Annotated in this window: 41 protein-coding genes, 1 tRNA gene, 1 rRNA gene and 1 pseudogene (1 of these 44 running past the window's edge); 20 read left to right on the top strand and 24 right to left on the bottom strand. The window is 70.4% G+C overall.

Annotated features, from left to right (window positions below; translation table 11 throughout):
• A pseudogene (gene rnhA / locus BLT59_RS26150) lies at window positions 1-402 on the bottom strand (ribonuclease HI) (its annotated part extends 15 nt beyond the left edge of the window); the annotation flags it as partial.
• Between the two features lie 511 nt (window positions 403-913).
• Between rnhA and mauJ the strand changes: the two are divergent.
• Together mauJ and BLT59_RS30805 are read left to right on the top strand one after the other, a co-directional pair.
• The gene (gene mauJ / locus BLT59_RS30810; protein ID WP_139174112.1) at window positions 914-1,771 is read left to right on the top strand and encodes a methylamine utilization protein MauJ; all 858 of its coding nucleotides are present in this window, start codon (window positions 914-916) and stop codon (window positions 1,769-1,771) included.
• A 15-nt stretch (window positions 1,772-1,786) separates the two neighbouring features.
• Complete coding sequence (locus BLT59_RS30805) at window positions 1,787-2,185, top strand: hypothetical protein (protein WP_139174111.1); 399 nt, start codon at window positions 1,787-1,789, stop codon at window positions 2,183-2,185.
• A 593-nt stretch (window positions 2,186-2,778) separates the two neighbouring features.
• Here BLT59_RS30805 and BLT59_RS26145 read toward each other — a convergent pair.
• On the bottom strand, window positions 2,779-3,672 hold the full coding sequence (locus BLT59_RS26145) for a hypothetical protein (RefSeq protein ID WP_139174110.1): 894 nt from the start codon (window positions 3,670-3,672) through the stop codon (window positions 2,779-2,781).
• A gap of 383 nt (window positions 3,673-4,055) precedes the next feature.
• On the opposite strand from BLT59_RS26145, the gene BLT59_RS30800 reads away from it, so the two are divergent.
• The 3 genes from BLT59_RS30800 (at window position 4,056) to BLT59_RS31985 (ending at window position 6,315) form a co-directional block, all read left to right on the top strand.
• On the top strand, window positions 4,056-4,775 hold the full coding sequence (locus BLT59_RS30800; protein ID WP_139174109.1) for a hypothetical protein: 720 nt from the start codon (window positions 4,056-4,058) through the stop codon (window positions 4,773-4,775).
• Window positions 4,776-5,342: 567 nt separating this feature from the next.
• Entirely contained in the window at window positions 5,343-5,672 is a 330-nt protein-coding gene (locus BLT59_RS26140; RefSeq protein ID WP_091787842.1) for a CsbD family protein, read from the top strand.
• A 478-nt stretch (window positions 5,673-6,150) separates the two neighbouring features.
• Complete coding sequence (locus tag BLT59_RS31985) at window positions 6,151-6,315, top strand: hypothetical protein (protein ID WP_244514153.1); 165 nt, start codon at window positions 6,151-6,153, stop codon at window positions 6,313-6,315.
• Window positions 6,316-6,427: 112 nt separating this feature from the next.
• On the opposite strand, the gene bcsS is transcribed toward BLT59_RS31985, so the two are convergent.
• Window positions 6,428-7,246 carry a cellulose biosynthesis protein BcsS gene (bcsS, locus tag BLT59_RS26130; RefSeq protein WP_091787836.1) on the bottom strand — a complete coding sequence of 273 codons (819 nt, stop codon included), beginning with the start codon at window positions 7,244-7,246 and terminating at the stop codon, window positions 6,428-6,430.
• 165 nt (window positions 7,247-7,411) lie between these two features.
• On the bottom strand, window positions 7,412-9,832 hold the full coding sequence (locus BLT59_RS26125; protein ID WP_091787833.1) for a response regulator: 2,421 nt from the start codon (window positions 9,830-9,832) through the stop codon (window positions 7,412-7,414).
• Between the two features lie 426 nt (window positions 9,833-10,258).
• Between BLT59_RS26125 and bcsA the strand changes: the two genes are divergently transcribed.
• From bcsA to bcsN, 5 genes are read left to right on the top strand one after another with little or no spacing between them, the layout of a single operon-like run.
• Window positions 10,259-12,649: a UDP-forming cellulose synthase catalytic subunit gene (bcsA, locus tag BLT59_RS26120; protein ID WP_175544133.1), complete on the top strand. Its 2,391-nt coding sequence runs from the start codon at window positions 10,259-10,261 to the stop codon at window positions 12,647-12,649.
• A 5-nt stretch (window positions 12,650-12,654) separates the two neighbouring features.
• Window positions 12,655-15,225 carry a cellulose biosynthesis cyclic di-GMP-binding regulatory protein BcsB gene (locus tag BLT59_RS26115; RefSeq protein ID WP_091787871.1) on the top strand — a complete coding sequence of 857 codons (2,571 nt, stop codon included), beginning with the start codon at window positions 12,655-12,657 and terminating at the stop codon, window positions 15,223-15,225.
• Window positions 15,222-16,367 (top strand): family 8 glycosyl hydrolase, encoded by a 1,146-nt coding sequence (locus BLT59_RS26110; protein ID WP_091787827.1) that lies wholly within the window; start codon window positions 15,222-15,224, stop codon window positions 16,365-16,367. Before BLT59_RS26115 ends, BLT59_RS26110 begins: the two co-directional genes overlap by 4 nt.
• Window positions 16,352-18,361, top strand: a complete 2,010-nt coding sequence (locus BLT59_RS26105; RefSeq protein ID WP_091787824.1) for a hypothetical protein — start codon at window positions 16,352-16,354, stop codon at window positions 18,359-18,361. The genes BLT59_RS26110 and BLT59_RS26105 overlap by 16 nt, the downstream gene beginning before the upstream one ends.
• Entirely contained in the window at window positions 18,358-19,332 is a 975-nt protein-coding gene (bcsN, locus tag BLT59_RS26100; protein WP_244514152.1) for a cellulose biosynthesis protein BcsN, read from the top strand. The genes BLT59_RS26105 and bcsN overlap by 4 nt, the downstream gene beginning before the upstream one ends.
• A gap of 77 nt (window positions 19,333-19,409) precedes the next feature.
• Here bcsN and BLT59_RS26095 read toward each other — a convergent pair whose 3' ends face one another.
• The gene (locus tag BLT59_RS26095) at window positions 19,410-20,123 is read right to left on the bottom strand and encodes a hypothetical protein (RefSeq protein WP_244514151.1); all 714 of its coding nucleotides are present in this window, start codon (window positions 20,121-20,123) and stop codon (window positions 19,410-19,412) included.
• Between the two features lie 616 nt (window positions 20,124-20,739).
• Between BLT59_RS26095 and BLT59_RS26090 the strand changes: the two genes are divergently transcribed.
• The 3 genes from BLT59_RS26090 to BLT59_RS26080 all read left to right on the top strand — a co-directional run bounded on the left by BLT59_RS26090 (window position 20,740) and on the right by BLT59_RS26080 (window position 27,213).
• Window positions 20,740-21,909 (top strand): acyltransferase family protein, encoded by a 1,170-nt coding sequence (locus BLT59_RS26090; protein WP_091787814.1) that lies wholly within the window; start codon window positions 20,740-20,742, stop codon window positions 21,907-21,909.
• Between the two features lie 134 nt (window positions 21,910-22,043).
• Window positions 22,044-24,665 (top strand): aminopeptidase N, encoded by a 2,622-nt coding sequence (gene pepN / locus BLT59_RS26085; RefSeq protein WP_091787811.1) that lies wholly within the window; start codon window positions 22,044-22,046, stop codon window positions 24,663-24,665.
• A 190-nt stretch (window positions 24,666-24,855) separates the two neighbouring features.
• Window positions 24,856-27,213: a PAS domain-containing sensor histidine kinase gene (locus BLT59_RS26080; protein WP_091787808.1), complete on the top strand. Its 2,358-nt coding sequence runs from the start codon at window positions 24,856-24,858 to the stop codon at window positions 27,211-27,213.
• Between the two features lie 10 nt (window positions 27,214-27,223).
• On the opposite strand, the gene BLT59_RS26075 is transcribed toward BLT59_RS26080, so the two are convergent.
• Window positions 27,224-27,478 (bottom strand): hypothetical protein, encoded by a 255-nt coding sequence (locus BLT59_RS26075; RefSeq protein WP_091787868.1) that lies wholly within the window; start codon window positions 27,476-27,478, stop codon window positions 27,224-27,226.
• 170 nt (window positions 27,479-27,648) lie between these two features.
• Between BLT59_RS26075 and BLT59_RS26070 the strand changes: the two genes are divergently transcribed.
• Complete coding sequence (locus tag BLT59_RS26070; RefSeq protein WP_091787806.1) at window positions 27,649-27,933, top strand: hypothetical protein; 285 nt, start codon at window positions 27,649-27,651, stop codon at window positions 27,931-27,933.
• Window positions 27,934-28,203: 270 nt separating this feature from the next.
• On the opposite strand, the gene BLT59_RS26065 is transcribed toward BLT59_RS26070, so the two are convergent.
• The 4 genes from BLT59_RS26065 to BLT59_RS26050 are packed head-to-tail and all read right to left on the bottom strand — an operon-like array spanning window position 28,204 to window position 32,697.
• Window positions 28,204-29,343 (bottom strand): GNAT family N-acetyltransferase, encoded by a 1,140-nt coding sequence (locus BLT59_RS26065; protein WP_091787803.1) that lies wholly within the window; start codon window positions 29,341-29,343, stop codon window positions 28,204-28,206.
• Window positions 29,340-30,680 carry a lipopolysaccharide biosynthesis protein gene (locus BLT59_RS26060; RefSeq protein ID WP_091787800.1) on the bottom strand — a complete coding sequence of 447 codons (1,341 nt, stop codon included), beginning with the start codon at window positions 30,678-30,680 and terminating at the stop codon, window positions 29,340-29,342. Before BLT59_RS26060 ends, BLT59_RS26065 begins: the two co-directional genes overlap by 4 nt.
• 56 nt (window positions 30,681-30,736) lie before the next feature.
• On the bottom strand, window positions 30,737-31,603 hold the full coding sequence (locus BLT59_RS26055; protein WP_244514150.1) for an SGNH/GDSL hydrolase family protein: 867 nt from the start codon (window positions 31,601-31,603) through the stop codon (window positions 30,737-30,739).
• Window positions 31,600-32,697, bottom strand: a complete 1,098-nt coding sequence (locus BLT59_RS26050) for an OpgC family protein (RefSeq protein ID WP_091787793.1) — start codon at window positions 32,695-32,697, stop codon at window positions 31,600-31,602. Before BLT59_RS26050 ends, BLT59_RS26055 begins: the two co-directional genes overlap by 4 nt.
• Before the next feature lie 169 nt (window positions 32,698-32,866).
• On the opposite strand from BLT59_RS26050, the gene BLT59_RS26045 reads away from it, so the two are divergent.
• A complete protein-coding gene (locus BLT59_RS26045) occupies window positions 32,867-33,133 on the top strand; it encodes a hypothetical protein (RefSeq protein ID WP_091787791.1) in 267 nt (88 codons plus the stop codon).
• Between the two features lie 31 nt (window positions 33,134-33,164).
• Here the strand turns inward: BLT59_RS26045 and rfbA are convergent, their stop codons facing one another.
• The 4 genes from rfbA to rfbC all read right to left on the bottom strand — a co-directional run bounded on the left by rfbA (window position 33,165) and on the right by rfbC (window position 36,658).
• The gene (gene rfbA, locus BLT59_RS26040) at window positions 33,165-34,064 is read right to left on the bottom strand and encodes a glucose-1-phosphate thymidylyltransferase RfbA (RefSeq protein WP_091787788.1); all 900 of its coding nucleotides are present in this window, start codon (window positions 34,062-34,064) and stop codon (window positions 33,165-33,167) included.
• Complete coding sequence (gene rfbD / locus BLT59_RS26035; protein ID WP_091787783.1) at window positions 34,061-34,966, bottom strand: dTDP-4-dehydrorhamnose reductase; 906 nt, start codon at window positions 34,964-34,966, stop codon at window positions 34,061-34,063. Before rfbD ends, rfbA begins: the two co-directional genes overlap by 4 nt.
• Window positions 34,966-36,015, bottom strand: a complete 1,050-nt coding sequence (gene rfbB, locus BLT59_RS26030; RefSeq protein ID WP_091787780.1) for a dTDP-glucose 4,6-dehydratase — start codon at window positions 36,013-36,015, stop codon at window positions 34,966-34,968. The genes rfbD and rfbB overlap by 1 nt, the downstream gene beginning before the upstream one ends.
• Window positions 36,016-36,106: 91 nt before the next feature.
• The gene (rfbC, locus tag BLT59_RS26025; RefSeq protein ID WP_091787777.1) at window positions 36,107-36,658 is read right to left on the bottom strand and encodes a dTDP-4-dehydrorhamnose 3,5-epimerase; all 552 of its coding nucleotides are present in this window, start codon (window positions 36,656-36,658) and stop codon (window positions 36,107-36,109) included.
• Between the two features lie 175 nt (window positions 36,659-36,833).
• Between rfbC and BLT59_RS26020 the strand changes: the two genes are divergently transcribed.
• On the top strand, window positions 36,834-37,745 hold the full coding sequence (locus tag BLT59_RS26020) for a DUF6925 family protein (RefSeq protein WP_091787774.1): 912 nt from the start codon (window positions 36,834-36,836) through the stop codon (window positions 37,743-37,745).
• An 8-nt stretch (window positions 37,746-37,753) separates the two neighbouring features.
• Here BLT59_RS26020 and BLT59_RS26015 read toward each other — a convergent pair whose 3' ends face one another.
• The 5 genes from BLT59_RS26015 to queE all read right to left on the bottom strand — a co-directional run bounded on the left by BLT59_RS26015 (window position 37,754) and on the right by queE (window position 45,438).
• A complete protein-coding gene (locus BLT59_RS26015) occupies window positions 37,754-41,302 on the bottom strand; it encodes a tubulin-like doman-containing protein (protein ID WP_091787770.1) in 3,549 nt (1,182 codons plus the stop codon).
• Between the two features lies 1 nt (window position 41,303).
• Window positions 41,304-41,600 (bottom strand): hypothetical protein, encoded by a 297-nt coding sequence (locus tag BLT59_RS31980; RefSeq protein WP_244514149.1) that lies wholly within the window; start codon window positions 41,598-41,600, stop codon window positions 41,304-41,306.
• A 179-nt stretch (window positions 41,601-41,779) separates the two neighbouring features.
• On the bottom strand, window positions 41,780-43,315 hold the full coding sequence (locus BLT59_RS26005) for a hypothetical protein (RefSeq protein WP_244514148.1): 1,536 nt from the start codon (window positions 43,313-43,315) through the stop codon (window positions 41,780-41,782).
• Window positions 43,312-44,703 (bottom strand): hypothetical protein, encoded by a 1,392-nt coding sequence (locus tag BLT59_RS26000; RefSeq protein WP_244514147.1) that lies wholly within the window; start codon window positions 44,701-44,703, stop codon window positions 43,312-43,314. The genes BLT59_RS26005 and BLT59_RS26000 overlap by 4 nt, the downstream gene beginning before the upstream one ends.
• Window positions 44,704-44,805: 102 nt before the next feature.
• Window positions 44,806-45,438, bottom strand: a complete 633-nt coding sequence (queE, locus tag BLT59_RS25995; RefSeq protein WP_091787765.1) for a 7-carboxy-7-deazaguanine synthase — start codon at window positions 45,436-45,438, stop codon at window positions 44,806-44,808.
• A 268-nt stretch (window positions 45,439-45,706) separates the two neighbouring features.
• Between queE and BLT59_RS25990 the strand changes: the two genes are divergently transcribed.
• From BLT59_RS25990 to nth, 4 genes are all read left to right on the top strand, one after another.
• Window positions 45,707-47,224, top strand: coding sequence for a D-alanyl-D-alanine carboxypeptidase family protein (locus BLT59_RS25990; protein ID WP_091787762.1), 1,518 nt, complete (start codon window positions 45,707-45,709; stop codon window positions 47,222-47,224).
• 66 nt (window positions 47,225-47,290) lie between these two features.
• Complete coding sequence (locus BLT59_RS25985) at window positions 47,291-48,382, top strand: CobW family GTP-binding protein (protein WP_091787759.1); 1,092 nt, start codon at window positions 47,291-47,293, stop codon at window positions 48,380-48,382.
• A 101-nt stretch (window positions 48,383-48,483) separates the two neighbouring features.
• A complete protein-coding gene (locus BLT59_RS25980; protein WP_091787757.1) occupies window positions 48,484-49,347 on the top strand; it encodes a GNAT family N-acetyltransferase in 864 nt (287 codons plus the stop codon).
• A 63-nt stretch (window positions 49,348-49,410) separates the two neighbouring features.
• Window positions 49,411-50,139: an endonuclease III domain-containing protein gene (gene nth, locus BLT59_RS25975; RefSeq protein WP_091787754.1), complete on the top strand. Its 729-nt coding sequence runs from the start codon at window positions 49,411-49,413 to the stop codon at window positions 50,137-50,139.
• Window positions 50,140-50,145: 6 nt separating this feature from the next.
• On the opposite strand, the gene BLT59_RS25970 is transcribed toward nth, so the two are convergent.
• From BLT59_RS25970 to rrf, 5 genes are all read right to left on the bottom strand, one after another.
• A complete protein-coding gene (locus tag BLT59_RS25970) occupies window positions 50,146-50,463 on the bottom strand; it encodes an HPr family phosphocarrier protein (RefSeq protein ID WP_091787751.1) in 318 nt (105 codons plus the stop codon).
• Between the two features lie 130 nt (window positions 50,464-50,593).
• Complete coding sequence (locus BLT59_RS25965; protein ID WP_091787748.1) at window positions 50,594-54,949, bottom strand: translocation/assembly module TamB domain-containing protein; 4,356 nt, start codon at window positions 54,947-54,949, stop codon at window positions 50,594-50,596.
• Window positions 54,950-56,884, bottom strand: coding sequence for an autotransporter assembly complex protein TamA (locus BLT59_RS25960; RefSeq protein WP_175544135.1), 1,935 nt, complete (start codon window positions 56,882-56,884; stop codon window positions 54,950-54,952).
• 461 nt (window positions 56,885-57,345) lie between these two features.
• A tRNA-Met gene (locus BLT59_RS25955) sits at window positions 57,346-57,422 on the bottom strand.
• A gap of 110 nt (window positions 57,423-57,532) precedes the next feature.
• Window positions 57,533-57,648, bottom strand: a 5S ribosomal RNA gene (gene rrf, locus BLT59_RS25950).
• Between the last annotated feature and the right edge of the window lie 23 nt (window positions 57,649-57,671).

Below are 57,671 nucleotides of genomic sequence, written 5' to 3'. Positions count from 1 at the left end.
CACGAGACGATCCGCGCGTTCATTGAGTGGATCTCCGGCGTGGCCCTGAACCCACGTCCACTTCACGTCACGCTGGCTAGCAAGTTCGTCCAAACGCTGCATCAAGTCGAGATTCATCACCGGGCCCTTCGATTTGCGCCAGCCCTTGGCCTTCCAGCCGCTCATCCACTCGGTGACGGATTTGACCACGTACTGGCTGTCGCAGCGCATCTCGATCTGCGCTGCCTCGGGGAAATGCTCCAGCGCTCGGACGGCCGCGGTCAACTCCATGCGGTTGTTCGTAGTGTTAGCCTCACCCCCGCATAGATCCACGGGCCCATCCGGGCCCGAGATGACAACACCCCAGCCCCCTGGGCCAGGATTGGGCGAGCAGCCTCCATCAGCATAGACAACGATTCGCATAAGGGTGTGATCCTTCGGGTGTTGAGGGGTACCCACGGTCTGAACCGCAGCGGAAGCAACCTCGTCCCGGCTTGTAATACTCTCCCCTACGGATCTCTACAGACGGAAAGTCAGTGTAAAACAACTAGTAAGCAACCTCGTGCACCCAATTGGACCCAGATTCTATCACTCGATGCTGAATGGCTTGGAGTAAAACCGAATGCACGGCAATAAATATCATCACAATATCGTGATCATCAAGCACGTGGGGGAAGCAGGGCTGGCGGGTCCTCGTCGATCCGCGTGGACCAGGCCCGTCTGAAAGCCGAGCAAGCAACAGACGCCAGCTAGTGCACAAGAATGGCGCGCAGCGCTGTCCTCAACTCGCGCTGCCTCTTCCGCTGACTGCCTAGCACGATAAGCTGGGGGCATGCGCGACGAAATGGGAAGGCCTCTGCCGGTCGAGATCGCGAGCCGCGAGAGCAAATACGCTGCGGCTCCTGAACTACTTTAGCCAGGGGATTGGGTGTGCTTGAATGTTGACACTTCTTGTCCATGGCCGGTGCATCCTCAATCTGCCGACTTTGGAGGGCACCGCATTTGGGTGATCCCGCTGACGCTTGAGGAGCATCCAGGAGTAGCTGTGCGGTGCTCGCTAAGCCTCAATCGAGATGAGGCAGCAAGGCTGCTGTACCGCTTCTTAAGTGTGCTGGCCTGGCGGGAGCAGCATGGAATTGCTGTCGCTCACCAATCGGGTGGCGGGCGACCTCACATGGTTGGGCTAAACCGAAAATACGGCTTCTCAATTTGTGAAAGCTTCGATTTCACTGAGCTTATTTGTCCTGAGGATGAAGATACACGCATTGCCCTTGCGCTGATGCGAGAAGCGAGGAGTCTCAACCATTACGGTTATGCGTTTTTGTCTTTTTGGCGAGTGCTTGAGCTGGCATTTCCAGTGCCAAGGCGGCGAGTGACGTGGATGGAGAAGGCTTTGCCTCGGCTAACGGGTCACGGCGTGGCCGAGGCGCTCGACAGCATCAGAGTGGATGGGGAGCAGGACGTAAGCCGCCATCTTTTTGAATCTGGTCGTTGCGCGGTGGCGCACGCGGGTAAAAAGCCGATCGTGAATCCCGACGGTCCAAGCGACGCGCGACGACTGTATCGAGAGTTGCCGCTAGTGCGAGAAATGGCAGTGCTCGCCATTGAAGAGCGTTTCGGTATCTCAACCCCTCAAACTGAGTACCGCAAGCATCTTTACGAGCTTCGTGGGTGGAAGGGACTTCTCGGCGCTGATTTGATCCAACGCTTAGTAAGTGGCGAGGGCGTTCGGTCAGCTGAAGAAGTCGACCTGCCTGAAATTCATGTGCGCCTGCGCAAATCCCCTCCTTAAGGGGCGTTTGAAGGCATGTCGCCTTCGAACGCCACAGTACAAGATAGAAAAGTTCATCTTGTCTACCGGTCTAAAAGCGGTTTAATTTTTATCAAGTTTATTCTCGATTTTGGTGATGAGAGGATAATATTCGATATTGAAGATGGGCTTTTTTTAGACGATGATGGCTCGGTTACTGCTGCAGAGCACAATGCAGATTGTCAGCGGTTCATTCGAGACTACGGACTAAACGGCGAATTGCAAATATGGAATGCGTCCGACGGAGGACTTCTTTCGCGCAAGGATGCCTTCATACCATTGAACTGCTTCATTGATCTGGAGGCTTGCAACGCTATCATTGCGGCAGCGCAGGCAGAGGTCGAGCGCCGACGCGTCGGTTCATCCAAAAGCGGCTGTGAAGCACACCCGGGATGAGCCATGTGGTCGATAAGGCGCTGCTACCGTGCCCAGCGGCCCAGGCGGCGCTTCCACCGTTCGCCAGGCGCGATAGCGGCGTTAGATTTTGCGGTGCGTTTGGTGAGCGTCGGCGCGATTCTCGGCTGGGACCCGGCCACCGGCTCAGCAGTCGCGGCAGCGGGCGCTGGTGGCGCGGAGACCGGCTCGACGGCGGCGGTCGCGACCATCGCGGCAGAGGCCTTGCGCGGCCGCCCGCGGCGCTGCTGCGGGCGATCCTCTGCGGCGGGCTCCGGCTCGAACTGGAGCAGTTCAGGCGCGATTAGGCTCGGCAGTATACGACTGGGTGCGGAGGGTGGCGCTGTTGGCTCGGCGAATTGATCGCGGAACAGGCGTGGCGCCTTGGCGGCGGGAGGCGCGACGCGACTCGGGATGACGATGGCCTGACCGCGGCCGGCTGATTTGATCTCAACGGAGAACGACCGTCGCGTGCGACTGAGCATGGGTTGGACGCTTTCGAGCCGCAGATTGACGGCTAATGTAGGAATGATGAAGGCGCTGGGTTGTATCGATGAGTACGCTAATGGACGGGCACAAGCGGTCAACTCCAAGGTTTAGTTCGGCTGATCGGCGAAGTTGAACCCGGTGCGGCTCTTGGCCTCGACCAGCACCAGGCGGGTCTGATCGAAGCCCCAAGAGAAGTCGGGATCGTCCGGCACACGCGGGCCGAGGAGCGCCCTGGCCCGCTCAATGTCGTCGAGGATCGGATCGACATCCTTGATTCGCCACGCAGCAAAATCGGCTATGCGGCGCGTTCGCATCGAGCTGCCGTTGCCCATCACCATCGAACTGATGACGGCTTGGCCACCGATCGCGACCGCCGTGTTCACTCCTCGCAGGCCCATCCGGGTCCGCTGGAGCGACGTGAAGTTCGACTCCCCCTTGATCCCGTTCAGCACCATGTGGCCCGCATCGGCGCGCGCTTGAACGACGGCGCTCTCAAGCGTCCCATCGTGAAAGCTCTTGTGCGTGCCGACCATGATGAACGCCGCGTGCTCCCGACCAAAGGTCGCGAACAGCAGCGCGTCTTCCTTGTCCTGCTGACGGACCTTGCGCGGCCCGGCCGGGTCGACGGGATCGAAGTGCAGGTGATGCACGTCGTAGGCGGCGAGTCCGAAGTCGCCGTCATGCTGCGCGTCGTGCGGATGCTTGCCAGGCCGATGCGCTCGGCCCGACAGGTACGGCGTCAGGTCAGCACCTTCCCCGACTAGCCGTGCCAATGCGAACACCTTGTCGAGGTGGCGGGTCACGAGGCCACCATCCCAGAACCGGCGGACGAAGAAGACGTGACGCTTGGCGGTTGGAATCAGCCGGCGGGCGCGTACGAGGTAGCGATAGATCAGGTCGCCGAGACTTTGGCGCTGCGGATCGATATCGCCACCGAGTTCGGCCACAAGTGCGTGGCGCAGTCGAACAACGCGGGGGCCCTCAGCGTCCGGAACCGGCACGGCCCGCCTCCACGCCTCTGCGGCGACCCACCCTCGGCCCGTTGGCCGGCAGCGGATGCGTGAGTGGTGTTCTCGCGCCGTCAAGCGCTGCATTACTAAGGACGTAGGCTGCGCATCGGGCTTGGCGACAAAACTTGCAGGAGGCCCACGGTGTCCGGGCAACCGGCGGGACAGAGTCTGCCCACTGGCGGACCGATTCATGACGATGATCGCCTCCATGCTCAAAGGTAGAGCGCAACGCTTACCGGAACGCAAACGTCCAAGCGCGCAGGCGAGCGAGGGAAGCGCCTTGCCGTGAATCGTCACGAAAGTGAGGCGATGCGGACTGCTGCTATGACGGCTGTTCGCCATAACATACAACTGAACCGTTTGGAGGGACGCTTATGGATAGAGAGCGCATTCAAGCTCTGGCGAGAGCCCAGGGACAGACCGGAACCCGCGGCACAGTTCAGATAGACATCGAAAAAGATTTGGGACCAGAATGCCGCTTTGTCGATTTTCTGCTGGCCTCGTCGCTAAGAACGGGGAGATGCGCGAAATTGCTTCGGAATTTTATGGTCATCTACGCTGCAAAAGTTCCACAACTTGCACAAGGCGAAAATCACCTGTTCGACCCAGAATGCCTTTGTCAAACAATCAAAGTATTAGAAGGCCATGAGATTAAAGACATAACGCGCGGCCCTTTTCAATTCAGAAAGGGACCGCTTAAAGGTCTCTATAAGAAGCATTTTTTTCAAGCCAGCTTCCTGATAGAAAATATTATTATTGAAATAGAAAAACATGGCTCCGGCATCATCTCCCGGAAACTTGCAGAATATTACGGCAAGGGAAATTATATAGGCAAACCGGTTGAAGAAACCGACGTCAATCTGATAGCGGAAGCCTTCTCTAGAGATGTCATCGAACGTCGCGCAGCAAGTCGCGAAAAAGCATGGCGTGGCGGTTTAACCGGCGAGCACCTCATCTATGCTGCCCGTCCAGACGGTAACATCTATCTCCACGCCTCGTTTCACGGCGAAGATCCCGACCGCATCGCCGAGTCCGTTCGGGTTGCACTGTCGGATTTTCCAGAGCTCAGAGGTGCCGCCCCTGTTTTCGACTAACATTCAATGCCAGCCCATTTTACTCACTGGGACCAGTGCTTGACGGGAGCATGTACAGCGGGCACCGGCGGCACGCACGATGGCTGCTCCGCCCTGCCAAATTCCACTCTAAATCGGCCCATCTGTGTCCGCGAGGCGGTGCCGGCTCGCAATCAACTCGCAAGCGACCTCGTGCAACCACCTGATTCTGTTTGACCCTGCTTAATCCGAGGCAGACCTAACTAAAACCGGAAAGACTCGAAATGAAATCTTCAAAATATTGTGTGCAGAAATTCCATTTCGGGGCTATCCTGTTGTTATCGTGGAGATCGTCGGAACTTCCGCTGCGCAGACGACAGGCCGGCCCAACCCAGCCGGTCGCGCGGTGTGGTCGATCCAGCCCTGCTTTATCTAGGGGCGCGCCGTGCGGCCGGTAGGGCGGGCCGGAACGACCGGAGCCCGCGGCAGATCAGGTCTTGGAACGCGCGGAGGATGTCGCTGTTGCCTCAGTCGCGACAGGGACGCGGGTGTCCAGCCGCCGCTGCGCCCGGCAGCGTCGACCCGAGACGGGATAGGGAGAGCAGGCCAATGGTCGATACGGACAGGATCACGGGCGCCGCCCGGGCGCTGGGTGGAGAGGTGCAGGGCGTAGTCGGCGGCCTCGCCGGCTCGGATCGCGATTCGGTCGCGGGCCGCCTTCGCGAGGCCCAGGGCAACGCCGAGAACCTCTATGGCCAGGCCAAGGACGCTGTCCGGCACGCGGCCGACGAGGTCTCGGACCACGCGGCGGATGCCTACGACCGGGGCCGCCGCTACGCCTGGGAGGGCCATCAGAAATCCACCGAATGGCCCCACGCCTCCCTGGTCGTGGCCGGTCTGGTCGGTTTCGGTCTGGGCCTTCTCGTCAGCAAGCTCTGATCCGCATCGCCGCGCGCCGTCTTGTCGGCGTCGCGTCGACGCGGTGGTGAGCGGCGATCGCATCCGGGATGGCGTGAATCCGCCCGGCGCGCGGCACGATTCCGCGCAGGCTGCGATCGTCCTGCGGCTCCGGCGGCTATGCGCACTCCTCTCCGCGAGGAAGCCGGGAAAAGGTTCATTCTGAGAGCACCTCGGTGCCTTCTGAGCGTGACGATCCGGCTGCCCGGCCAGGAGAGACATGGCGGATCGCAAGCGCCGCAGGTGGTGCATCCCGCCGCAACGTGGCGTCCGGAAATGACCGGCCTGTCTCCGCGGGGCTGCTCCATTTCGAAACAAGATTATTGGCGCTATTATCGCAGTAGGCACCGTCTAGAGGTGTCTAATGCATCAGTTTATTGGTCTCATTGCGATTTTCGCCACTCTTGCCGGGGTCCTTCACACTTGGCGGGCGCCCCGGTGGATCATCGTTGGTCTGTGCGTGACCGGCCTCGTCGGTGTGTCCGCCGCCGTCATCGGCTTCCAGCCTCGGGTGATCCCATCGCCGGTCTCGCAAGCGCAGACGCTCAACGCCGCGCTGCAGCCGGTCTTCGAAGGCGTCTGGGATCCCCTGAAGCCCAGTCAGCTCCTGGCACCGTCGCGGTAAGCCCGACCCCTTGATCGCCCTTGGGGCACCTCGGAGAGCCCCGGCCGAGGATCGTCGGGACGCACAGGATCGGAGTGTCCCAGGCACGGGCCAATCGCGCGTCGGCGAAGCCCTAGAAGGTCGAGCGGGCCTCGACGCTGGAATAATAGCCGGAGCCCTGGATCCGGTCGCGGACGTAGCCGGCGGCGACGGACATCTGCACGGGCCCGAAGCGGACGCCGGTCAGATGCGCGCCGATGCGGTATTGCCGGAAGAAGTCGTCGCCCAGGAACAGCGCCTCCGGCCCGATATAGACGCCGTCGGCGACCATGTAGCCGACCCGCAGGCGGGAATAATAGGCGTTGAACTTGGTCGAGTACGAGCCGTAGGCGGAGACCATGGTCCGGTCGGTCGGCGTCGCATAGAAGTTGCCAGCGACCTTCAGCCCGACGCCGGTGCCCACCACCGGGTTGCCCGGATCGGGGATGGACAGCTGGTTGCTGCGGACATTGAAACCGATATAGCCGGCGAGAGCCGCGTCCTTCCAGATCCACTCGTAACCCGCCTGGAGGGCGCCTTCCTCCTGATAGCCGGTGACCCGCGTGGCGACGGAGCGCCCGGGATACGAGTAGGTTCCGCCGATGGCGTCGACGCGGACCCGCAGGCCATCCCGCGAGGGCGATCCATTGGGCGCGGCGGTCACCGTGACCGAGCCGAAGGCCGAGCTGTTCGAGGTGATGCTCGTCGAGCCGTCGACGGCCACGGCCCAACTGTCATCGACCGCCTGCTGCGAGGCGCCGGTGTACCAGTCGGCGCCCGCACCCCGCGCCGCGAGGTCGGCTGCTGCCGCGGTGGACACGGTGCCGAAGGCGGCGCAGGCACACGACATGACGAGCCCCGTCGTGACGGGTGCGCGCAGCAATCGGGCAGTCGCTCCTGCGGTCCCGCCCATATGCACCGGCTCCATTAAGATGCGATTTACGCTTTAACCAACACTCGCCGACAATGGTTAAGATTGGATTTTGGAAAGACTGGTCTACAGCCGTGCATCTGCAGCCAAGATCGAGTGCGCGGCCGTCCTCGCCTGTTGGCGCGGGACGGTCCGACCGGATGACGATCAGGCGGCGCGGGCGCGATTGACCGCCACATCGAGGACGACCTGCAGGTCCTCGTTGCGGAAGGGCTTGTCGATGCGCAGGAACGCGTCGGCGGAGGATGGCAGCTGGCCGTGCGGGCTGGCGAGGATGATCCGGATGTCCGGATACCGCTCGACGACCGTGGCGGCGAGCTGAAGGCCGGCCATCACCGGCATCGACTGATCGACGATCATCGCGTCGAAGCCGGCGTCGCGGGCGAGCACCTCGAGGGCATGCGCCCCGGAGGCCGCCTGCACGACCCCGTGGCCGAGATCGGCCAGCACCTCGGCGACGCTCGCCCGCACGAGGCCGTCGCTCTCCACGAGCAGGATGTTCAGGGATGCGGACCGAGCCGGGGGGAGCTTGGCCGCGGCCGCGCGCGCCGCCGGCAGCCAGAACTCGGCCAGGAAGGGCTCTCCGCCGAGGCCGTCGCGGATGAGGCGCCATAGACCGCCGCTCTCGGTGACCAGTGCGGCGGCAGAGGCCAGGGTCTGCCCCGTGTGGACCGGCGGCAAGGCGGCCTCCGGACGGCGGCCGCTGCTGACGAGGACCCGCACATAGGCCGAGGAAGCCGGAGCGGCGTTTGTTTCGTCCGGAACGCCCTCGACCGCCGCGATGGCGAAGCCGGCGAGGCCGGCGTCGCGGATGTGGAACGCCAGGTTGAGGAGCAGCAACTCCAGCACGCGCTCGCTGCACAGGACAGGCGGCAATCCGCCGGGGATGCGGTTGAGGACCGGCCTGTCGCCGAGGGCGTTCGCGGCCAGGAACGGCAGATAGGCCTCGAAGGTGGTGGCGAGATCGGTCTCGGCGAGGGTGATGCCGGTCTCGTCGCCGCGCACGAGGTGCAGCATCCGCCGGGTGAGCGCCGCGCCCCGGCGTGCACCGACCATCGCGCGCCCGACCAGCCTTTCCTGCTCGTCGCCGAGCGCGTGACGGCGCGTCAGCAGAGCCAGATTTGCCAGAACGACGGTGAGGACGTCGTTGAACTCGTGGACGATTCCGTCGGTCACGCGGCGCAGGACGAGGTTGCGGCGCGGCTCGACTGGCTGCGGCAGGCTCGCCCCCTCGCTGCCCGGCAGCTTCCGCATGAGGGCGAAGAGCCGGCGGTCCTCTCCGGCCTCGGACAGGCAGAGCATCCTCACCTGAACCGACTGGTCCGGCCATTCGTGCAGGCGCAGGACCACGTCGTGCGGGCCGTCGGCGGCGAGCGCGGCGATGCGCGTCCTCTCGAGGCAGGGCCGGTCGGCGGCGGCGAAGCAGGCGGCGAACGGGGCTCCCGCGCCGCCCCCCTCGTTCCCGGCATGCAGCAGGGTTCGGCCGGTGTCGGGGTCGAGCTCGCAGCAGGCCCAGCCCGAGATCGCCTCGAACGTATGCAGCCGCGCCTTCAGCCGAGCCACTTCCGATCCGGCTCTCGCCATCTGCAGACCGGTGCTGCGGCGGTGACCGTCCATGACCTCCGCGAGCGCTGCGAACTCGCCGATCCATGTCTCGGAGCCGGCGGATTCGCCTGCGGTTCCGACCGCCTCCTCACCCTTCAGAAGCTGCCGCAGCGGCCGCGTCAGGCGCTTGCCCGCGACGAAGCCGAGGGCCGCCGCGCAGGCCACGAGCGCGAGGCCGAATCCGAGCATCCGCCAGTTCGGCGATCCAGTCAGGGGCTCCCCGGAGGGGGCGGCCTGCGCGGTGACCAGCCAGCCGGGCGAGCCGATCTCGGCCGCCGCGCGCATCGGCGTCGTGGCGGAGACACTGGTCGTCCGGAAGGGGCTCGGGGTCCCGGCGAGCACCCGGCTGTCCGCGGTGGCGACGAGGAAGCCGAGGGTGTCAGGCAGGGTGAGGGTGCGGCGGACGTCCTCCTCGATCCGGGAGAAGTAGCGCGGTCCGGCGTCGAGGCGCAGGAGGCCGCCCTCCGCGCGCTCGCCCAGCGCGACGGCAGCCGCGAACGGCGCCTCGGCATCCGCCCCCTCGGTCACCAAGCTGACGCCGGCTGCACGGCCGCGCAGGAACCAGGACTGCCTGGCGACGCTGCCGCCCACCAGCCCCTCATCCCCCGCCATCAGCACGGTGCCGTCGGGTGCGACGAGCAGGGCATCCCGATAGACCGGATTCAGGGCGAGCCAGGCGCGCAGCCGTGCGACACGCTGATCGGCCGAGAGCAGGCCCTCCTCGTCGCGCAGCGCCAGGGCGGCGTTGCGAGCCTCGTCGACGGTCTGCCGCAGCCGCGCCGTGATGGCGGCGACGTAGGCGCGCGAGGCCAGACCCACCGTCTCCTGCGTGGACTGCGAAGCCCCGGGTTGCGCGGCAGGAACGACGATCAGGACGGCGGCCGCGAACCCCGCCGCGGCGGCGATCGCCACCTGCAGCGCGTTGAGGAGTCCAAGGGAGATCTGGAGCGGCTTTGCGGTCATCCGTTCGCCCGGCGGAGCTGTACGGAGCGAGGCTCGATTTTCGTTAAGGGTCGATTAAGCCCGACGGTGGAGGCATGGGGCGGCGATGGCCCCAGAGCCGGCGGGTCCGGGGCGGTGACCGAACGGTTCGGAACAACAGCCTCCACCGGTCGCCGCTCTCGGCAGTTAACGCAAAGCTTCCAATGGGGCGGACAGGGTTTTCAACAGGTTGCCAGGCCTCGATCGCGCATTTCAAGCGCGCTCGACTGTGTCGTGATGCCTGTCTGCTTGGTGTCGCGTATTCCTAAATTAACCGCAATTTACGATCTGGTAAATCGGGCCGGATATTATGATGGCGTTTGTCCATTGACCATCGTCGCTGTAGAAACCCGGCCATAGAGCTGTTGCACCTCGATCCGAGGGATTGTTGGCCCGGGAGGCTGTAGCGTGAGGCAGGCGTTGCGTTGGCTGGCCTGGGTTGGGGCGACGATCGCCAGCCTCGCCCTGCTCAGCCAGCCGGTCGGGACGCAGGCCCAGCTCGCCATGAGCCTTGCCGCCATGGCGGCGATGATCGTGCTGTGGGCCGTTTTCGACGGGCCGCGGACGCGGTTCGTCTTCATGGCGCTCGGCAGCCTCGTGGTCCTCCGCTACATCCTGTGGCGGCTCACCAACACCCTGCCCGCGCCGGGCGATCCGATCAGCTTCAGCTTCGGCCTGATCCTGCTGGTGGCGGAGCTGTACTGCGTCTTCATCCTGTTCGTCAGCCTGATCATCAACGCGGATCCGCTGCAGCGCGACCCGCCGCCCAAGGCCGCGGCCGCCGACCTGCCCTCGGTCGACGTGTTCGTGCCGAGCTACAACGAGGATGCCGCGATCCTCGCCATGACCCTGGCGGCGGCGCGGCAACTGAACTACCCGCCCGACAAGCTGACCGTGTGGCTGCTCGACGACGGCGGCACCGACCAGAAGTGCGGCGACGCCGACCCGGCCAAGGCTGCGGCAGCGCGGGCGCGCCGGGGCGAGCTCCAGGCGCTCTGCGACGAGCTCGGCGCCCGCTATCTCACGCGCGCGCGCAACGAGCACGCCAAGGCGGGCAATCTCAACAACGGCCTCGCCCACGCGCGGGGGGAACTGGTGGCGGTGCTCGATGCCGACCACGTCCCGTTCCGCTCGTTCCTCACCGAGACGGTGGGCTATTTCGCGCAGGACCCGCGCCTCTTCTTGGTGCAGACGCCGCACGCCTTTCTCAATCCGGACCCGATCGAGCGCAATCTGCGGACCTTCGAGCGCATGCCCGCGGAGAACGAGATGTTCTACGCGGTGACGCAGCGCGGCCTCGACAAGTGGAACGGCTCGTTCTTCTGCGGCTCGGCGGCCCTGCTGCGCCGCACCGCCCTCGACGAAGCCGGCGGGTTCTCGGGCATCACCATCACGGAGGATTGTGAGACCGCCTTCGAACTGCATTCCCGCAACTGGACCAGCGCCTATGTCGACAGGCCGCTGATCGCCGGCCTGCAGCCGGACACGCTGACGGACTTCATCGGCCAGCGTTCCCGCTGGTGTCAGGGGATGTTTCAGATCCTGCTCTTGAAGAACCCGGTCTTCCAGAGGGGCCTCAAGCCCATCCAGAAGATCGCCTACCTCTCCAGCATGACCTTCTGGTTCTTTCCGATCCCGCGGCTGATCTTCATGTTCGCGCCGCTGCTGCACATCTTCTTCGATCTGAAGATCTTCGTGGCCAGCGTGGACGAGTCGATCGCCTACACGCTGACCTACATCATCATCAACCTGATGATCCAGAACTACGTCTACGGCAAATTCCGCTGGCCGTTCGTGTCGGAACTCTACGAGTACATCCAGGGCGTCTACCTCGCCAAGGCGATCGTTTCGGTCATCGCTTCGCCGCGCAAGCCGACCTTCAACGTCACCAACAAGGGCGCGACGCTCGACCACGACCATATCTCGTCGTTGGCGCTGCCATTCTTCCTGATCTACCTGCTCTTGATGCTCGGCTGCGCCGTCGCGGCATGGCGCTACCTGTTCGAACCCGGCGTGACCAATCTGATGCTGGTGGTCGGGCTGTGGAACTTCTTCAACCTGATCACCGCGGGCGCCTCGCTCGGCGTCTGCGCCGAGCGGCGCCAACTCGAACGCACGCCGTCGCTGGCGATCGATCGGAGCGGCGTCCTCACCCTGTCGGGGCGCAGCACCGACGTGTCGATCGAGCGCGTCTCCGCCGAGAGCTGCACCGTGCGCTTCCTCAGTGGCGCGTTCGATCAAGGGCTCACCCGCGCGGCTTTGCGCGGGGCGCTGAGCGTCGAGCCGGCGGCGGGAGCCAGGCGGACCGCGCCCCTGCCGGTGCATGTCGAAGACGCGACGCGCGACGGGCGGGACCTCGTGCTGCGCTTGAGCTTCGGCGCGCTGGCCATCCGCGACTACCCGGCGCTCGCCGGACTGATGTACGGCGACGCCGAGGCGATGCGCCGCTTCCAGCTCCGACGGCGGCGGCACAAGGACATCCCCACCGGCACGCTGCAATTCGTGTGGTGGGGCTTGGTCGAGCCGTTCCGCGCGCTGCGCTACCTCCTCGCCAGCCGACGCCCCCGGCCTGTCGAGATCGGTGAGGCGCCGGTCTACGATGCACCGCCCGAGACCGCCCCCGTGCCCGCCGTCCCGGCCGTACCGGCTTCGGCGGCGGTGAGCCCGGCGGCATCTCTCCCCACCGCCGCTAAAGGCGTCGATTCCGAGAGCGGGGACGATTGGGTCCGCCTGATGATGGATTACGAGAACGAGCGTACCCTCGCCGAGCTTCGCGGCCGGCGCACGAGCGCGGCGTGACGGCGATGGGCATCCGGCTGGGCCTCCCCGCGCTGGGGCTGCTGCTCGCCCTCGCGAGCGGTCCCGCTGCGGCCCAGAGCTTTCTCGGCCGGGGCCCGGCCGAGCGGCTGACGGTGCCGCCGAGCGGCAACGCCCTGCGGGTTCCGCCCGAGGACGGGACGGGTCCGGCGCGGCGCCCGGATGCGGCGGCGGCGGAACAGCGACCGGCGGTGCAGCGCGCCGCCGAGCCGCAGCGGGCAGCGGCCCCGCAGGCGGCGCCGCGCGCGGTGATCCAATCGACCATCGCGCCGGCGCGCCGTCTGCCGTCCGGCCCACGGGGCTTCCGCCTGAGCGGGGAGGAGGATTCCCTGCGCTATCCGGTCTACCTCACCGAGGCGCAGACGCGGGGACAGGCGCGGCTGCGCCTCTCGTACCTGTCCGCGATCTCGGTGGCGCCGGAGAGTTCCGAACTCGCCGCCTTCGTGAACGGCACCAAGGTCGGCTGGACCCGCATCCAGGCGCCCGGCGCGGTGAAGGTTGTGGAATTCGCCATCGGCGACGGCGTGCTCAAGCCCGGCTACAACGCCGTGACCTTCACGGCGAGCCAGCGCCACCGCGTCGATTGCTCGACGGCGGCCACCTACGAATTGTGGACGCAGATCGACCCGTCGCGGTCCGGCCTCGTGGTCGGAACCGCCACCGACATGGATGTCCGCTCCCTCGCCGCCGCGGAACCCGACGAGAGCGGCGCCCTGCCGATCCAGGTGATCCTCAACGAGCGCCCGAACCTGGCCCGGCTGGAGCGGATGATCGAGGCCGTGCAGGCGCTCGCGCTCGTGGGGCGGGTCGCCCGTCCGACCGTGACCTTCGGGCCGCCCCTCCAGGGCCGCAACGGCATCAACCTGGTGGTCGGCACCGCATCCGAGATCGGCGGGATCGAAGGGGTCTCCGACCTCGGTCCGATCACCGGGCCCCGCCTCGCCCTGCTGCCGACGCGGCCGAACGCACCGCCGACCCTGGTGGTCACCGGGTCACGCGACGAAGAGGTCCGGCAGGCGATCGCCAGTCTCGCCGTTCCCGCCGAGACCGGGACGCCGAACGGGCTCAAGGCCGTGCAGCTCTTCCGCGGCTACATGGTCTATGGCGGCGAGAACCTGACCCTCGACCGCCTCGGCGCGACGTCGCGCGAGTTCTCCGGACGCCTGCTGCGTGTCGGCTTCGACCTGCGCTTCCCCGGGGATTTCGTCCCGGCCGATTACGGCAAGGTCATGCTGCACCTCGCCGGCGCCTACGTGGCCGGGCTGTCCTCCGAGGCCCGCATCGTCATCGACATCAACGGACGCAACGCGGCCAGCATTCCGCTCCCGGACGCACGCGGCGAGGTGTTCGACGACAGCGCCATCCCCCTTCCCTTCAGCCTGTGGCGCCCGGGGGTGAACCACGTCGAGATCTCGGCGCAGCTGCCCAACGCCGCCGACCAGACCTGCGACACCCTCAGCCCGGCGGCCAAGCAGGCGCGCTTCCTGTTCCTCGACCGGTCGCGGATCGAGATCCCGCATTTCGCCCGGGCGGCACGCAGCCCCGACCTCGCAGCGATCAAGGGCGGCGCCGTGCCCTTCGTCGGCCCGGGTCAGCGCCCGCGCCTCGTGCTGCCGACACCGGACCGCGACAGCGCTGACGCCGCCGCGACCCTGGCCGCGCGGCTGGCGATGGCCTCCGAGCGGGTCATCGACTTCGAGACGGTCACCCAGCAGCAGGTGGCATCCGATGCCAGCCAGCTCGTGGTCGCGCCCGCCCGCGCCCTCGACCCGACGCTGCTCGAAGCGGTCGGCTTCGATCCGCAGCAGGTCCAGCGGGTCTGGGAGGGCCGCGCCGACATGATGGCCACGCCCGGCCAGTTCGGCCCCGAGGGCGTGCTCACCCTCGACCGCCTGCGCCGCAACCTGCCCATGCGCTGCGCCCTTCCCACCCTGATCCCGCAGGTGCGTCAGGCGCAGATTCCGCCCGCTCAGACCCAGCCGACCCAGGCCGATGCGGCCGGTCCGGCCCAGACCTCGGCGCTCGCCTCCGACCGCGAACTCATCGACCGCTGGGAAGCCACGACGCGCGGCTCGCGCCAGATCTGGGCGGCCCTGGACGCTGTCTGGAACGAGATCGTCGGGACGATGCGATCCCTGCGCCAGACGGTGACGGCGCAGATGCGAACGGACGACGCCATCGAGGTCCCGGCCACGGCCTCGCTGCTGATCGCCGAGGGGCCGCCGGTCCAGTCGAGCAACACCGTCATCGTCACGGCGCCGAACGCGTCACTGCTGAAAGCCTCGGTCTCCTGCCTCGTCGATCCCGTGGTGTGGGCCCGGCTGGGCGGCAGCGCCGCCTTCCTCGACGCCTCGACCGGCACGCTCGTGACGTCCCGCGCCGAGCGGATCGAGATCGTCGAGACGCAGCCCCGCTCCCTGGCGAACCTGCGCCTCGTCTCTGCGGCGTGGCTGTCGATCAACACGGAATATTACGTCGGCATGACCCTCGCCATGGCCCTGTGCCTCGGCCTTGCCACCACGAGCCTCGTGCGCAACGTCGGCCGGAAGAACTCATGAGCCGCCGCGCCCGCGCCCCCCTCGCCGCGGCCATCCTCGCCGCGGCGATCCTGCCCGCCTTGGCCCAGGAGCAGCCGATGGTACCGCCGAGCACGGCGCAACCGGGCACGCAGCCCGCTCCGGCCACGCGCCCAGTAAGCCCGGCGCTCGTCGGCAAGCTCGGCAACGATGCCGCGTGGCGCGCCTACCGCAGCCGGTTCATCACCGACCAGGGCCGGGTGGTCGACACCGCCAACGGCCAGATCAGCCACAGCGAAGGCCAGGGCTACGGCATGCTGCTCGCCGTGGCGGCGGGCGACCGGGTGACCTTCGAGCGGATCTGGGGCTGGACCCGGGCGAACCTGATGGTCCGCGGCGACGAATTGCTGGCGTGGCGCTGGTCGCCGGACAAGAGGCCGGCGGTGAGCGACATGAACAACGCCACCGACGGCGACATCCTCGTCGCCTGGGCGCTGACCGAGGCGGCCGAGGCCTGGAACGAGCCGAGCTACCGCACAGCCGCCCGGCGGATCGCCATCGAGTTCGGGCGCAAGACCATCCTGTTCAAGGATCCGCACGGGGCGCTGCTGCTGCCGGCGGTCTCCGGCTTCTCCGCAAGGGAGCGGCCGGACGGGCCGCTGGTCAACCTGTCCTACTGGATCTTTCCCGCCTTCCCGCGCCTCGCCCTCGTGGCGCCGGAATACGATTGGGCAGCCCTGACGCGCAGCGGCCTCGCCCTGCTCCGCCAGTCCCGCTTCGGCCCGAGCAGCCTGCCCACCGAGTGGATCTCCGCCAAGGACGCGCCGCATCCGGCCACCGGCTTCCCGCCTCTGTTCTCCTACAACGCCATCCGCATCCCGCTCTACCTCGCCTGGGCCGGGCTGGTGCGGCCCGACGACCTTGCTCCGTTCCAGGCCCTGTGGTCGGGAGCCGACCGGGAGCGGCTGCCGATCGTCGATACCGGCGACGGGCGCAAGGTCGAATGGCTCACCGAGGCCGGCTATTTGGGGATCCCGGCGCTGGTGGCCTGCGCCCTCGACGGCACGCCCTTCCCCGAGGATGCACAGGGCGATATCGGCAATCAGAACTACTATCCAGCGACCCTGAGCCTTCTCGCCCTCACCGCGGCCCGCATGCGCTACCCGTCATGCCTGAAGTCCTGACCGGCCGTTTGCCGGCCCGCATTCGGCAGGCTGCGCCCTGTCTTCTGCTGCTGGCGCTCGCGACCGCCCCCGCCGCGGCGCAGGGCGACCCCCGGCCCGGGCCGGCCGCCCAGAACGCGGCGCCTGCGGCCAGGACCGAGCCCCGCATCGTCTATGGCGACGGGCCGCGCGCGCCCGCGATCCTGGCCGACCCCGCCACGTCCCGCACCACCGACATGGTCGACGAGAGCGCCCTGCGCTACTACGCCGCCCAGAAGCAGACGGCGCGGATGAAGGCCGAGATCGCCCGTCTCAAGCGGCTCTATCCGGGCTGGACCGAGCCCCCGGATCTCAACGCCCTGCAGCCGAGCCCGCCCGAGGAGGCGCCCCTCTGGGATCTGTTCACCGCCGGGCGCTTCGACGACCTGCGCGCGGCGATCGCGGCCCGCCGCTCGATCGATCCCGCCTGGCAGCCCTCCGAGGAGCTGGCACGCAAGCTCCGCCGGGCCGAGTTCCGGTCCCGGATGACGGCGCTCACCGGCAAGGACGCCAACGCGATCATCGACCTCTACCGGGCCGATCCCGGCGCCCTCGATCCCCTCGACGTCCAGAGCATCTGGACGGTCGCCGACACCCTCGGCGATTCCGGCTCGGGGGACGAGGCGTTCGAACTCTACAAGTCGATCCTCGACGGAAATGCCGATTCCGGCGTCCGCCTCGCCACCATCCAGAAGGCGATGGCGCATCTGCGCATGGCGCAGGCGGAGCGCCTGATCGAGATGGGACACCGCGGCGCGAACGGGGCCTCCGAGTTCGACGCGATACGCCTCGACATCACCCGCGCGCGCATCGCCGCCTTCCTGCACGAGGAGAGCGCGGAGACCCCCAGCCCGGCCGATCTCGCGGCCTTCCAGACCGTCGCCCGCAAGAGCGGCGATCCCAGCCAGACCAGCCTGCTCGGCTGGTATGCCTACAAGCGGCGCCAGTTCCGGGAGGCGCTCGAATGGTTCAAACAGGCGATCGCCCGGGGCGGCGACGCCATGGTCGCCCACGGGCTCGCCCTCACCCTGCGCCAGCTCGACATGCAGCGCGAGGCGGAGGAGGTGGCCTATGCGTGGCGCGACCGGTTCGTCGGCAACGAGCTGCTCTACATCGACATCCTGGAGCAGAAGCTGACCCTGCCGCGCCCGCCCGCGATCGAACCCGCGCGCATCGCCCGCTACGCCCAGGTCGTCACGGCGACCACCTCCGGCGAAGGTGCCCAGGGGCTCGCCTGGTACGCCTACAATTCCTGCCAGTTCGACACGGCCCTGGAGTGGTTTCAGCGGGCCGTCGCGTGGATGCCGAGCGAGGGCACGGTCTTCGGCTACGCCCTGACGCTGCAGCGGCTGAAGCGGCAGCGCCCCTATCTCGAGACGGTGAATCGCTACGACGGCCTCTTCCCCAAGGTGGTCGACCTGCTGTTCCGGGACGCGACCGCCGGCACGCCGCTGCCCTGCGACCCCGCGCCGGCCGCCGCCCCCGTGGCGTCCGGGCGCCACGCGGCCGTTCCGAGCAGAACCGAGGCGCCGCCCCTCACCCGGGTGCCGCGGCCGGATCTCCCGGCCGCCGCGGCCGATGCAAAGCCCCTCGCGGTTCAGCGCAACGAGTTCCCCCTGGCGGTTTCGATGGAGAACGGCCTGCGCTACCCGCCGCCGGGGCTCGCGCGGATCCTGGCCGAGCCCGTTCCCGCCGGAACCTACGCGAGAGAGCCCACGGCCCCGGCGCCGCCCCTGGTGGCACGGCGCGTGCCCGGTGCGGGGCCGATGCCCTATGAGCGCTTCGGCTACGCCCTGCTGCCGGATTATCGCGGGGTCGATAAGCCGGAACTCCTCGCGCCTCCTGCCCAGGGAACGTTGTGGCAAGACCAGCAGGCCGAGCGGGGACGCCCCGAGAATTCCGAGGCGAAGCGGTTCCAGCTGCCCGCGCGCTCGGCCTACGACACGACCGGCACGACCGAGCGGACCGCCCCGTGAGGCGCGCCGCAAGCCTCGCTGCTCGGCTCGGCCCCGTCATGTGGCTCCTCGCCTGCGGCGCGGCCACCGCGCAGCCGGCTCCCGTCCTGCTGCTGCCCGGGGCCGGGGCCGTCACCGCGGTGATCGACACGCGCGAACGCGACGGGTTCGATCAGCGGCTGCGCTACGCCGGCGGCGACGGCCGCAACCATGCCGAGATTGCCCTGCGCCGGGAGACCGCCGATCTGCTCCTCGCCTTCCCGCCGCGGCTGGCCAAGCCCAGCGAGTTCGGGATCGCCGGGGAAATCGCCGTCCGGTTTCCGGGGCAGGCGATGACGGTGCGGCCGCCGCTGCGGAATGCCTACGGTCCGATCGGGATCGCCCTCGGCGCCGATTGTCTCTACGCGTGGCAATGGATCGAGGGCGGCCGCAGCGACAGCGCCTCCGGCGGGCAGCCGCCCGCGCTGTTCCAGGCCGAGCCGATCGCACGGCGCCGGGCGATCTCCCTGAGGATCCGGCTGTGCCGCACCGCCGAGGCGAGCCTCGGCGACCTCGTCCGCGCGGTGGAGGGTCTTCGGATCGCCCTGCCGGGAACGCGCCTCCCGTCGGCGGCCGCGCGCATCCGGCCCCGGAGGCCCGCGCCCAAGGCGGTCGCCCGCCGCCCCGGCAAGCCGGTCGCCGCCGAGGCGGAGACGCCCGAGACTCCGTCGCCGCGGAAGCAACCACCGGCTCCGCCGCCGTCCCCGCCGCAGACGCCTGTCGCGCCGCCGCCCGCTCCTCCGCCAATCGCTTCGCCCGATCAGAAGCGCTACATCGTGCCGCCGACCCCGCAGTCTCCCGCCCCCGTCCTGCCGGAGGCCGGAAACCAGCGCTACATCACGGACGGCGGCGGTACCGGGATCGCACCCAAGCCGGCACCGGGCCAGGCGCCCGGCGAGACCTTCTTCCGCGACCTTCCGCCTGAAGCCTATCGGCCGCCGTCGGCCCGATAGAGCCGATTCTCGTCAGGCCTGAAGCCATCCGGTGCGCCCGGCGAAGGGCCGCAGGACCGGCGACCATCGGGACGCCATCAAGGTTTTGCGGCCGCGTCTTCAACCGCGCTCGCGCGCCAGGCCGCGAGCAGGGTGGCGAGGGCCTCGGGATCCAATCCATAGCTGTCCGGCAGACCGCTGCCGCGGCCGGTGAGGCGGCGGTTCATCGCGACGAGGCGGGTGTCCCATGCGCTCGCGTCGTCGAACACGACCAGCCGCTGGCCCGAGCCCGGCAGGGTCGCCACCGCAAACCCGCTCACGGCCTGCCAGCCGATGCGCCGCGACCGACCGACCTGCACGATCGCGAGGCCTGTCCCATCGAGGTGCAGCGCCGAGCCCCGGATCGCCACGAGGATCAGGAAGGGCGCACCGCCGAGGAAGAGCACGACGCCCGGCCACAGCAGAACCTGCATCGCCATCGGCGGCGCCTCATGCAGCAGCATCCAGAGCGTGACCCCACCGAAACCGGCGGACAGGGCGGCGAGGAACAGGAGCTTCTTCACCGAGGCCCGCAGGACGATCGGACCCGGATACTGCGCGAGCACGCTCTCGGCCGAGCGGGTTTCCGATTCGAGCAGGTCGGGCCGCAACCGCCAGATGGAGACCGCTGCGCACACCCCGAAGAACGCGGTCGTCGCCACCCCGCCCTCCGCACCGGCGGCGATCATCCCGATGCCGGCGATGACGAGGACGAGGTTGGCACCGAGCAGCAGGAAATGTGCGATCCGGGTCCCGCTCGTTCGCTTCGCCACGGACAACATGACCTCCCCCGCCCTGCGGACGGCTGATTGCGACTGGCCGCGCCCCCTTAGGGCACGACCGCGCAGCCAGCCAGATGGCCGCCGCGGGCCGGGCGCGGAAGGCCTGCTTCGGAGAGGGGGCGCCGGACCGGAACCGGGCGGGACCCCGGCACCTTCGGGGGCCGTCGATGCCCCGCGCCCGGTTCGGGTCATTGTGGCGGATATCGCTGCCGGGGATCCGGCGCGAGGAGGCGTGCCCTGCGTCAGTGCACGGATCGCGGTTGCTTCCACGATCCTCAGGGACCGCCCATCGGCGGGCGGCTCCAGCATAGGCGCTCGAGGGTCACTCGGCCCGCTCCCGGCCGCGCGCAGCTCAAGATCTCGGACAGCCGCCGGCCCGGGCCTCGAGGCTGCGCGCCCCAAGAGCGGTCGAAGCAAGCCGGCCGGTCCGCATCTGCGCGCGTCTGCCGTGCCCGGTCGTTCCCGGCCGGACCTCCTGATCCGGCGATGACGCGGCGCGTCGCCCGAAAGAGGTGAGTGCCTTACCCAGCAAGATGTAGCCGCGGTACGACGGTGCGGGTGTACGCGGAGCGAAGGATCAGATCGGTTCTGGTCGGCGGAGCCGGTGATGATGGTGCAGGGTCTCGAGCGCAGCCGGCATGATGCACAGCTGATCGGCCTCGATGCGGCGCGATTCCTTGCCGCGATGCTGGTCATGATCTTCCATCTCGGGGCCTATGCGTGGCAGGCGCCGCTCTCGACGGCCGGGCGCGCCCTCGGAGGTGCCGCGGCCTATCCGGGTCTGTTCGCCTGGACCTGGTTCGGATGGATCGGGGTCGAATTGTTCTTCGTGATCTCGGGCTTCGTGATCGCCTACTCGGCCGAGCACGCGACCGCGCGCGCATTCCTGCGAAGCCGCCTCCTGCGTCTCGTGCCCGCGGTCTGGATCTGCGCCACGCTGACCGTCCTCGTCTCGCTCGCCATCGGCCGCATGGGATCGAGCCGGCATTTGCTGCGTGCCTATCTCGACAGCGCGCTCTTCGTCCCGGTCGAGCCGTGGATCGACGGCGTCTACTGGACCCTGGGCGTGGAGATCGCCTTCTACGGCCTCGTCTTCATGCTGCTGCTGTGCGGGCGGTACCGGAGCGTCGGTTCGGTCTGCGCCGCGCTGGGCGGCGCCAGCGCCCTGTTCTGGATCGCGACCCTCGCGATCCCGGGCCTCACCGCTGTGGCTGCAACGCGCCTCGCCGAACTGACGCTCCTGCGCCATGGCTGCTTCTTCGCGCTCGGCGTCTTCCTGTGGCTGTCGCTGATCAAGGGTGCGACGGCCGGCCGCCTGTGCGTGATCGCCCTCTGTGCGGTGGGCGCGCTGATCGAGGTCGGCGACACGTCCCAGTCGTTTCTGGCCCAGATGGGCCGGAGCGAGTCCCCTCTGGTTCCACGCCTCGTCTTCGCGGGCTGCGTCCTGATGATCGCGGCCAGCGTGCGCGGCAATGCGTGGCTCCGCGACCGGCTGGGCGCGCGGGGGTGCCTGCTGGCCCGCCGGCTGGGGCTGATGACCTACCCGCTCTATCTCCTGCACAACGTCAACGGCGCCGCCCTGATTCACCGCCTCGTCACGGCCGGCCTGCCGCCCTACCCCGTCCTTCTGGTCGCATGCGGAGCCATGCTGACGCTGAGCTTCGCCGTCATGCGCTGGGCCGAGCCGTTCGTCCGGTCGCGGCTGTCGGCCCTGCTCGACAGGGTCGGCCTCGACCGGCCGCTGGTGCCGGCACGCCGTCCGATCCCGGGCGTCTGAGCGGGGCCGGCCCCAACGCTCTCGGCCGCGCCGCGCGCTGAGGGTCTCGCGCAGGCCGCTTCGGCGGCTTCGATCGTTGCGCCGCGCGCTCCGAGGGACCAGAACGGGCCGATCCCGCACCCGGAGTGAGCCGAATGCGCACCGAGACGCCGCCGCTGATCCGCCTCGAGGAATACCGGCCCAGCGACTACCTGATCGATCGCGTCGCCCTCGACATCCGCCTCGACCCGCACGCGACCCGGATCGACGCGACGTTGACGCTGCGGCCGAACCCGGCGGGCGTGACGGGGGCGCTTCTCACCCTCGATGGCGACGACCTGCGGCTCGTCTCCGCCGACCTCGACGGCGCGCCGCTCGCGCCCGAGGCCTACACGGCATCCCCTTCGGGGTTCGTGCTCCGCGATCCGCCGCGGCAACCCTTCTCGCTGCGGCTCGTCACCGAGGTGGATCCGACCGCCAACACAAAGCTGATGGGCCTCTATCGGTCGAACGGGGTCTACTGCACCCAGTGCGAGGCCGACGGCTTCCGCCGGATCACCTACTTCCTCGATCGGCCCGACGTGCTGTCGGTCTACACCACGCGCATCGAGGCCGACCGGGCCGAGGCGCCGGTCCTGCTCGGCAACGGCAATTGCGTCGGGACCGGCGATGCCGGCCCCGGCCGCCACTTCGCCACCTGGCACGATCCGCACCCGAAGCCGGCCTACCTGTTCGCCCTGGTGGGCGGCCGGCTCGGAAAGGTCGAGACCGCCTTCACCACGATGGAGGGCCGTCCCGTCACCTGCGCGGTCTATGTCGAGCCGGGCAAGGAGGACCGCGCGGGCTATGCCCTCGACGCCGTCATCCGCTCGATGGCCTGGGACGAGACCGCCTTCGGCCGCGCCTACGATCTCGACGTGTTCAACGTCGTCGCGGTGTCCGACTTCAACATGGGCGCCATGGAGAACAAGGGCCTCAACATCTTCAACGACAAATACGTGCTGGCCAGCCCGGAGACGGCGACGGACGGCGATTACGCCGCGATCGAGGCGATCATCGCCCACGAGTACTTCCACAACTGGTCCGGCAACCGGGTCACCTGCCGGGACTGGTTCCAGCTCTGCCTGAAGGAGGGCCTCACGGTCTTCCGGGACCAGGAATTCTCCTCCGACATGCGCTCCCGGCCGGTGCACCGCATCGCCGAGGTGCGGTCCCTCCGGGCGCGCCAGTTTCCCGAGGATGCCGGGCCGCTGCGGCATCCGGTGCGGCCGCGGGCCTATGCCGAGATCAACAACTTCTACACGGCAACCGTCTACGACAAGGGCGCCGAGATCGTCCGGATGCTGCGGACCCTGATCGGCCCCGAGGCCTTCCGGGCCGGCATGGACCGCTACTTCGCCGACAATGACGGGTGCGCCGCCACCGTGGAGGATTTCCTCGCGGCCTTCGCGGCGGTGACGGGACGGAACCTCGACGCCTTCGCCCGCTGGTACGAGCGCCCCGGCACACCCCGCCTCGCGGTCACGGCCGCCTACGATCGGGCGGCCGCGCGCTACAGCCTCCGGTTCGCCCAGAGCCTGCCCGGCACCGCGGAATCCGACGGGCCGGCTCTGGTGATCCCCGTGGCCCTCGGCCTCGTCGGGGCGTCCGGGCCGCTCACCGGCGCGACCTGTCCGGACATGCGCGACGGCGTCTACGTGCTCGACCGGCCCGAAAGCACGATCGTGTTCGAGTCCGTCGCCGAGGAGCCGGTGCCCTCTCTCCTGCGCGACTTCTCCGCGCCGGTGAAGCTCGACCTCACCCTGAGCGACGCACAGCGGATGCGGCTCCTCGCGCAGGACAGCGACCCGTTCAACCGCTGGCAGGCGGCGCAGGATGTGGCGCTGCGGCTGATCCTCGATCCCGACGCCGACCGGACGGAGGCCTTCGCGGCGGCGCTCGGCCGCTTCCTCGACGGTGAGGCCCTGGCCGATCCGGCCTTCGCGGCGCTGGTCCTGGCCCTGCCCAGCGAGGGCGAGGCCGCCGACGCCGTGCCGGCCGACGTCGACCCCGACGCGATCCACCGGGCGCGGTTCGCCCTGCGCGCGCGGCTCGGCCAGGCTCTGCGGCCGCGGCTCGAGGCGATCGACGCGGCGCTCGCGCCGGAAGCCGGCGCGCCCTACAGCCCCGACGCCGCCTCGGCGGGGCGCCGGTCGCTCCGCAATGCCGCCCTCGACCTGATCGCCGCCGGGGATCCCCAGGCCGGCGCCGCCCGCGCCGCCGAGCGCCTGGCCGAGGCCACCAACATGACCGACCGGCTCGCCGCCCTCGGCACCCTGGCGCTGATTCCGGGCGAGACCCGCGAGGCCGCGCTCGCGGAATTCGCAGCGCGCTACGCCGACGAACCCCTCGTCCTCGACAAGTGGTTCGCCATCCAGGCGCAGATCCCGGAACCGGGCACGCTCGACCGGATCGCCCGCCTCCAGCAGCACCCGGCCTTCACCATGACCAACCCGAATCGCGTCCGGGCGCTGATCGGAAGCTTCGCGTTCGGCAATCCGACCCAGTTCGCGCGGCGGGACGGGGCGGGTTTCGCCCGCGTGGCCGACACGGTCGCGGCGCTGGATTCGACCAACCCGCAGGTTGCCGCGCGGCTGCTCACGGCCTTCGGATCATGGCGTCGGCTGGAAAAATCGCGCGGCGCCAAAGCGGTCGAAATGCTGAATGGGATCAAGGCGATCCCGGGCCTTTCCCGGGACTCGGCCGACATCCTCGCGCGGACTCTCGGAGGCGGCTAAACGCTTGAACCATCGGTAGAAATCGATTCTCGGGCGGCCGCGCCACACCGGGCTTCCGTCAAGCCCTTATGGTAAAAAATCCGTGGACAAATGCCCCCCCAAGGTGGTTGTATTCACTGAGATTCGGGGGGGCCTTCGGGGGCCCGGTGCCCCCAACCGGATCACAGTTTCCCACGGGTGAGGTTCGGCCATGCCGGAGGCGGCTTCCGCTTCCATCTCCGCGCGTGCGGATTCGAGTCTCACGATCTCCTGGCCGATGCGGGCTCGGGATCCGCGGCTCGGACAGGCCGAGCGCTGGCTGCGCTACGCCGTGCCGGGAACGCTTGCGATGTTTCTCGCCTGCCTCGTCGGGCTCGCGGCCCTCCACATTCAGGGCCAGCGGGCCGAGATCCTGGCGGGCGCCCGGGGCGAGGTCGAAGGCTTTGCGCGGCTCGCGGCGCGGGCGGTCGATCCGAGCGGTGCCGCGGCGGAGGACCTGCGCGCGCTGATGCCGGAGAGCGACCGGCATCCGGGCCGCCGCCTGCTGGTGGTCCGGTCCGACACCCGGATCCTGGCCGCCCATCCGCCGCTGCCTGCCGACCGGACGACGCTGGCCGCCGTGCTCGGCGACAGCGAGCCGCTCTCCGGTCTCGGCGAGCGCGCCGGCGCCATGGCCCTCGAACTCCCCGGGGGCGAGAGCGTGCTGGCCGCCATGCACAGCCTGCCGGGCGGCGCGGGACAGGTGGCGGTGCTTCAGCCCATCGAGCCGCTGCTGCGCGGCTGGAGTGCGCGGACCCGCGACCAGATCGTCCTGATCGCGGCCGCGGCCCTCGTCATCGTCGGCGTCGGCTTCGCGTACGGGCTGCAGACCCGTCAGGCGGCACGGGCCGACCGCGCCCGCGAGCAGATCCGCGGCCGCCTGGAGACCGCCCTGCGCCGGGGCGCCTGCGGCCTGTGGGACTGGGACATCGCCCGGGGCCGGATCTACTGGTCCGATTCGATGTACACGCTGCTCGGCTACCGGCGGCAGCACGAGTACCTCTCGTTCGGGGACGTCAACGGCCTGGTCCATCCCGACGATGGCGACCTGTACAGCCTCGCCCGAGGGCTTGCGGCCAACCAGACGCAGATCGACCACGCCTTCCGGATGCGCGGCGCCGACGGGGCCTATGTCTGGCTGCGGGCCCGCGCCGAGGTCGTGGCCGATGCCGCCGATGGCGGGCGCCACTTGGTCGGCATCGCCACCGACATCAGCGAGCAGCGGGCTCTGGAGGAGACCAACGCGGCGGCCGACATGCGCCTGCGCGACGCCGTCGAGGCGATCTCGGAGGCCTTCGTGCTCTGGGATACCGGCAACCGCCTGGTCCTGTGCAATTCGAAATTCCGCCACCTCCACGCCCTCAGCCCGGAGGACGCCCAATCCGGCCGGAGCTACACGGACGTGATGGGCCGAGGCGTGCTGCCCCAGGTCCGGCGGGAATCGCCCGATGCCGGGATGGCGCTGACCGGCATGGCGGCCCGCACCTTCGAGGCCGAACTCACGGATGGCCGCTGGCTTCAGATCAGCGAGCGGCGCACCAAGGACGGCGGCTACGTCTCGGTCGGAACCGACATCACCAGCCTGAAGCGCAATCAGGAGCAGCTCCTCGCCTCCGAGCGTGAACTGATCGAGACCGTGAAGGACCTCAAGCGGTCGCGCCGCACCCTCGAACTTCAGACCCAGCAGCTCGCCGACCTCGCCGAGCGCTACCTCGACCAGAAGGCGGCCGCCGAGGCAGCCAACCAGGCCAAGGCCGAGTTCCTCGCCAATATGAGCCACGAGCTGCGCACGCCGCTCAACGCCATCATCGGCTTCGCCGACGTGATGGAGAACGCCGTGCTCGGCCCGCTCGGCACTCCGCGCTACACCGAATATTGCCGCGACATCCGCGAGAGCGGCTCGAACCTGCTGTCCATGATCGACGACATCCTCGACATGGCCCGCCTCGAGGCGCGCCGGGTGCAGCTCAGCCCCAAGGTGATTTCCGCGGAGACCGCGATCACGGCCGCTCTCGCCCCTGTCGATGCGGCCGCCCGCGAGAAGGCGATCACCGTCAGCGTCGATGTGGCCCCGGGGCTCGACCTCCTCGCCGATCCCCATGCGATCCGGCAGATCCTCGCCAACCTCCTGCAGAACGCCGTGAAGTTCACGCCGGCAGGCGGACGCGTCGCCGTGCGAGCGCGCCGCGCCGGTGCCTGCACGCACCTCTACATCGAGGATAACGGCATCGGGATTCCGCGCTCCGACCTCGCTCGGCTCGGACGGCCCTTCACCCAGGTCGAGCGGCAGATGACCCGCTGCCACAAGGGTTCGGGCCTGGGCCTCGCCATCACGCGCTCGATGGTCGAGCTGCATGGCGGCGCGCTCCGGATCCGCTCAGAGGAGTCGGTGGGGACCATCGTGCTCGTGCGCCTGCCGGCCACACCAGCCGATCGCGCGGATCCGGTCGTGGCGGCCGTCTCCGCCAAGGGGCTGCGCGAGCCGCCGCGGGCGGGCCGGAGCGCGACCGGCCGATCCGCCGCCGCCTGACCGGAACCGCTCACGGACGCGGATCGAGGCCGCCGAGACGGGCGAGGCGCCCCTGCTCCGCGTGCCAGCGCGCCTCCGCCACGGCCTGCCCCAGGCGCCGGATCCGCCAGCGTCGATAGAGGGATAGGACTGGGTTGCCGCCGAGACCGGCCTGATGCCGGCTCAGGCGCCGCAGCAGGTCCGGTAGCTGCGCCGAGGCGGCGTCGCCGTTTGCGATCGCCATGGCTCGCAATTCGGCCTCGAATCCCGCCTTCCAGTCGTCCATGACGCCCGCCTCCGCGATCATCGTTTGCCGCCCGGGCAGCCGCTGGTCCGAGCGGCCCGGCTGCCCTTCCTCCCGCGGCATGTGTACACGCCCGGAAAACCCTCCGTCCCGGACCCGTGTTTGCTCTCGAGATGGTCCGCGCGGCGGACCGGACGTGGAGAATACGACCGATGCCATCCAGAACAACGGGCCGCTGCGCCCTCGCGCTCGTGCTGGGGCTCGTCGCCGGGCCGGCCCTTGCCCAGAGCACGGGATACGTCACAGGCTTCCCCGGCAAGGATCCCGCCGGTGACGAGGAGATCGGCTGGGGGCCAGCCTATCGGCCGGAGACGAGTTTCGCCCAGCCGGGCACGCCGCCGACGCCCGGTGCGATCGCCGGCCGCGCCTATCGGGCCCGGACCGGGCACGGCGTCTACGATCAGGTGCAGGGCGACGGTCCGTATCGGAGCCGCTGACCGGCCGATCCGGCGACGCCGTCCCGATGCGCCGCCGGCGAGCCCGGACCCGGAGGGGCACGCCTGAGGCGGGCGATCCAGACCCATCCTTGCACCAGGGCGTGACGCCTCGGCGGGTCTGGCTCTCGGGCTCCGCGATACGGCCCCGCAAGGACAGGGTGCGGCAGCGGCCCTGCAGCCTGAGCCCGCACGCGAGCGGGCGCGCGTCGTCCGGACCGCAGCGCCGGCCCCATCGTGCGACAGGTCGCGGACACGGGACCGGAATCCCGTCTAGCGCCGCCGGAGGGCCCGCTTGGCGGCGGCGCGGGCCTCCCGCTCGAACCGGGCGAGCCGGAGGCGCCGTTCCAGGGAAATGACCTGCCGACCGGGCGGGACGGCGATGATCTCGGCGACCGGATGGCGGTCGCGGTAGAGGCCTTCCAGGACCGATCCTTCGAGCGTGGCCGAATCGAGCCGGTCGGCGAAGCCGGTTTCGTGGCAGGCCCGCACGATCTCGTCCTCCAGCAGGAGGCCCGGGGCATGGCTGCGCAGATCCTCGTCGTAGGCGGTCTTCAGCAGGGTTGCGGTGCCGCCGGTGACCAGAGCGAGGCTGACGGCGACCGGCCGCCCGTCGAGGGTCAGCGCGTCGGCCCGGATCCCGACCGGGCCGGCGGCCGCGGTGAACAGGACGCGGGCGAGCGCGGCGCTCTCGGGCCGGCAGGCCATGGCGGTGCCGGCCTGCCCCTTCCAGCCGGCGCGCTCCAGATCGAGGAACGCCGTGACGAGGCGGTCGAGGTCCGCGCCGCCCGTCGCGCTCACATGTGCGACGGCTCCGATCTCCGCCAGACGGCGCGCCCGGCGGCGCAGATCCTTGAAGCGGGCCCGGTTGGGATGATCGGCGAGGAACGCCGCATGATCGGCGCGCCGGTCCATGACCGGGCGCTCGAACGCCGCCACCGTGCCGACCGCCCAGCCGCGCCCGCGCATCGCCGCCAGCATCTCCGGCACGCCACCCGCCCCGGTCGCCAGCAGCGGCCAGCGCCAGGCGCGGCCGGCGGAGGCGGCTTCGAGGCCGGCCACCAGGGCCTGCGCGTCGGCGGCTCGGTCCGGGCCGCCGGCGATCAGGGGTGCGGTGGCGGTCACGAAGGGCGAGAGGAACGGCCGCAGGATCTTGCCGCCGAGACCGGACAGGTCGCGGGCCGGCACGAAAGGCAGGAGCGCGACGAGCCGATCCCCCCGGCGAACTGTGACGTAGCGCAGTCCGGCCGGCAGCAGACCCGCCGTCCGATGGGCGTCGATGACGTGCCGCGAGAAATGCGGGTGCGCGGCGGCGCTCGCCGCGACCAGCGCATCCCAGGCGACGGGATCCGGTGCGTCAGTCAGCGCTACGCCGGCGTCGGACGGCGCGCGGACGATGCTGGCCACCTTCATCGGGCCATCCCGGCGGCCCAGACCGGCGTCGGCAACCCGTGGATCCGCCCGGCGGCCCGGGCCAGAAGCCCGGCCCGACCCACGGTTGCGAGGGCCACCGCCACGGCGGCGCCGAGCGTCCCGAAGGCCGGGACCAGGGCGAGGCAGAGGCCGGCGGCGGCCACGAGGCTCCCGACGGTGATGCCGGCGCAGAGCCGCTCGCCGCCCAGCATGGTCAGGAGATCCTCGCCCGGCCCGAACAGGCTCGCCCCGACGCTGCCGGCGATGAGGACGCACAGGATCGGCACGCTGTCGCCGAGCCCCGGGCCGAACATGGCGAGCAGCAGGGGGCTGACGGCCAGGATCGCGCCGCCGACCACGAGCGTCGCGGCCGCCGTCATGCGGCCCTGGCGGCGGACCAGCTCGGCGAGCAGGAAGCGGTTGGCCTGCGCCCGGGCGGCGCTGTAGCGCTGGAGCGTCGCCGCGCTGACGGCGTAGTGCACGAACACGACGAATTGCTGGATCCGCGTCGCCGCGAAGTAGATCCCGACCTCCGCGGGGCTCACCAGGGCGCCGAGCACGATGACGTCGACGAAGGTGAAGCCGGCATTGGCGAGGTCGATGGCGGCGATCGGCAGGCTCGTGCCGAGCCAGGTGCGCCACCGGTAGCGATGGGGTCCGGCCGGCATCGCCCGCCGGAGCCGCGCGGCGAGCAGGGCGGCCTGCAGGGCGGTCGCGAGGGCGGCGGCGATCAGCATGCAGCCCATCGCCACCTCGGCGCGGGGGGGCGCCCCGAGCAGTATCGCGGCGACCATGCAGGCCATCATCAGCGTCTGGCGCAGGAGGTAGGGCGGCGCGATGGCCAGCCCGACCCAGTTCTGGCTGCGCGCCACGCCCTCAAGGTAATCCTGCAGCGCGAAGAGCGGCATCACGCAGAGCGCGACCGCGATCGGTGCCCGGTAGGCCGGGGCGAACAGGTCCGGCTCGAGCATCAGCAGGGCCGCGCCGAGTCCCGCGATGGCGAGGGCCGCACCGCCGGTCACGAGGGCACCGGCCCGGATGTAGCCGCGCGCGAGGTCGAGATCGCCCTGGGCCTGATCGCCCGGCACGAACCGGCAGGCGCCCTGCGACAGGCCGAGGGTCAGGGTGTGGCCGAGCATCGCGGTCCAGACCCAGACCGAGGCGAAGATCCCGTAGGCGTCCCAGCCCATAAGCCGCGCCGCGAGGACCTGGGCGCCGTAGGCGAAGCCGGCGGAGCCCACGCGGATCGCGAAGACCATGAGGGCCGCCCGCTGGGGGCCGCTGCGCAAGGCCCGGAGGCGCCGGAAGGCGAGGACGGGGAGAGCCGTGGCAGACACTACGCGCTCCGCGCCGGTCCTGAACTCGGCGGGAGGCCGATCTCTGGCCGTCCGGTCTAGCCCGGGGCGCGTTGCGGCTCGGTTAAGGGCGGCTGCGCGGGGGCCGCCTTGGGCTCCTGCGGCGCCTCCGTCCGCATCAGCGAGGTGGCGATCGTCAGGGCCACGTGCTCGGCCATGCAGCGCAGCCCGAGATCGTTCAGCCGGAATTGGCGGCCGAGCATGTGCCCCTCGCCCTTGTCGGTGCGGCTCGAGAGGTAGTGCAGTGCCTCGTAGCGCCGGACCAGCGGCACGCCCTGCTGGGTCGCCACGGTCCGCACGGCCTCGACGATCCGGTTGTAGTCGACATCGGCCGCCATGCTGGCGGTGTAGATCGGGTCGACCAGCACCACGTCGATCCCGTGCGAGCGCATCCAGCCGACCGCCTCGGTCAGCGCGCTCGCGAAGGCATCGACATCGACGCGGGCGATGGCATCGTGGGTGCCGACCTGCCACACGACGAGGTCGGGCTCGGCCTCGGCCACCATGGTGCGCAGGCGCTCGGCGGCCCCGGAGGCGATCTCGCCCGGCAGGCCGCGGTGGTCGATCGTCACGTCGACCTTCGGCAGGGCGTGTTCCAGGGCGGCTTCGAGCTTGGCCGGATAGGAGGCCGACGCGCCGGGGGCCGCGCTGCCGCCGATCGCCAGGATCTTGAGCGGGCGGTTCTCCGCCAGCGCCGCCTTGACGGCACCGAGCTGGGCCACGGTGTAGAGCTGCGCCCCCGGGACCCGGCATTCCAGCGACAGGGCGGCCTCGCCCGCCAAGGGATTGGCGGGCTGCTCGGCCGCGGCGCTCCCGCCCGCGAGGATCGCCAGCGCCGCCAGCGCCGGGGCGAGCCGTGTCAGGAAGGCCCGGGTCGGGCAGGCGGAAGGCTGCACCGGCCTCATGTGCGCGGTCGTGACGATCTGCTGCGGCTGCGCCATTCGACGAACCATGCCGTAAACCCCAGCCCGACGAGGCCCGAGCCGGCGACCAGCATGTCGATCAGCAGGCCGCCGCCTGTCTGGAAACGCACGAGCTGCCCGACGAGACTCAGGATCGAGCCCATCGAGAAGACAGCCAGCGAGTTCCGGCCCATCTGAGTCAGATAACCGACGACGCGGCCGATTCGGGGTGCCAACACTGCGTAAAGGGGCGCAAATGCTAACAATACCCCCAGAAAATGAACCAGTCGCGCCGGTGTCAGGTAGGTCTTCTCGAATGTGAAGAGCAGGCGCGGCTCCGGAACCAGCATCGGATCCGGGCGGATCTCGGCGACGGCGAGCACGATTCCCAGGAGAACGATGGCGACGCCCGCCGGGAACAGGCGCCGCGACCAGCGGCGCAGGAGATCGGTGCGCAGGTTCCAGCCCTGGAGCACGAAGCCGAGCACCAGCAGGAGCTGCCAGCAGAACGGATCGAAGAACCAGTCCCCCTCCCCCGGCCAGGACGGCAGGTTCCAGCCGAACACGAGGCTCGCGAGGTAGACGCCCACGGACAAAGCCAGGGCCGCGACCAGGCTGACGCGGCCGACCAGTACGAAGACGGGCGCGATTCCGATCAGCAGCACGTAGAGCGGCAGGATGTTGAAGTAGCCGAGCTGGTAGGTCAGCAGCGCCATGCCGCAGACCGACTGGATCGGGTCCGCGAAGAAGCCGCCGGCATTGTGCCATTCGAGGATCAGCGGATTGTCGAGCAGCAGCGCCGCGCCCGCGATCAGCGCCAGCGCCAGCAGCATCACGGTGAGCTGCGCCCGGTAGACCTCGACGGTGCGGGCCAGCAACCGCACCACGCTCCGGCCGGGCGGCTCCGGATTGCCGTCGCGTCCCCGCGTGGCGATGCCGATCGACCAGCCCGCCAGGAACACGAACAGCTCGGCCGCGTCCGAGATGCCGTATTGCGAGAAGGTGTAGCGCTCGAAGGTGTTGCCGGGGATGTGATTGATGAAGATCGTGATCAGGGCGAAGCCGCGCCAGAAGTCGATCGCGTTGGGGTCCCGCATCGTCGCGGCGGCTCCGAGTTTCGACGCTTCAGAATGTCGGCGGCGGGAACGCGGCTCCTGATACGGCGCCGCATCGGTTCTGCAAAGGCGAACAAAGGTGGGGATCGGCCCGTCCCGTCGAACCGGATGGTCACAGCCGCGTTATGGCCCGGCACGGAGTTCCGCACCCATGACCCGCCCACTCACCACCCTCAGCCTCGCGCTGCTCCTGCCGGTCCTGGCGACCGGCGCCGCGCTGGCGCAGGCCCAGACCGGCACCGGCGGCGGCCCCGCCTCGACGGCGACGGCGCCCAACACCTCGTCGGTCGGCCGCGTCATGCCGCCGAGCCGCGGCGCCGGCGCCGAGACGCCGGACGATCGCCGCGAGCGTACGCCGCGCGAGGCGGACAACGACAAGCTCATGCGCGGGATCTGCATCGGCTGCGCGCCCAAATAGCGCGGGCGGCCCCGGCCGATGGCGAAGCGGCCTATTTCCCTCGGCGCAGGCGCAGGTCGTCCTCGGTCTCGCGGGCGAGGCGCAGCAGGTTCTGCCCGTAGGCGGTCTTGGCGAACATCTCGCCGCGGGCCACGAGCTGGTCGCGGGTGATGAACTTCTGCAGGTAGGCGATCTCCTCCAGGCAGGCCACCTGCAGGCCCTGCCGGTTCTGCAGGGTGCGGACAAACTCGCTCGCCTCCAGCAGGCTGTCGTGGGTCCCGGTGTCGAGCCACGCATAGCCGCGGGACATGCGCTCCACGTGCAGCTGCCCGCGCTGGAGATAGGCCTCGTTGACGCTGGTGATCTCCAGCTCGCCCCGGGCCGAGGGCTTCACGTCGGCGGCGATGTCGAGCACCTGATTGTCGTAGAAGTACAGGCCGGTCACCGCCCAGGTGGATTCCGGGGTCTGCGGCTTCTCGACGATCTTGGTCGGGCGGCCGGTCTTGTCGAGATTGACCACGCCGTAGGCCTGCGGGTTGTCGACATGGTAGGCGAAGACCGTCGCGCCCTGCTTGCGGCCGGATGCGCGCTCCAGGAGCTCGCCCATGCCGGCGCCGAAGAACAGGTTGTCGCCAAGGATCAGCGCCACGTCGTCGTCGCCCACGAAGTCGCGCCCGATCACGAAGGCCTGGGCGAGGCCCTCGGGCCGCGGCTGGAGCGCGTAGGAGAACCTCACGCCGAACTGCTCACCGGTGCCGAACAGGCGCTTGTAATTGTCGAGGTGCTCCGGCGACGAGATGATCAGGATCTCGCGGATGCCGGCCAGCATCAGCACCGAGACCGGATAGTAGATCATCGGCTTGTCGTAGACCGGCAGGAGCTGCTTGTTGATCGACAGCGTGGCCGGGTGCAGGCGCGTGCCGGATCCGCCGGCCAGAACGATGCCCTTCATGGCTTGGATACTCCCTCTGAAACCGGCCCGACGAGCCGGTCCAGGATGTCGTCGAGCGCCGCCTGCCACGGCCGCGGCGCGATGCCGTAGGCGGCCGTGAGGCTGTCGGTGGACAGGCGCGAATTGGCCGGCCGCCGGGCCGGTGTCGGATAGGCGGAGGTCGGGATGCCCTTGACCGGCACGGTGCGGCCACCGCGCCGGGCCGAGCCCGCCACGATCGCCTCGGCGAAGCCGCACCAGGTGGTGTCGCCGGCATTCACGCAGTGGAACGTGCCGGACGGCGCGTCTGGATCCGCGGCCATGCGCTGCGAGATCGTCGCGAGCGCGGCGGCTAGGTCGGCGGCGGAGGTCGGGCAGCCGTGCTGGTCGTTCACCACGGTGAGGGCGTCGCGCTCGGCCGCGAGCCGCAGCATCGTCTTGACGAAGTTGCCCCGGTGCGGGCTCACCACCCAGGCGGTCCGCACGATGGCGTGGCGCGGGTTGCCGGTGCGCACCGCCAGCTCGCCGGCGGCCTTGCTGGCGCCGTAGACGCTCTGCGGGTCGATCGGCGCGTCGGGCGCATAGGCCCCGTCCGGCTTCGTCCCCGCGAAGACGTAGTCGGTCGAGACGTGCACCAGCGGGATCTTCCGCGCGGCCGTGGCGGCCGTCAGGATCGCCGGGGCGAGCGCGTTGAGGCGCCAGGCCGCGACCACGTCGGACTCGGCCTTGTCGACGGCCGTGTAGGCGGCTGTGTTGATCACCGCCCGGTAGTCGCGGGCGGCGAGCGCCGCCGCGACGGAGTCCGCATCTGTGATGTCGAGCGCCGCGCGGTCCGGTGCGTGGACGGTGACGCCGTTCGGCCAGGACAGGGCCTGCAGTTCGGTGCCGACCTGACCGGCGCCGCCGAGGACGAGGACGTCCATCAGCCGTTGAGTCCCAGGCGCTCGCCCTTGTAGCGGCCCTCGCGGATCGGGCGCCACCAGGCCTCGTTGGCGAGGTACCACGCCACGGTCTCCTCGAGCGCCTGCTCGAAGGTCTTCTGCGGGCGCCAGCCGAGTTCGGCCTCGGCCTTGCTGCAATCGATGGCGTAGCGCCGGTCATGGCCCGGACGGTCGGCCACGAAGCTGATCAGCTGCTCGTGCGGGGCGTTCTGCGGGCGCAGCCGGTCGAAGGCCGCGCACAAGGCCTTCACCACCGCGAGGTTGTTGCGCACCGCGCGGCCGCCGAGCAGGTAGGTCTCGCCGATCCGGCCGCGCTCCAGCACGGCCACGAGGCCCTTGGCGTGGTCCTCGACATGGATCCAGTCGCGCTCGTTCAGGCCGTCGCCGTAGACGGGCAGCTTCTTGCCCTCGAGGGCGTTGAGGATCATCAGCGGGATCAGCTTCTCGGGGAAGTGACGCGGCCCGTAATTGTTGGAGCAGTTGGTCACCAGCACCGGCAGGCCGTAGGTCTCGTGCCAGGCGCGGGCGAGGTGGTCGGAGGCGGCCTTCGAGGCCGAGTAGGGCGAGCGCGGATCGTAGCGGCTGTCCTCGGTGAAGAACGCGCCCGGCGGCAGCGAGCCGTAGACCTCGTCGGTCGAGACGTGGAGGAACCGGAAGGTCTTCCTCTCGGCCTCCGACAGGCCCTCGTAATGGCCCCGGGCGCCGTCCAGCATGGTCTGCGTGCCGATGACATTGGTGCGTATGAAGGCGCCCGGATCGGTGATCGAGCGGTCGACGTGGCTCTCGGCGGCCAGATGCATCACCGCCTCGGGCTTGAACTCCGCATAGGCCTGCTGCACGGCGGCGCGGTCGCAGATGTCAGCCTCGACCAGGCGATGGCGCGGGTTGTCGGCCAGCGGCGCCAGCGAGACGGGGTTGGCCGCATAGGTCATCGCGTCGAGGGTGCAGACGTCGTGGCCGAGATCGTTGACGAGGTGCAGCACCAGCGCCGAGCCGATGAAGCCGCAGCCTCCGGTCACCAGGATGCGCATGGCGGAGTACCTCTTCGGATAGGTCCAAAACTGAAAAGCCGGGCAGCGTAAGACTGGCCGGCGTGACGAAATTGCGGCCGGGACGCGCGGATCAGAACACCGGACCGAGATCGGCCAGCCGCGGCGCGCGTCGGTCCTTGTCGGACAGGATCGCCGCCTCGCCCGAGACCGGCCACGGGATCCCGACCTCGGGATCGTTCCAGGCGAGCGCGCGGTCGTGCTCGGGGCTGTAATAATCGTCGACCTTGTAGGCGACCATGACGTCGGGGGTCAGGGTGCAGAAACCGTGGGCGAAGCCGTGCGGGATGTAGAGCTGCTCGCCCTTCTCGGCGTCCAGTGTCACGGCCACGTATCGGCCGAAGGTCGGCGAGCCGCTGCGGATGTCGACGGCAACGTCGAGAATCGCGCCCTGGAGCACGCGGATCAGCTTGGCCTGGGCGCGGGGGGCGATCTGGAAGTGCAGGCCGCGGATCGTGCCCTTCGGCGCCGAGAAGGACTGGTTGTCCTGCACGAACGGCGTGGTGATGCCGGCCCGCGCCAGGGTGTCGACCCGGAAGGTCTCGGAAAACCAGCCCCGCGCATCGCCGAAGCGCTTCAGGACGATGCGCTTCACGTCCGGGATCTCGGTCTCGATGACGTCCATGCCAGCGCCCTTCTTGCGGATCCCGTCGCGAGGTCCCGCGGACGTCTCCGCGTCGGTCGTTCCGGGTCGCGCGCCCGCCCTGCCGACCGCAACCTCGGTGATGCATCGCGACTTCCGGTCATTCGCCGCCCGTGTCAAGGCGTGCCGGCCGCGGTGGCGTGCATGCGAGGAGCCGATGACGGCCGGACCGGGAACCGCGGTGGACGCTCTGCTGCGCGCCCAACTGGCCGATCCGGCCTGCGCCTGGAGCCTGGGCAGCTACGGGGCCGGCGCGGTCTTCGCGCGCGATTCCGACGAGCCGGCCCGGCTGCTCGCGGATGAGCGGATCGGCCTCCTCACGGCCCGCGGCGGCCTCGCCTTCACGGTGCCGCCGGATCTCAGGCCAGTCGCCTACGAGACCGGCTTCACCGACGGCTGGAGCCAGTCGGTCGCGCTCTGCCTTCCCGAAGCGGCCTGCGCGATGGGCCGGCGCACCGTGCTGACCGAACTGGGGCCCGACGCGGCGGCGATCCGGCCGCAGGACCGCGTGGCGGCGCTGTTCGACCTCGGCCTCGGCCTGCGCGCTGTGGATGCCTGCCTGCGCGTCGCCGATCCCGAGCGGATCGGCAGGCTCCGGGCCCTGGCGGGCCGGCCGCTCCTGGCTTCCGGCGACACCGAAATCCTGCGCGCGTTCGCCTCGCGCCTGGACCGGATCTTCCTCACCCGTTTCGCGAGGATCGAGGTCTTCGCTGCGGAAACCGATCCGGCCGCCGCAGGGATCGGTCCGCAGAGCCATATCCTGCCGTCATGGCTGCGGCTCGGTCGGACCCATGCGGCCACCGCGCCGATCCCGCAGGGCTGGGTACCCTGCGGCGCGCTGCATCCGGCCCATCCCGCCCGGGACCAATCCGGCCGGCCGATCCCGTTCGATGCCGGACGCCATGATGCGTTCGGGCGCGTGCTCGACGTCTGGGGCGATCCCGCGCTGGTCGCCTTACGCCGCGCGATCCTGGCCGGGCAGGATCCTGATACGGTGCGCGCCGGCGGACGGTTCGCCCGCTTGGCGATCCGAGCGGCGCGCGCCCAGCGGAGGGCCATGGTCGGCTGACCGGGACGTCAGAAGTCGGGCGGCGCCGGCGTGAAGAGCGGCGCCAGGTCGGGATGGCCGCTCGCCTGCATCCACGCGCCCCCGAGCGGATGGATCGGCGTGTCCGCCCTCAGGCTGCCGGATCGGGCCATCCCGGCCAGAGCGGACAGCGGATACGGCCCCTGCACCGCGTCGCGGTAGAGGTAGAAGCGCATCGCCGTCGCCTCCGTCAGGGCCGACAGGGCCGGTGCTGCCGGGTCGACCAAGCGCAGCAGGGCGTCGGTCGCGAAGGCCGCTGTATCGACCGCCCGTTTGTCGACGGCCCGGAAGACCGGCGGGTCGGCCGTGTCGCGGTTGGCCTCCTCGGGCGGCAGGTCACCGAGGCTCCCGGGAACCGGCTTCGTCCAGTCCTCGATCCGAGCCAGCAATGCGTCGTGGAGCCGGTCGGCCTCTCCCGGCAGCGGGCCGGCTTCGATGGCCGCCTGACGCCAGCGGCTCGCCAGCGCCTGCGCCACGCCGTGGCCGACACCGCCCACCCGCGCCTCGGCGTCGAAATGCACGGTCTCGCGCCGCGGGGCGTAGGCGCGCTTGGCGGTCCAGGCAAACAGCGCGGCCAGCGCCAGTGTCTGGACCGGCGACAGCGCCGCCTCGGCCCGCGCGAGCTGCGCCGTGATCGCGCCGTGCTGAACCCGGTCGAACAGCTTGCGGCGCAGGGTTCGCTCGGAACCGACGCTGCGCCAATCGCCGGGCTCGAATTCGAAGCGCCACAGGCCGGTTTCGGGCGTGCGCCGCAGCAGCCCGAGGCACACCGCGCGGAGAAACAGCGCCAAGGTCTCGCGCAGGGCCTCCGTCTCCTCGGCCGTGGGCGCCACCGGGTCCGGAAAGCGGAGATAATCCTTGTGGTTGTGGAGCGGGATCGCGTCGAGGCGGTCGAGTTCCTGCGCATAGGCGCGGCGCCAGTCGCGCCGCAGGGGGCCGAGCACGTCGAGGGGGATACCCGACAGCTCGCAATAGCAGACGATCCGCCCGCGCTGACCGGATTCGATGAAGCCGATCTCGCCGGCTCCGAGGACCGCCGGAAGGCTTGCACGCAGGATCGCGCCGAATTCCGCCTGGAAGGCGCGCGCACCCTCCACAGCCAGGATCGTCTTGAACCGGTCGCCGCTCGGGCTGAAGGCGTCGAACCGCGCGTCGATCCACGGCATGCAGCGCAGCAGCATCAGCGCCAGCGTCTCGCGCTGCCGGGCGGAGGGCAATTCGCGCAGGGCGTCCAGCGCCGCGGGGATGCGAGTTCGATGCGGTGCGAGGCGCCGCCGCGCCATGGCGCGGACGGCGTCGAGCAGTTCCGCCCGGCTGTCCTCCTCCCGCAGCAGTGCGAAAACGGCCCGGGACCCGCCATAGGCCCGGAACGCCTCCCGGGCCCAGGCCAGACGCTCGGCCGGCGCCACCGCGATCTCCGGCAGGTCTCCGGAGGGTAGCACCAGGAACGTGCCGCCGGAGGGCCGCTCGATGGCGTTGCGGATCTCGGCGATGTCGAGCCGCAGCGCGCCCATGAGCCGGACCACGTCGTCGTGGCCCTGGTTCATGGCGCCGAGCAGGCCGTCATGGCGCGGAAGGCCGGTCTCGGGATCGCGCCCGACATGGGTTCCGAGGCGCGCCGCGACCCGGCGCAGCAGCTCCGCGGCCTCGCGGGCGGCCAGCGACCGGATGCGCAGCATGCAGGCGCCGCGCAGATCCGCGCGGGCCTGCTCCAGGTAGCGCTCGGCATCGCGCCGATGCGAGACGATCAGGCCCGGCCGGACCTGCTCGAGCCGGCTGAGCGAGGCGGAGAAATGCTCCGCCATCATCGCGTCGGCGAGACGGCCGTAGGTGTCGGCCGCCGTCTGGAGGCGGGCGAGCGCCCCGCCCTCGGCCTCGATCAGGTCCTTCACCCCCTCGATCAGGGCGCGGGTGTAGTCGAGGCCACCCCGCTCCTGATCGTCGAGGAGGCGATAGAGCGCGGCGGCCAGCGTGCCGTCCGGATCCGCGAGCCACGCGGCTTCGAGCCGCGCGCGCACTTCCAGCACCTCCGCGCCGCGTGGGCCGTAGACGGTGCCGGCTCCCGCGCGGCCGAGGATGTCGTCACGCAGGCGCTCGGCGGCCTGGCGCAGGTTCGGCGCCCAGTCGCGCGGGTTGGCGATCTCCTCGCGGACCGCGTCGACCGCCACGTCCGCGGCGAGCACGACCGATTCCTGGATCGACGAGCCGTCGGCCCGCTGGAGGAGCAGGCCGACGAGGTCGTATTCCGGGAGGCCCGGTGGCGCCGGACGGAGAACCTTCGGAAAGGCCTCGAAGGCCGAGAAGCGCAGGCCGAGCCGGTCGGCGGCGAACCGGTCGCGCGCCTCGACGGTCGGGACGTGGCGCTCGGCCTCGCCCCGGGCGACACCGAAGAAGGCCGCGACCATGCCGAGTCCAGCGCGGGCGGCGGCCTCCTCGAATTCCAGGCTCCCGCGGGTGGCGAGCACGGCTTGCCCGAGCGCCGAGTAGTTCAGGGAGAACAGCGCCGTCCGGGCCGCGCGGTCCGGGCCGGGCGGCGCCCATTTGCGCATCTTGTGCTGAGTCTGGTTCACGCCGGTCGAGCGCTTGCGGCCGGAGAATTCGGAATTGCCGAAATCCTCGAACAGCACATCGGCGATCATGTCGTAGAGGTCGCTCACTGCGGCGGTGCGCTGGCCGGCGAGGTTCTGGGTGTCGAACAGGTAGACATCGGTGAAGGGCCGCTCGACCCCGGGCGCCACCGGCTCGTGGTCGCCCCAGCTTTCGACATAGGGCGGCTCGGGTTTGCCGCGCATCGCGTATTCGAGCTCGGACAGGGTCGCCATGCCGTTGGCGAAGACCCGGTCCTTGTTGGCCCCGGCATAGCCCGAGGGCAGGACCAGGAAGAGATCGACGGCGTCCGGCCGCTTCGGCGTGTCGAGCGACGAGATTGCGTAGCCGGCATCGATCACGGCGCCCGAGCCGGTGCCGCCGGCCACCGAGGCCACGACCACGACGCGCAGGTCGGTGGCGGTATCGAGGCCGAGCGCGCGCAGCTGCGCCTCGTTCGACATGTTGGCGAGCACCGCGGCCGCCTTCGCGGTCAGCCGGCCCAGGAACGGGCGCACCGCGTCGAAGAACAGCAGGCGGGCGATCGCGCGGATCTGGCCGGCACCCTTGGATGCATCGATCCGCGACAGGTCGCGGTCCGGCAGCCACTCGTCGATATGCGGATAGCTGCGTCGCTCTGCCTGATAGCGCGCGAGATGAACCGCCTTCTGCAGGGTCTCCCCGTCCCGGAAGGCGACCTTGGTCGAGAGCGGGTCGGTGGCGGCGGCGCGCCCGGCCTCGCGGGCCTCCAGCGTATCGGTGTCGAAGTACAGGAAGGCGGCTGCCGGGAACTGGTCGATGGCGCTGATCCGGGTCCCATTCCAATCCGCCTGCAGGATGCGCCGGCGCAGGCGCAGCAACACCTCCATGCCGGTGCCACCCAGCGCGACGAACACGGTCGGACGGACCTTCAGAAGCGTCTCCGAGCCTGCGGGGCGCGCGTCGTCCGTCATGTCAGCGTCTCCGGTCCGGCGCGCGCAGGATCAGCGCCAGGGCGGCGGCGAACAGGATTGCGCAGAGGGCGAAGGCCACGGTGAGTCCGGCCCAGGCCTGCCAGAAACGGCCGACCGTGGCGCCGATCAGAACCGTGGCCGTGACCATCAGGGCCGCGAACAGGGTCCAACTCGCCCCGGCGGCGGCGTCGAGCGTCGCGCGTCGATTGACCAGGCTGACGCGGACGCCCTGGCGGACGAACAGGAAGATGACGGCCAGGACCATCAGTGCGACGCTGCCGAGGGTGATCTCTGTCATGGTCGGCGCGCGGTCGAGGCCGGCGAACGGGCTCGCTGCATCGACCGCGCGCCCGGTTTTGAGCGGCTGCTCCGCCTGTGGGCCGAGGACCTGCGGAGGCGGGATCCGGAAATCCGCTCCGCTAGGCGCCTGAATCGGGAGCGGCCCCCGTGGCCGCATTCCTCTGTCGAACGAACCGATCATGCGCCGGATTCGACCTCCACAAGGCGATGCGCCCGCGCCGGTCCCCAGAGGGTGGCGCGCACCCGCCAATGGCTGCCATCCGGGGCCCGCAGGATCGTGGTGCGAAAGGGCCGTAGGATCGCCCGCTTCGGGAAGGCGCCGAGCATCACCGTGCAGGTCCGAGGGCGCCCGGTCGCGGCTGCGCCGAGGAAGCCGATGCCGAGGAGCGCAAGCGCGCCGGTCGAGGCCGCGATGAGCGGCCAGGGCGAGAACCTAGCCTCGATCCGGACCGGAAGTGTGACCACGGCCTCCGACACGCTGCGATAATCACGGAACAGGCTGGGCAGGCGATCCTCTAACGTGCCGTTTTGCGCGACGACTTCTCCGGTCATCTGGTCGCCGATCAGGAGGCTGCTGCCGAAGATCAGCCGTACACGCTCCAAGAACGCAGGATCGAGGTCGAGGCGCAGCTCCGTGAGCTGCAGGGTCAGTGCGCCGTCGACCTCGCGCCGGCCGGAGAGCAGACCGCCGAGGCCCGCCGGCCGCGGGACCGGCGGTAGAGTCAGGGACACAGCGAGCGCCTCGCTCTCGCCCTGCGGTGGCAGGTTGGCGACCCGGTCTGGCAAGATGCCCGCCCGCGCGGAAGCCGCTTCCGGGCCGGACGCGCTCCAGCGCAGGATGAGCCGCGCGGCGACGATCCGTTGCGGATAGAGCCCATTGTCGAGGTGCCCGGTCAACCGCAGAACGGTCCCCGCCGCGGCGTCCGCCCCGCGGACGACCAGCACGCCGTTCTCCAGGCCGGCCTGAAGACCGCCGCTGTCCAGTTTGTCGAACCGCAGGGTGACGCCGCCGGCGAGAACCGGCTTTAGGTTGACCGGCGGATGTCTGAACAACGCCGCCAGACCTCCCGACGACAGGGCCGCGTCGAGGGCACGCTGGCCGCCCGCGCCGTATCCAATGCCGTAAACCACAAATCCGGACGCTTCGAAGTTGCGGCCCTTCAGGGGCATCCGCACCGGGTAGGCAGCGATCCGGGTGATCGCGGGAGAATCGCGAAGCGCCGCGTAGAAGGCCGCGGTGTTGCGCTCGACTGCGGGGCTGTTGCCCGGGGCGTTCTTGTTGTTCGTCACCATCCAGATGACGCCGTCCCGCCCGAGCAGCCCGCGCCGGATGCCGCCGAGTAGGGCGCCGTTGAAATCGGCATCGGCATAGGCCTGTCCGCCGGCCTTGCGCGGCAGGTCGATCGCCGCCACCGCGGATTGGATGGGCGCTGCCGCGTAGGGGCCCGCGTACAGGATGCGCGGTGACATCCGTCCCGGCACCTGACCCTCTTGATCGAAGGTCGCGATCGCGATCGTGCCGTCCGGCACGCGGATGGCCGCCGCCAGAGCCTCGATGAACGGCCGAAATTGCGAGCCCTCGGCGCTCAGGAACGGCTCCATCCAGCCGGAATCCTGAACGAGGATGAGCTGCCGGGGCGCTATGTCCGCCTTAGCCGGTGTGGCCCCGGTGATGAGCAGCGCGAGGATCGCGCGGGTCAGCAGCGGGCTCATGCCGTTCGCAGCCGTAGAGCGTGGCACCTGCGCCCGGACCGCGTCCAGAGATGCAGCGTGCCGTCGTGCAGAAGGGCGCCGGCATCGCGGAGGGCGGAAACCTCCAAGGTGATCGGAAGCCGGTGAAGGCCTGCCCCGTGGGCATGGTGCAGAACGTGTCCGGTCGCAGGCCCTGGAAGGGGCGCACCCTTCAGGAATGCGGCACGCGGACCGTCGATGGCGAGGGCGAGCAGCACGGTATCCCGCTGCAATGCCAGCAATGGGAGCAACAGAGCGCCCGCATGCGCTCCGAGCGTGAGCGTCTCGGCCGGTGCCTGCCAGGGCAGGTCGAAACGGTCGGCGCCCCAGTAGGCGGCCGATCCGGCGGCGAGTCGCGGCCCGTCAAGGCGGTTGAACGTCGGGTCCGAGGTCACGGCTGCGAGATGGTAGAGGCCGTCCAGCGTGCCGAGCTGGTGATGCTGGTCGGCCCGGTCGCGCCATGGTGCCTGGGCGGTGATCGGCACGAAGCCGCCCGGCCAAGCGACGAGGTTCCCGTCTGGGCCGCCCGCACGGCACGCGACGAACCCGTTGGATCCGGTCCAGAACATGTCGCCCAGACGGTTCATCCAGGGGCCGCAGAATGGCGTCCCGGACGAGGATCCGCCAAGGTCCCGCAGGTCGAGCGCATCCACGCCGACTGAGCCCTGGCACAGGACGAGGCGTCCGTCCCGTTCCGCCAGAGCGAGGAGTTCGGTCCCACGCCAGCCCGGCGCCGAGAGGAAGCGCAGGCGTGGCAGGCCGCCTTCGCCGAAGGCGAGGCGCGGGCCGAGTTGCGGAAGGGCCACCGAGACCAGCGCGTCGGCAGTGGTGTAGGAAATCCCCTCGGGAGTCGCCGTCAGCGTGGTTCCCGGTGCCGCGGCGGGCAGCCGTCCGAGGGACCGGAACGCCCGGCCATCCCAGATTTCCAAGGCGCCGAGGTTCTCCTGAAACAGGTAGAGCCCGGCAGGGCGCCCGGCCCGGACCAGCACCGGCACGCCGCTCGGCAGTGGAATCTCGAAGACGCTGTCACGGTCGATGTCGAGCGTGGCCGGCTCCTCGGCCGCAATCGGACTGCGCAGAGGCTCTCCGGTCGCCGGAGCGTGTGTGAAGATCGCCGGGTAGGGATGGGCACGGGCGTCCCGCCGGATGCCCAGCAGGGCGATCCGTGCATCGCCGGCGTCCATCCGGACGCCGTTGACGTCGATCCCCACCGGCATGCCCGCCCGGAAATGCCAGAGCTGGCGGCCGGACAGCTTCGTCAGGTTCGGGTCGGGATCGACCGGCCAGATGCCGTCGCATTCGTGCTCCGGCGCATTCCGTGACGGAGCAGAGATATTCCACGGCTGTGGGAAGGATCCATCGGCGCTCACCGGCCCTGTTCCGCGACTGAAGCACGGCCGTGATCGTTTCCGATTCTTCGCGCGATGGGAAGAGGACTTCTGAGAGGCGTCCCCCGTCTTGCGCTGATCTTCTCAGGGAATGCCGATGATCTTGTGGGTCTGCAACGATAGCCGCCAGCGGGCATCCCGGCGGCAATAGGCAATCGCCGCCTCGGTACTGGCGGCCCGATCCGGCCCGTCCATCGGCTGGAGGAAGCGGTGCTGGAAGGCGAGGCCGACGAAATCCGCGGGATCGGCATCCGCCTGCGGGTACACGAGTTTCAGCTCGTGGCCGGTGGTCTGGGCCAGGGCGTTGTTCCCCTTGGGGCTGACGCAGATCCAGTCGATCCCGGCGGGCGCGGGCAGCGTGCCGTTGGTCTCGATCGCGATCTCGAACCCGGCCGCGTGGACAGCCGCGATCAGGGATGTGTCGAGCTGGAGCAGCGGCTCGCCGCCAGTGAAGACGACGTAGCGGTTCTCGGCGCCCCCCGCCCAGGTGGCGGCGATCGCGGCGGCGAGCGAGGCCGCATCGGCGAAACGTCCGCCGCCCTCCCCGTCCATCCCGACGAAGTCGGTGTCGCAGAACCGACACGCCGCCGCGGCGCGGTCGGCCTCACGTCCCGACCAGAGGTTGCATCCGGCGAAGCGACAGAACACGGCCGCACGCCCGGCCTGTGCGCCCTCCCCCTGAAGCGTGTGGAAAATCTCCTTGACCGCGTAAGCCACAATCGTCCCAGTCAGATGCGCGCGCGATCCGCCCCCCGCGCTCGGCCTGCACATAGGCCTTGCGGCGGCCGTGGGCCACTGACAACCGCGCCGTGCAGACCCGCTGTGCGATCTCGCCTTGCTCTTGCCATGGTGGACTCGTTCATGCCGAGATGCAGTCCGGCGACCGCCTTCGGCCGTCCGGGTTGCGCCGCTCTCCGGCTGGCTGGCCGGAAAACCGACGCCCCGTTGCGTCGACCCAGGCGATCCTCTGACGAGTCGGGCTCGAATGTCCTCTTCTCTCTACCGACGCCTCACCGTCGGGCTTGCGGCGCTGACGGGTCTGCTCGGTGCAGGCTTGGTCGGGATCGGCGCAGCGAACGCCGTGACGGTGCCGATCCTCGTGGCCGACGTGGATTCCGGCAAGGTCATCTACGCGCAGGCGCCGACCGACCCCTGGTACCCGGCCTCGATCACCAAGCTGATGACCACCTACGTCGCCCTGGATCTCGTGCGGCAGGGCAGGGTCTCGCTCGACTCGATGATCACCATCTCGGCCGCCGCCGCCGCCGAGCCGCCCTCGAAGATGGGCTTCAAGCCGGGGACGCAGCTCACCCTCGACAACGCCCTGAAGATCATCATGGTCAAGTCGGCGAACGACGTCGCCTACGCGATCGGCGAGTCCCTCGGCGGTTCCATCGACAATTTCGCCGCGCTGATGAATGAGACCGCGCAGCGGATCGGCATGCGTGACAGCCGCTGGTACAATCCCAACGGTCTGCCGGACCCGCGACAGTGGACCTCCGCCCGCGACATGGCGGTTCTCGCCCGGGCTCTGATCCGCGACTTTCCGGATTCCCATGACCTGTTCTCGATCTCGGCGATCCAGTTCGGTCGCGCCGTGATGGCGAACCACAACGGCCTGCTCGGCCGCTATCCCGGCACGGACGGGATGAAGACGGGCTTCATCTGCTCGGGCGGGTTCAATGTGGTGGCGACCGCCACGCGCAATGGCCGGCGGATCGTCACCATCGTGATGGGACAGCCGACCCCGCGCGAGCGTGACGTGAAGACCGCCGACCTGTTCGATTACGCCTTCAGCCAGAGCGCCGGCTGGACGAGTCCGACTCTCGATGCGTTGCCGCCGTCGGCGAGCCCCGCGCCCCCGGACATGCGCCCCTTCGTGTGCGGCGGCAAGAAGCCCCCGGCCATCGAGGACGGTGCCGGCGCGCTGAGCGCCCCCGGTTCGGCGGCGCAGCTGATCGGCGGCTCGGCGGCGAACTCGCCCGCCCTGGCGCTGGCCGCCTTCTCCAACCCGGCTCTGCGGGCGCGGTCCCTGCCGCCGCGGGCGCCGCTCCAGCCGGTCGCCGTCTGGATCGGCCGCAATCCGGCCGAGGGCCAGCAGATCCTCGAGGCCCAGGAGGCCGAGCAGAAGGCCGCAGCCGCCAACACCCGTGCCGCCAAGCTCGAGGCTGCCAAGGCCAAGCGCATGGCGATCCTGGAGGCGGCCAAGCAGGCGCGTGCAGCGCGGATGGAGCGGGCCGAGGCCGCGAAGGCCGCGGCCAAATCGGCTCCGAAGGTCGCCGCGAAGCCGGGTCATGGCGTGCCGCGGAACGCCAGCGCCTACACCGCCGATGAAACGACCGGGATGCCCGAGGCCAAGCCCGGCAAGGGGCTGACGAAGCCCGCACCCAAGGCAGCCGCCCACAAGCCGGTGCCGGCCAAGGCCGAGAGCAAGTCCGACAAGGCCGCCGCCAAGGCTCCGGCTAAGAAGTCGGCTGCCAAGAAAGCGGCTGCCGACGAGTAGGGTTGGCGGGGTTCCCGGCGCACGGCCGCGTTGCCGCGGACGCCGACGCACCCCACTTCGCCGCCTATGTCAGAGACCCTCGCACCCGCTCCGGATCCACGACGCCCGGAGCCGATCCCGCTGACCGTGCTCACCGGCTTCCTGGGGGCCGGGAAGACCACCCTTCTGAATCGGCTGCTGCGCGATCCGGCGCTCGCCGACACGGTGGTGATCGTCAACGAATTCGGGGAGATCGGCCTCGATCACCTGCTCATCGAGACCGTCGATGAGGACATGATCCTGCTCGGCGCCGGCTGCCTGTGCTGCACGGTGCGGGGCGACCTGATCGCGACCCTCGAGGATCTGCTGCGCAAGCGCGACAACGGCCGGATTCGGCCGTTCCGGCGCGTCGTCATCGAGACGACGGGCCTCGCCGATCCGGCGCCCATCCTGCACGCGCTGATCTACCATCCCTATCTCGTGCTGCGGTACCGCCTTCAGGCCGTCGTCACGGTGGTGGATGCGCTCACCGGTACCGAGACGCTCGACGCCCATCCGGAAGCCCTGCGGCAAGTCGCGGTCGCCGATCGGATCGTGCTGACCAAGGCCGATCTCGCGGGCGACCTGTCGGGGATCCAAGGGCGCTTGGCGGCGCTCAATCCGGCTGCTCCGATCGTTGCGCCGGACGCGCCGGCGGAGCTGCTGCTCGGCGGCCTGTTCGGCCTCGACGGCAAGGCGGCCGACGTGCGTGCCTGGCTCGGCGACGCGGCGCTGGAGCAGGATCACCACCATGGCGACGTGAACCGCCACGACGCGTCGATCCAGGCGATCTGCCTGACCAGCGCGGCGCCCGTACCGCGCGCGGCCTTCGAGATGTTCATGGATCTCCTGCGCTCCGGCCACGGGCCGAAGCTGCTGCGGCTCAAGGGGATCGTCGCCCTCGCGGACGATCCCGAGCGTCCCCTCGTCGTCCACGGTGTCCAGCACGTGTTCCACGCGCCGATCACCCTGCCGGCCTGGCCCGATCCCGACCACACCTCGCGGCTCGTTCTGATCCTGCGCGACCTCGACCCGGCCTTCGTGCGCCAGCTCTGGGACGCCTTTCTGGGCCGCCCGCGGATCGACGCGCCCGATGCCGCCGCACTTACCGACAACCCGCTTGCCATCCCGGGTCCCTGACGTCCGGCGGCACCGTCCTTGAAGCCATCGACCCGAACGGCGCCGCGGAGGCGCCGGACCGTCCCGGATCGGGACGGATCGTCGAGAGGCAGGACACGCGGATGGTGCGACGCTTCACCGTGATACAGGGCGGCCGGTCCGAGTGGCCGGACCGCGCGGCGGCACCGGATTCGGAGGCCGCCCCGCACTCCGAGACGTGGCGGGTCGATCTCCATCGGCCCGGCACCGTGGATGCAGGGGCCGTGAGCGCGTGGCGGGCCCTGCTGGTGCGCAACGCCGTCGACGACCCGCTGCGGGACCCCGACCATCTGCTGCCGCTGGCCCAGCACCGCCCGGGCGGCCGCCCGGTCGCCGTCGCCCTCGCCTGGAGCCAGGATAGGGGCACGGGCCGCGATACGCTGCGTGGCGTCGTCCCGCTGGCGATGCCGTGCTCGATTTTGGGCGGCCGTACACGGCGCTGGCAGCCTGGTGGAACCGAGGCCGCTGGGCTGGTGGAGCGGGCGGCCGCTGAGGCCGTCGACCGAGCGCTGCGGGCGCGGCTCGGAGCGCTCCGCCGCCCGATCCGCCTGGTCGGTGAAGCCGCACCCGTGTCAGAGGCGAAGCTGCGCCGTCCGCCCCTGACGGCGCGCCGCTCGGCACCGCCGCGGTCGGTTCCGGCCGGGAACCTGATCGGCATCCGCCCTGAGGGGTGGGAGGCCGCGGAGTCCGAGATCCTCGCCGTGACCGATCCGGCCGCCGTCCGTGACGCGGTCGAGACCTTCCTCGCCCTTGACGCCCGGACGAGCGCGCGGCCGATCATCGCCGATCCGGCGGAGGCCTCGCTGGTCCGGGTGGTCACCCGCCTGTTCGCCCGCCGCGGTGCGTTGCGCGTCGAGGTCCTGCGCAGGGCCGGCGCGGTCGTGGCCGGTACGCTCCATCTGTGCGCCGGCTCCGCCTCGGTGGCTTGGCGGCGCGCCCAGGCCTGAGCGGTCAATCCGCCGCGCGCGCGGAGCCTGTCGAGGGCGGGCGCCGGACCCTAGCTGGCGCCGATGACCCGCGACATCGCCCACGGCGTTCGATCCGCTCCGAGCCGCACGGCGGTCGCGGGGACGGCGTCCGGACCGCACGCGAGCGGTGACGCCGACACGGTGGCCGCGGTGCTCGGGCGTCTCGCGGAGAGGGACCCGGACCCGAAGGCCGGGTTCGACCGCATCGATCCGTTCCGCATGCTCGTGACCGTGCTGCTCTCGGCTCAATCCACCGGCCCGACCGTCTCCCGCATCGCCGACGCGCTGTTCGCCGAGATCCAGGATCCCGCCGGTATGGTCGCGCTCGGGGAGGCCCGGATCACGGAGATCATCCGGCCGGTCGGGCTCGGACCCTCGAAGGCGCGCAACATCGTCAAGCTGTCGGCGGCCCTGCTCGCGGAGTACGGCGGCGCCGTCCCGCGCACGGCCTCGGAGATGCGCCGCCTCCCGGGGATCGGCCGCAAGAGCGCCGAGGTGACGGCGAACTTCGCCTTCCACGAACCGGTGATCGCTGTCGACACCCACGTGTTCCGGGTCTCGAACCGGATCCCGCTGGCGCCGGGACCCACAGTCGACGCGGTGGCGGACGGCCTCGCCCGCCTCGCCCCCGACAGTCTCAAAGACAACGCCCATGTCTGGCTGTTCCGGCATGGGCGCGATACCTGCACGGCTCGGAAACCCGCCTGCCCGCGATGCCCCGTCTCAGACCTGTGCAAGTGGCCGGGCAAGTCGGACCCCGCGGCGGCCTGAGCCGCGCTACTCGTCCTCGCCGAAGCGGTTGGCCAGCAGGGCCTTGATCGCGTCGAGGCAGCTCTCCGCGTCCGGGCCGACGGCGATGACTGCGATGGACGTGCCCATGGCGGCGCCGAGCGTCAGCAGGCCCATGATCGAGCGCCCGCCGACCGTCTCGCCGGCTCGGGTGACCGTCACGGCGGCGTCGAAGCGCTCCACGGTCTGCACGAATTTCGCGGATGCGCGGGCATGGAGGCCCCGCTTGTTGATGATCGGGAGCCTGCGGAGAAGGCCGCCCTCCGGAACCGGCGGATCGTCATCGGTCTCGAAAAGCTCGTCCATCGCCCGTGGTGTTTCCCGCCCGATCGGCGGCCCTGGCGGCCGCCCGTGCCGAACCTAAACCATTGACCGGGCATGTCGATCCCGCAGCATTGCAGGTGTGGTCGAACGAGCGGATGTGTGACGTCGCCGGCTACCACTCGTACTCGGCGCCGACGCCGAGGCTGGTGCGGCCGTCGCTCCCGGCCTCGCCCTTCAGCTTGATCCGGCGGGTGACGTCGAAGTCGACCCCGACGGCGGTGTCGGCGGGCTTCGCGCCGGCCTTCACGCCGACGCTGACCCGATCCGAGATGTAGCGCGAGGCGCCGATCGCCGGCCCGCCGCTCGCGCCGGTGGAGACGTCGAGACTGTCGAGGCCGAGGCTCTTGCGCGCCTGCTCGAACATGTCCGGCCCGGCGGCGCCCCCGGAGAGCTGGGCGACCGCCTGGGCGAGCTGCAGCGCCTGGAACGGCGACAGGCCGGCCGACGCCTTCTTGAACAGGATCCGCGACAGGATCTCGTCCTGCGGCAGGACCGGGTCCGAGGTCAGGGAGAATTGCGGCGCGTCCGCGAAGCCCGAGACGGCGATGCGGGCGGTCACGTCGGTGGCCTTGGTCTCGGCGACGAAGTCGAGCTCCGGCGTGGTCAGGCTGCCGGCGAAGGTCAGCCGGCCGCGGCTGAAATCCAGGCGCTGGCCGACGAGCTCGAACTGGCCGCGGCGCAGCGAGAAGGCACCGTTGGCGTTGGGCGACGCGGAGGTGCCGGTGACGCGCAGCGCGCCGCCGAGTTCGGCGTCGATGCCGCGCCCGCGCACGAAGATGCGGCTCGGCGCGTCGATCGTCACGTCGAGGGTGGCGTCGAAGGGGACGGCCGGCTTCCCGCCCCGCCGCCCGGGACGAGTCGCGGCCTTCTGCTCCGCCCGCTGCGCCAGGCGCGCTCTCACGGCCGGCGGCGTGTTGACGTGCCGGACCCCCGGCAGCGGTCGGATCGTGGCCGGCAGCCGGTCCGGAACCGCGACGTCGATCGACACCACGTTCACCCGGCCGGCGATCCGCGGCGTCCGCGCCAGCGGCCCCGCCAGCGTGACGTCGAGGCTCGACACGGCCGTCATCAGCGGGCTCGACACGAGCTCGGCCCTGTCGGCGATGACGTGGAAGTTGCCCGGGAAGTCGGGCGCGAGGGAGACGCGGCCGGTGACGGAGACCTGGCCGCCGTTGCGGGCGGTCGCGGTCAGTCGCTCGACCACGACGCTGTCGCCGCGGCCGGTGACCCGACCTTCGATCCCGGTGAAGCGGAGCCCGTTCAGCGGATCGGTGAAGCTCCCGCCGCTCAGCACCGCCGCGCCTTGGGCCCGCGGCGCCGCCAGGGTGCCGGTGACGCCGCCGTCGATGGCGACCTTGCCGGTGACGCTCTGGCCGCCGACGCTCAGCAGGGAATTGGCGAGGGCGGCGTCGAGTGTGCCGCGGGCGCGCAGGTCCAGCGGCCCCCCGACCTCCACGGGCAGCGACCCGGAGACCGTCAGGGCAACGCCGCGCCCGGCCGTCACCCGGCCGTCCAGGCTCGCCTGCCCGTCCGACAGCGTGCCCTTGGCGGTGGCATCGATCGCCGGCAAGCCGGCCTGCCGCGTCTGCGGAGCGACCAGCTTGGCGACGCTGACCGCGTAGCGCCCCTCCGGACGGGTCGCGGGGCCGCGGAGGTCCGCCTCGCCGTCCAGGGTCCCCGAGAGGGTGAGGCTCGGCGCGGCGATCCGGGCGAGCGACAGCGGCAGCGACCGGATCGCCACCTTGAGGTCGAGATCCTGCCCCGCGCGGCCCGCGACCGTGATGCGTCCCGACCCCGCCGCGATCGACAGGCCGTCGATCACGGCGCCGCCGTCCCGGAGCGTGATCGCCGCCGGCCCGGTGAGAGCGAAGCGGTCGTTGCCGCGGGCCGCCGACAGGCGCTGGATCTCGATCCGCGTGTCCGCGGCCGGGACGACCCGCGCGGCACCGTCGAGGGTGAACCCGCGCGCCCGGGCGGTGAGGCTGACGTCGCTGAACGCGGGGGTGCCGTTCGCGACGAGCCGGATCGTGTCGACCTGCTGACCGGCGGCCACGAGCCGATCGGCCTCGACGCGCCCGTCGAGGACCGGGTGGGCGCGCAGGTCGCGGCCCGCGAGGTCCGCGTCGAGCCGTGCGAGCGCGGTCTCGCCGTAGCGGAGCGCGGCCCCGCTGGCGCGGAGGGTCACGTCCTGGCGCCCGCCGTCGCGGGCGAGGGTCAGCGCGGCGTCGAGGCGGCCCGAGACCGGTTCCGGGACCAGGGGCGCGATGTCCGTGAGGTCGCCGGCCCGCACGGTGAGCGCGCCGGCCGACAGCCACGTGTCGGCCGCGACCGTCGCTTGGCCGGCGACCGAGACCGAGCCGAGATCGAGGCCGAGCCGGTCGAGGACCCAGTCCCCGCCGACGCGCGCGAGGTGCGCGCCGCCGGTCAGCGGCTTTCCGCCGACGTCGCCGCCGAGCCGGACCGTGCCGTCCGGCGCGAGGAGCGCGTCCCGCAGGACCGCCTCGACGCGCAGGTCCCGGATCGGCTTGCCGGCCGCCGTGGCGGCGGGCGCCGTCAGGGTCGCGCTCACGTCCGGACGCTCCAGGGATCCGGTCAGGCGCGCGTCGATTCCGGCCTTGCCGGTGAGGCGCCCGTCGAGGTCGGCGAGGCTCTTGAGGTCGATCCGTCCGGTGACGTCCGCGCGGGCCGCCGTCGCCTCGCCCTGCAGGGTCGCGGTGACGCCGGAGCCGTCCAGGCGCAGATGGTCGAAACCGTACCCGTCGAAGGTCTGGGAGACGCGCCCCTGAAGGGTCGGCGCGCGGCCGAGGGTGCGGTCGGCCGCCCGGATCCCGGTGACGAGGCCGCTCGTCGTCACGGCAAGGTCGGCGGCGACGGCCTTGCGCGCCGGGTCGCCGCTGAGCCGGGCCTTGGCGTCGAGGCTGCCCGCGAGGCCCTGACCGGCGAGGCCCGAGAAGACGGAGAGGTCCGGCAGCGCCGCGTCGACGGTGCCCGCCAGCGTGTTCTGGCCGACCAGGCCGGCATAGGTTGCCCGCGCCGTGTCGGAGTCGAGCCTGAGCGCCGCGATGTCGACCACGCCGTCTGCGCCGGCCGAGGCCCGGAGCGTCACCGTGGCCCGGCTGCCGATGGCCCGGCGCAGGGCCGGGTCGGAGAGCTTCAGCCCGTCGACCCGGCCGTCCGCCGTGATGGCGAAGCGCTGCGCCGACGGCTCGCCCTGCGGGTCGATGCCGAGGCTCGCCTCGATCCGGTCCAGGCTGGAATCGCGGCTGCGCAGGGCGGCCGCGTCGAGGCGGCCCCGGACGGTGGGCGCCGCCAGCGGTCCCTTGAGGCTGCCGTCGAAGACGAGCTTGCCGATCTCGGCCTCGCCGGCCCGGGTGACATCGCCCTCCGTCGGCAGGGCGCGCGCCTGCAGCGTCAGCTCGGCGACCCGGTCGCGGGTGAGGCTGCCGCCGGCCGCCAGGCGCGCCGTGCGGGAGGTCAGCTCCAGCCGGTCGATCCGGAAGGCGCCGCTATCCGCGAAGGCCAGGCCGCCGTCGAGCTTGGTGGTGCCGGCGAAGATCGCCGCCGCCGGGCCCGGCATCAGCCCCTCGATCCGCGCCGCGAGGTCGAGGGCGAGCCGGCGCTCGGCCCCGATCCGGGAGATCTTCGCCCCGCCCTTGGCGCCGATCTCGGGGCCGGCCGTGAAGTCGAGCTTGGCCGCCCAGGCGTCCAGCGTGCCCGTCCCGTCGAGTTCGAAATCGATCGGCGGCGTGCCGGGCAGGTTGGCAGCCTTCGAGAGCAGGCCGCCCGCCGGCTCGACCAGGTTCGCCTTCAACTCCAGCCGCTCGCCGTTCGGCACGAACAGCAGCGACAGTAGGAAACGGCCCGGCGCGTCGAGGCGCTGCGCCCGGGCCTGCAGGTCGAGCCCCTCGCTGGCGGCGCCGAGCTTCGCCCGCCCCTCGGCCGACAGCCGCGCCGGCTGCCCGGCCACCGCTTCGCCCAGCGTCAGCTCGGCCAGCTTGAAGCCCTTGATCTCGACCTTGACCGGCAGGTCCGGGAGGAGTCGCCCGTCGGGCTTGGCTTCGGGCGGGGGCGGACCGGGGATCGGCCGGCGCAGCACGTCGAGATGCCCGATCTCGAGGCTGTCGACCTCCAGCCGTCCCGACAGGAGGGCGAGCCGCCGCCAGATGATGCGGGCCCGGTCGAGCTTCAGCCAGACGCCGTCGCGGTCGCTGATCGCCACGTCCCGGATGGTCGCGTCGGAGGACAGCGCGCCGTCGACGGCACCGATCGCCACCCGCGAGGAGGGCGTCGACAGGGCGCGGGACAGGAGGCCGCCCAGCACGGACTTGTCGCCCTCGTCAGCGCGCGTCGCCGCGAGAGTGCAGGGCAGCAGCAGGGCGAGGCAGACCAGGACGAGCGCCAGCTTCCACCGGCCGTGGCGGGCGGGCTTGTGCGCGGCGCGCTGCGTCAGGGCGGTTCGGAACATCATTCAGAACGCCTGCCCCAGGCTGAGATACAGGACGGCGGGACGCACGTGTCCGCCCTTGTAGGGGTCGAGCGGGAAGGCGACGTCCGCGCGGATCGGGCCGATGCCGGTGTAGTAGCGCAGGCCGATGCCCACGGATTTGCGGATCTTCTCGTCGAAATCCGGCACCGCCGAGGCGAAAGCGGTGCCCGCGTCGAAGAACGGCACCACGCCGATCGTGTCGGTGACCTTGATGCGCGCCTCGATCGAGGCCTCCAGCAGGCTGCGGCCGCCGATCGGCAGGTTGAAGGGGCCGATCGGCCCCAGGGTCCGGTACGGGTAGCCCCGCACCGAGCCGCCGCCGCCCGCGAAGAACCTGAAATTGTCGGGGATCTCCCCCAGCGGCGCGCCCGAGACCGAGCCGAAGCCGATGCGGCCGGCCAGGATCATGCGGGCCTCGTCGTCGAGGGCGTAGTAGGTGGAGCCCTGCGCCTTGGCCACGACGATGCCGGGCGACGAGATCGCGCCGGGATAGACCGCCAGCGACGCGATCGCCCGGACGCCCCGCGTCGGGTCGAGGAGGCTGTCGGTGGAATCGTACGTGACCGACGCCGGTACGCCGATCAGCCGGTAATTGACCGTGCCGAGGGCGTCCTTCGACCGACCTGCCTGCGCGTCGAGCCCGATCTGCGCCGAGAACGTGTCCGAGAACCGGTGGCGGATCGCCCCCGAGACGCCACCGCCATCCACGAGGTAGCTCTGCTGCACCTCTCGGGTGATGAAGGCGTTGGCGAGAAAGTCGTTGCGCGTCCCCCACAGGGCCGGCTGGACGTAGGTCGCCGAGAGGCGTCCGCCGAGGCCGTTCGTGCCGATCCCCGCGAGCTTGCGCTGGTTGGCAAACGGGTCGTTGCCGAGACCCAGATAGTAGATGTCGGCGTCCACCCGGAAGGATTCGCCGCCACCGAACAGGTTGCGGTTGGCGTAGTAGGCCCGCACGCCCGGCCCATCGACGGTGGAGTAGCGCGCCGAGACGCCCACGAGGTTGCGCTCGCGCTCGGTGACCTCGACGAACAGCGGGAGGTTCCCGTCGCCGTCGAGGGTCGTCCCCTCGCGAACCCGCACGCCGCCGATCCCCTCGATCCGCGCCACCGACCGGCGGATCGCGGCCACCGCCTGAGGCGAATACGGGTCGCCCGGCTCGGCGTAGATGAAGGACCGGATGGTCGCCGGGTCGATGCCCGGCGCACCGCTGACGGCGACGGGGCCTATTCCGGCCACCGGGCCCGGCGCCACCGTGAAGGTCACATCCATCACGTGGGCGGAATCGTCCACCACGGGATCGCGCGCGACCACCTTGGCGAAGGGATGGCCCTGGGCGCGGAAGTGGTCGACGATCTGCGCTTCCCGCGCCAGCACCGTGGCGGAGCGGGCGGGCACATCCTCGTCGATGCGGGTGACCCGCGCAGGCAGCTCGGACTCCGGGAACGGGTTGCCCGCCGGATCGCGCACGGTGATCCGGCGCAGATGGTAGAGGGGCCCGAGATCGACCGCGATCCGCACCGGGACGAGGCCGCGGTTGCGCCACGCCTCGGCAGCGCCGACTGCGGCCGTCGCTTGGCCCGGCACGGGCGCGCCGTCGATCCGGATCGTCACCGTTCCCTGATAGTAGCCGTAGCCCGACAGGACGTCGGCAAGCTTGGCGAGGTCGGTCCCGGCCCGGCGCAGCAGCCCCTCGCCGTCGGGCGGGGGATCCTGCCTCAGGCGATAGAGGGTCGAGGTGTCCTGCAGGGCCCGCAGCACGTCGGAATCGTCCGTGCCGGTGATCCGCAGCGTGTACGGCAGCGCGGTCGCGCTCGGCGGCGGCGGTTCCGGCTCGCTGCCGAACAGGCCGAACAGGTCGAAGGCGCGCGCGGGTTGAGGCCCGGCGGCAACCAGCAGGGCGATGGCCAGGGCGGCCAGCCTCTGCGGCGATGCGCGACGCGTCACCGGGTGGGCCGGACGATGAAAGGGAGCGGAGACGCGCAAACCGCGCTCTTCAGCTCCGATCGAGGTCGGCCGTGCCGCCCGCCTGTGAGATCATTGCCGCTCCCCCCTTACGCCGTATCACGGCGTACCCCACCGCATCTTAAGGCCAGGTGCCTGCGAGGCCAACACCGCCAAGGTCGCGGCCCGGACACCGTGCCCAGGAACCCGGATCGAGTGATTTCGGTGAGCTTGGCCGACGGTGTGTTCTGAGACGGCGTGACCGACTGGGCACAGGCGTCGGCGACCATCGGCCGACGCTCGACCCCCCTCCCCTGCCGGAGCGGCGGCGACTGTCGCAGCACGCTTCGGCGCGGGGACCGCGTCGATTCGACAGGGTGCGACAAACGCAAAACCCGCCGCGCTTGTGAGCGCGGCGGGTTTTTTGGGTCGGGATTTGGTTGCGGGGACAGGATTTGAACCTGTGACCTTCAGGTTATGAGCCTGACGAGCTACCGGGCTGCTCCACCCCGCGCCAAGTGTGTGCGGCTGGTCCGGGGCGCCGGCTCCGTGTGAGCGTGGGCGGTGTATCCGGGGCCGGATCGGTGTTTTGTGTCGAGGGGATGCGTGTCTTGCGATGGGCGGGTCTGGCAGCGACCGACTCTCCCGTGTCTTGAGACACAGTACCATAGGCGCTGGCGTGTTTAACGGCCGAGTTCGAGATGGGATCGGGTTCTGGGCACGCCGCTCAGGCCACCAGACCGGCGCATCGCAAGTGGTTTCG

This window comes from Methylobacterium sp. UNC378MF (assembly GCF_900103195.1).
Lineage (GTDB): Bacteria > Pseudomonadota > Alphaproteobacteria > Rhizobiales > Beijerinckiaceae > Methylobacterium.
Note: the sequence above shows the minus strand (reverse complement) of the source record. Positions and strands in the feature narration are given on the sequence as shown.

Excerpts from the sequence above, each read along its gene's own strand:
- BLT59_RS30805 (WP_139174111.1), top strand. The coding sequence starts at position 1,787 with ATGTCGCCTTCGAACGCCACAGTACAAGATAGAAAAGTTCATCTTGTC.
- BLT59_RS30800 (WP_139174109.1), top strand. The coding sequence starts at position 4,056 with ATGGATAGAGAGCGCATTCAAGCTCTGGCGAGAGCCCAGGGACAGACC.
- BLT59_RS26140 (WP_091787842.1), top strand. The coding sequence starts at position 5,343 with ATGGTCGATACGGACAGGATCACGGGCGCCGCCCGGGCGCTGGGTGGA.
- bcsS (WP_091787836.1), bottom strand. The coding sequence starts at position 7,246 with ATGGGCGGGACCGCAGGAGCGACTGCCCGATTGCTGCGCGCACCCGTC.
- BLT59_RS26125 (WP_091787833.1), bottom strand. The coding sequence starts at position 9,832 with ATGACCGCAAAGCCGCTCCAGATCTCCCTTGGACTCCTCAACGCGCTG.
- BLT59_RS26115 (WP_091787871.1), top strand. The coding sequence starts at position 12,655 with ATGGGCATCCGGCTGGGCCTCCCCGCGCTGGGGCTGCTGCTCGCCCTC.
- BLT59_RS26110 (WP_091787827.1), top strand. The coding sequence starts at position 15,222 with ATGAGCCGCCGCGCCCGCGCCCCCCTCGCCGCGGCCATCCTCGCCGCG.
- BLT59_RS26105 (WP_091787824.1), top strand. The coding sequence starts at position 16,352 with ATGCCTGAAGTCCTGACCGGCCGTTTGCCGGCCCGCATTCGGCAGGCT.
- BLT59_RS26090 (WP_091787814.1), top strand. The coding sequence starts at position 20,740 with ATGATGGTGCAGGGTCTCGAGCGCAGCCGGCATGATGCACAGCTGATC.
- pepN (WP_091787811.1), top strand. The coding sequence starts at position 22,044 with ATGCGCACCGAGACGCCGCCGCTGATCCGCCTCGAGGAATACCGGCCC.
- BLT59_RS26080 (WP_091787808.1), top strand. The coding sequence starts at position 24,856 with ATGCCGGAGGCGGCTTCCGCTTCCATCTCCGCGCGTGCGGATTCGAGT.
- BLT59_RS26075 (WP_091787868.1), bottom strand. The coding sequence starts at position 27,478 with ATGGACGACTGGAAGGCGGGATTCGAGGCCGAATTGCGAGCCATGGCG.
- BLT59_RS26070 (WP_091787806.1), top strand. The coding sequence starts at position 27,649 with ATGCCATCCAGAACAACGGGCCGCTGCGCCCTCGCGCTCGTGCTGGGG.
- BLT59_RS26065 (WP_091787803.1), bottom strand. The coding sequence starts at position 29,343 with ATGAAGGTGGCCAGCATCGTCCGCGCGCCGTCCGACGCCGGCGTAGCG.
- BLT59_RS26055 (WP_244514150.1), bottom strand. The coding sequence starts at position 31,603 with ATGAGGCCGGTGCAGCCTTCCGCCTGCCCGACCCGGGCCTTCCTGACA.
- BLT59_RS26050 (WP_091787793.1), bottom strand. The coding sequence starts at position 32,697 with ATGCGGGACCCCAACGCGATCGACTTCTGGCGCGGCTTCGCCCTGATC.
- BLT59_RS26045 (WP_091787791.1), top strand. The coding sequence starts at position 32,867 with ATGACCCGCCCACTCACCACCCTCAGCCTCGCGCTGCTCCTGCCGGTC.
- rfbA (WP_091787788.1), bottom strand. The coding sequence starts at position 34,064 with ATGAAGGGCATCGTTCTGGCCGGCGGATCCGGCACGCGCCTGCACCCG.
- rfbD (WP_091787783.1), bottom strand. The coding sequence starts at position 34,966 with ATGGACGTCCTCGTCCTCGGCGGCGCCGGTCAGGTCGGCACCGAACTG.
- rfbB (WP_091787780.1), bottom strand. The coding sequence starts at position 36,015 with ATGCGCATCCTGGTGACCGGAGGCTGCGGCTTCATCGGCTCGGCGCTG.
- rfbC (WP_091787777.1), bottom strand. The coding sequence starts at position 36,658 with ATGGACGTCATCGAGACCGAGATCCCGGACGTGAAGCGCATCGTCCTG.
- BLT59_RS26020 (WP_091787774.1), top strand. The coding sequence starts at position 36,834 with ATGACGGCCGGACCGGGAACCGCGGTGGACGCTCTGCTGCGCGCCCAA.
- BLT59_RS26015 (WP_091787770.1), bottom strand. The coding sequence starts at position 41,302 with ATGACGGACGACGCGCGCCCCGCAGGCTCGGAGACGCTTCTGAAGGTC.
- BLT59_RS31980 (WP_244514149.1), bottom strand. The coding sequence starts at position 41,600 with ATGACAGAGATCACCCTCGGCAGCGTCGCACTGATGGTCCTGGCCGTC.
- BLT59_RS26005 (WP_244514148.1), bottom strand. The coding sequence starts at position 43,315 with ATGAGCCCGCTGCTGACCCGCGCGATCCTCGCGCTGCTCATCACCGGG.
- BLT59_RS25990 (WP_091787762.1), top strand. The coding sequence starts at position 45,707 with ATGTCCTCTTCTCTCTACCGACGCCTCACCGTCGGGCTTGCGGCGCTG.
- BLT59_RS25985 (WP_091787759.1), top strand. The coding sequence starts at position 47,291 with ATGTCAGAGACCCTCGCACCCGCTCCGGATCCACGACGCCCGGAGCCG.
- BLT59_RS25980 (WP_091787757.1), top strand. The coding sequence starts at position 48,484 with ATGGTGCGACGCTTCACCGTGATACAGGGCGGCCGGTCCGAGTGGCCG.
- nth (WP_091787754.1), top strand. The coding sequence starts at position 49,411 with ATGACCCGCGACATCGCCCACGGCGTTCGATCCGCTCCGAGCCGCACG.
- BLT59_RS25970 (WP_091787751.1), bottom strand. The coding sequence starts at position 50,463 with ATGGACGAGCTTTTCGAGACCGATGACGATCCGCCGGTTCCGGAGGGC.
- BLT59_RS25965 (WP_091787748.1), bottom strand. The coding sequence starts at position 54,949 with ATGATGTTCCGAACCGCCCTGACGCAGCGCGCCGCGCACAAGCCCGCC.